Source organism: Streptomyces sp. NPDC006551 (assembly GCF_040611675.1).
GTDB lineage: Bacteria > Actinomycetota > Actinomycetes > Streptomycetales > Streptomycetaceae > Streptomyces.
Genome location: NZ_JBEXOT010000004.1, coordinates 169,808 through 225,017, shown reverse-complemented (window position 1 = coordinate 225,017; position 55,210 = coordinate 169,808). Strand labels below are relative to the sequence as shown.

53 protein-coding genes, 1 tRNA gene, 2 pseudogenes and 1 riboswitch (2 of these 57 cut by a window edge) are annotated in these 55,210 nt (G+C 71.1%); of the genes and pseudogenes, 20 read left to right on the top strand and 36 right to left on the bottom strand.

Annotated features, from left to right (window positions below; translation table 11 throughout):
• Positions 1-386: the 3' end of a hypothetical protein gene (locus ABZY12_RS07245; RefSeq protein WP_356888040.1), read on the top strand. It extends 991 nt beyond the left edge of the window; 386 of the gene's 1,377 nt are visible here — the last part of the coding sequence; its start codon lies off the left edge, out of view; the stop codon is at positions 384-386.
• A 273-nt stretch (positions 387-659) separates the two neighbouring features.
• Complete coding sequence (locus ABZY12_RS07240; protein ID WP_356888038.1) at positions 660-2,060, top strand: site-specific integrase; 1,401 nt, start codon at positions 660-662, stop codon at positions 2,058-2,060.
• A 29-nt stretch (positions 2,061-2,089) separates the two neighbouring features.
• Here ABZY12_RS07240 and ABZY12_RS07235 read toward each other — a convergent pair.
• Positions 2,090-2,166 (bottom strand) — tRNA-Pro (locus ABZY12_RS07235).
• Positions 2,167-2,293: 127 nt separating this feature from the next.
• Between ABZY12_RS07235 and ABZY12_RS07230 the strand changes: the two genes are divergently transcribed.
• From ABZY12_RS07230 to ABZY12_RS07220, 3 genes are all read left to right on the top strand, one after another.
• Entirely contained in the window at positions 2,294-3,013 is a 720-nt protein-coding gene (locus ABZY12_RS07230) for a transketolase (RefSeq protein ID WP_356888036.1), read from the top strand.
• A gap of 62 nt (positions 3,014-3,075) precedes the next feature.
• Positions 3,076-3,969: a transketolase C-terminal domain-containing protein gene (locus ABZY12_RS07225; protein ID WP_356888034.1), complete on the top strand. Its 894-nt coding sequence runs from the start codon at positions 3,076-3,078 to the stop codon at positions 3,967-3,969.
• A 569-nt stretch (positions 3,970-4,538) separates the two neighbouring features.
• A complete protein-coding gene (locus tag ABZY12_RS07220) occupies positions 4,539-5,738 on the top strand; it encodes an acyl-CoA dehydrogenase family protein (protein ID WP_356888032.1) in 1,200 nt (399 codons plus the stop codon).
• Between the two features lie 103 nt (positions 5,739-5,841).
• Here ABZY12_RS07220 and ABZY12_RS07215 read toward each other — a convergent pair whose 3' ends face one another.
• From ABZY12_RS07215 to ABZY12_RS07195, 5 genes are read right to left on the bottom strand one after another with little or no spacing between them, the layout of a single operon-like run.
• Positions 5,842-6,411, bottom strand: coding sequence for a GAF domain-containing protein (locus tag ABZY12_RS07215; protein WP_356888030.1), 570 nt, complete (start codon positions 6,409-6,411; stop codon positions 5,842-5,844).
• On the bottom strand, positions 6,408-7,031 hold the full coding sequence (locus ABZY12_RS07210) for an ATP/GTP-binding protein (RefSeq protein ID WP_356888028.1): 624 nt from the start codon (positions 7,029-7,031) through the stop codon (positions 6,408-6,410). The genes ABZY12_RS07215 and ABZY12_RS07210 overlap by 4 nt, the downstream gene beginning before the upstream one ends.
• Positions 7,009-7,380 carry a DUF742 domain-containing protein gene (locus ABZY12_RS07205; RefSeq protein ID WP_355115101.1) on the bottom strand — a complete coding sequence of 124 codons (372 nt, stop codon included), beginning with the start codon at positions 7,378-7,380 and terminating at the stop codon, positions 7,009-7,011. The genes ABZY12_RS07210 and ABZY12_RS07205 overlap by 23 nt, the downstream gene beginning before the upstream one ends.
• A gap of 2 nt (positions 7,381-7,382) precedes the next feature.
• Positions 7,383-7,817: a roadblock/LC7 domain-containing protein gene (locus tag ABZY12_RS07200; protein ID WP_356888025.1), complete on the bottom strand. Its 435-nt coding sequence runs from the start codon at positions 7,815-7,817 to the stop codon at positions 7,383-7,385.
• A 7-nt stretch (positions 7,818-7,824) separates the two neighbouring features.
• Positions 7,825-9,699, bottom strand: coding sequence for an ATP-binding protein (locus tag ABZY12_RS07195; RefSeq protein ID WP_356888023.1), 1,875 nt, complete (start codon positions 9,697-9,699; stop codon positions 7,825-7,827).
• A 586-nt stretch (positions 9,700-10,285) separates the two neighbouring features.
• Here ABZY12_RS07195 and ABZY12_RS07190 point away from each other — a divergent pair.
• Positions 10,286-11,563, top strand: a complete 1,278-nt coding sequence (locus tag ABZY12_RS07190) for an Nramp family divalent metal transporter (protein WP_356888021.1) — start codon at positions 10,286-10,288, stop codon at positions 11,561-11,563.
• A 131-nt stretch (positions 11,564-11,694) separates the two neighbouring features.
• Here ABZY12_RS07190 and ABZY12_RS07185 read toward each other — a convergent pair whose 3' ends face one another.
• A complete protein-coding gene (locus ABZY12_RS07185) occupies positions 11,695-12,042 on the bottom strand; it encodes a hypothetical protein (protein WP_356888019.1) in 348 nt (115 codons plus the stop codon).
• Positions 12,043-12,186: 144 nt separating this feature from the next.
• Here ABZY12_RS07185 and ABZY12_RS07180 point away from each other — a divergent pair, with 144 nt between their 5' ends.
• Entirely contained in the window at positions 12,187-12,468 is a 282-nt protein-coding gene (locus tag ABZY12_RS07180) for a hypothetical protein (protein ID WP_356888017.1), read from the top strand.
• A gap of 21 nt (positions 12,469-12,489) precedes the next feature.
• On the opposite strand, the gene ABZY12_RS07175 is transcribed toward ABZY12_RS07180, so the two are convergent.
• Positions 12,490-13,080 (bottom strand): hypothetical protein, encoded by a 591-nt coding sequence (locus ABZY12_RS07175; RefSeq protein ID WP_356888015.1) that lies wholly within the window; start codon positions 13,078-13,080, stop codon positions 12,490-12,492.
• 169 nt (positions 13,081-13,249) lie between these two features.
• Positions 13,250-15,235, bottom strand: coding sequence for an RICIN domain-containing protein (locus ABZY12_RS07170; protein WP_356888013.1), 1,986 nt, complete (start codon positions 15,233-15,235; stop codon positions 13,250-13,252).
• Positions 15,236-15,766: 531 nt separating this feature from the next.
• Here ABZY12_RS07170 and ABZY12_RS07165 point away from each other — a divergent pair.
• Positions 15,767-16,723, top strand: a complete 957-nt coding sequence (locus tag ABZY12_RS07165; RefSeq protein WP_356888011.1) for an NADPH:quinone oxidoreductase family protein — start codon at positions 15,767-15,769, stop codon at positions 16,721-16,723.
• An 87-nt stretch (positions 16,724-16,810) separates the two neighbouring features.
• Here ABZY12_RS07165 and ABZY12_RS07160 read toward each other — a convergent pair whose 3' ends face one another.
• The 3 genes from ABZY12_RS07160 to ABZY12_RS07150 all read right to left on the bottom strand — a co-directional run bounded on the left by ABZY12_RS07160 (position 16,811) and on the right by ABZY12_RS07150 (position 19,864).
• Positions 16,811-18,178 (bottom strand): pyridoxal-dependent decarboxylase, encoded by a 1,368-nt coding sequence (locus ABZY12_RS07160; protein ID WP_356888009.1) that lies wholly within the window; start codon positions 18,176-18,178, stop codon positions 16,811-16,813.
• 120 nt (positions 18,179-18,298) lie between these two features.
• The gene (locus ABZY12_RS07155; RefSeq protein WP_356888007.1) at positions 18,299-19,063 is read right to left on the bottom strand and encodes a GntR family transcriptional regulator; all 765 of its coding nucleotides are present in this window, start codon (positions 19,061-19,063) and stop codon (positions 18,299-18,301) included.
• A 33-nt stretch (positions 19,064-19,096) separates the two neighbouring features.
• On the bottom strand, positions 19,097-19,864 hold the full coding sequence (locus ABZY12_RS07150; protein ID WP_356888005.1) for a GntR family transcriptional regulator: 768 nt from the start codon (positions 19,862-19,864) through the stop codon (positions 19,097-19,099).
• A 168-nt stretch (positions 19,865-20,032) separates the two neighbouring features.
• Between ABZY12_RS07150 and ABZY12_RS07145 the strand changes: the two genes are divergently transcribed.
• The 5 genes from ABZY12_RS07145 (at position 20,033) to ABZY12_RS07125 (ending at position 26,070) form a co-directional block, all read left to right on the top strand.
• Complete coding sequence (locus tag ABZY12_RS07145) at positions 20,033-21,298, top strand: extracellular solute-binding protein (protein WP_356888003.1); 1,266 nt, start codon at positions 20,033-20,035, stop codon at positions 21,296-21,298.
• A gap of 17 nt (positions 21,299-21,315) precedes the next feature.
• The gene (locus tag ABZY12_RS07140; RefSeq protein WP_356888001.1) at positions 21,316-22,215 is read left to right on the top strand and encodes a sugar ABC transporter permease; all 900 of its coding nucleotides are present in this window, start codon (positions 21,316-21,318) and stop codon (positions 22,213-22,215) included.
• 95 nt (positions 22,216-22,310) lie between these two features.
• On the top strand, positions 22,311-23,060 hold the full coding sequence (locus tag ABZY12_RS07135; protein ID WP_356888143.1) for a carbohydrate ABC transporter permease: 750 nt from the start codon (positions 22,311-22,313) through the stop codon (positions 23,058-23,060).
• A 9-nt stretch (positions 23,061-23,069) separates the two neighbouring features.
• Complete coding sequence (locus tag ABZY12_RS07130; protein ID WP_356887999.1) at positions 23,070-24,578, top strand: beta-N-acetylhexosaminidase; 1,509 nt, start codon at positions 23,070-23,072, stop codon at positions 24,576-24,578.
• A 73-nt stretch (positions 24,579-24,651) separates the two neighbouring features.
• A complete protein-coding gene (locus ABZY12_RS07125) occupies positions 24,652-26,070 on the top strand; it encodes a cellulose binding domain-containing protein (RefSeq protein ID WP_356887997.1) in 1,419 nt (472 codons plus the stop codon).
• A gap of 180 nt (positions 26,071-26,250) precedes the next feature.
• Here ABZY12_RS07125 and ABZY12_RS07120 read toward each other — a convergent pair whose 3' ends face one another.
• A complete protein-coding gene (locus tag ABZY12_RS07120; RefSeq protein ID WP_356887995.1) occupies positions 26,251-27,138 on the bottom strand; it encodes an alpha/beta hydrolase in 888 nt (295 codons plus the stop codon).
• On the bottom strand, positions 27,135-27,692 hold the full coding sequence (locus ABZY12_RS07115; protein ID WP_356887993.1) for a quercetin 2,3-dioxygenase: 558 nt from the start codon (positions 27,690-27,692) through the stop codon (positions 27,135-27,137). The genes ABZY12_RS07120 and ABZY12_RS07115 overlap by 4 nt, the downstream gene beginning before the upstream one ends.
• Before the next feature lie 105 nt (positions 27,693-27,797).
• On the opposite strand from ABZY12_RS07115, the gene ABZY12_RS07110 reads away from it, so the two are divergent.
• The 3 genes from ABZY12_RS07110 to ABZY12_RS07100 all read left to right on the top strand — a co-directional run bounded on the left by ABZY12_RS07110 (position 27,798) and on the right by ABZY12_RS07100 (position 29,723).
• Positions 27,798-28,235, top strand: coding sequence for a MarR family winged helix-turn-helix transcriptional regulator (locus ABZY12_RS07110; RefSeq protein WP_356887991.1), 438 nt, complete (start codon positions 27,798-27,800; stop codon positions 28,233-28,235).
• A 113-nt stretch (positions 28,236-28,348) separates the two neighbouring features.
• On the top strand, positions 28,349-29,050 hold the full coding sequence (locus ABZY12_RS07105) for a 2-phosphosulfolactate phosphatase (RefSeq protein ID WP_356887989.1): 702 nt from the start codon (positions 28,349-28,351) through the stop codon (positions 29,048-29,050).
• A gap of 151 nt (positions 29,051-29,201) precedes the next feature.
• Positions 29,202-29,723, top strand: coding sequence for a hypothetical protein (locus tag ABZY12_RS07100; RefSeq protein WP_356887987.1), 522 nt, complete (start codon positions 29,202-29,204; stop codon positions 29,721-29,723).
• Between the two features lie 118 nt (positions 29,724-29,841).
• Here ABZY12_RS07100 and ABZY12_RS07095 read toward each other — a convergent pair.
• Both ABZY12_RS07095 and ABZY12_RS07090 read right to left on the bottom strand, forming a co-directional pair.
• Positions 29,842-30,055, bottom strand: a pseudogene (locus ABZY12_RS07095) (IS701 family transposase); the annotation flags it as partial.
• Positions 30,056-30,307: 252 nt separating this feature from the next.
• Positions 30,308-31,537: an MBL fold metallo-hydrolase gene (locus tag ABZY12_RS07090; RefSeq protein WP_356887985.1), complete on the bottom strand. Its 1,230-nt coding sequence runs from the start codon at positions 31,535-31,537 to the stop codon at positions 30,308-30,310.
• A 201-nt stretch (positions 31,538-31,738) separates the two neighbouring features.
• On the opposite strand from ABZY12_RS07090, the gene ABZY12_RS07085 reads away from it, so the two are divergent.
• Positions 31,739-32,917, top strand: coding sequence for a Glu/Leu/Phe/Val dehydrogenase dimerization domain-containing protein (locus tag ABZY12_RS07085; RefSeq protein ID WP_356887983.1), 1,179 nt, complete (start codon positions 31,739-31,741; stop codon positions 32,915-32,917).
• 57 nt (positions 32,918-32,974) lie between these two features.
• Positions 32,975-33,598, top strand: coding sequence for a TetR family transcriptional regulator C-terminal domain-containing protein (locus tag ABZY12_RS07080; RefSeq protein ID WP_356887981.1), 624 nt, complete (start codon positions 32,975-32,977; stop codon positions 33,596-33,598).
• Here ABZY12_RS07080 and ABZY12_RS07075 read toward each other — a convergent pair.
• Entirely contained in the window at positions 33,583-34,395 is an 813-nt protein-coding gene (locus ABZY12_RS07075; protein ID WP_356887979.1) for an SIMPL domain-containing protein, read from the bottom strand. The two genes, ABZY12_RS07080 and ABZY12_RS07075, sit on opposite strands and share 16 nt — an antisense overlap.
• Positions 34,396-34,573: 178 nt before the next feature.
• On the opposite strand from ABZY12_RS07075, the pseudogene ABZY12_RS07070 reads away from it, so the two are divergent.
• Positions 34,574-34,683 (top strand): annotated as a pseudogene (locus ABZY12_RS07070) (radical SAM protein); the annotation flags it as partial.
• Positions 34,684-34,699: 16 nt separating this feature from the next.
• On the opposite strand, the gene ABZY12_RS07065 reads toward ABZY12_RS07070, so the two are convergent.
• Together ABZY12_RS07065 and ABZY12_RS07060 are read right to left on the bottom strand one after the other, a co-directional pair.
• Positions 34,700-35,467 (bottom strand): SGNH/GDSL hydrolase family protein, encoded by a 768-nt coding sequence (locus ABZY12_RS07065; protein ID WP_356887977.1) that lies wholly within the window; start codon positions 35,465-35,467, stop codon positions 34,700-34,702.
• Between the two features lie 211 nt (positions 35,468-35,678).
• A complete protein-coding gene (locus ABZY12_RS07060; RefSeq protein ID WP_356887975.1) occupies positions 35,679-36,656 on the bottom strand; it encodes a LysM peptidoglycan-binding domain-containing M23 family metallopeptidase in 978 nt (325 codons plus the stop codon).
• A 4-nt stretch (positions 36,657-36,660) separates the two neighbouring features.
• Positions 36,661-36,850: riboswitch (cyclic di-AMP (ydaO/yuaA leader) on the bottom strand.
• Between the two features lie 357 nt (positions 36,851-37,207).
• Here ABZY12_RS07060 and ABZY12_RS07055 point away from each other — a divergent pair.
• Positions 37,208-38,020 (top strand): tyrosine-protein phosphatase, encoded by an 813-nt coding sequence (locus ABZY12_RS07055; RefSeq protein ID WP_356887973.1) that lies wholly within the window; start codon positions 37,208-37,210, stop codon positions 38,018-38,020.
• An 18-nt stretch (positions 38,021-38,038) separates the two neighbouring features.
• Here ABZY12_RS07055 and ABZY12_RS07050 read toward each other — a convergent pair whose 3' ends face one another.
• From ABZY12_RS07050 to ABZY12_RS06970, 17 genes are all read right to left on the bottom strand, one after another.
• Entirely contained in the window at positions 38,039-38,194 is a 156-nt protein-coding gene (locus ABZY12_RS07050; RefSeq protein ID WP_356887971.1) for a DUF6126 family protein, read from the bottom strand.
• A 20-nt stretch (positions 38,195-38,214) separates the two neighbouring features.
• Positions 38,215-38,928: a helix-turn-helix domain-containing protein gene (locus ABZY12_RS07045; RefSeq protein ID WP_356887969.1), complete on the bottom strand. Its 714-nt coding sequence runs from the start codon at positions 38,926-38,928 to the stop codon at positions 38,215-38,217.
• Positions 38,929-39,017: 89 nt separating this feature from the next.
• On the bottom strand, positions 39,018-40,403 hold the full coding sequence (locus tag ABZY12_RS07040; RefSeq protein ID WP_356887967.1) for an aspartate aminotransferase family protein: 1,386 nt from the start codon (positions 40,401-40,403) through the stop codon (positions 39,018-39,020).
• Entirely contained in the window at positions 40,400-42,280 is a 1,881-nt protein-coding gene (dxs, locus tag ABZY12_RS07035) for a 1-deoxy-D-xylulose-5-phosphate synthase (protein ID WP_356887965.1), read from the bottom strand. Before dxs ends, ABZY12_RS07040 begins: the two co-directional genes overlap by 4 nt.
• 123 nt (positions 42,281-42,403) lie before the next feature.
• Positions 42,404-43,426: an adenosyl-hopene transferase HpnH gene (gene hpnH / locus ABZY12_RS07030; RefSeq protein WP_356887963.1), complete on the bottom strand. Its 1,023-nt coding sequence runs from the start codon at positions 43,424-43,426 to the stop codon at positions 42,404-42,406.
• Positions 43,427-43,433: 7 nt separating this feature from the next.
• Positions 43,434-44,087, bottom strand: a complete 654-nt coding sequence (locus ABZY12_RS07025; protein WP_356887961.1) for a 1-hydroxy-2-methyl-2-butenyl 4-diphosphate reductase — start codon at positions 44,085-44,087, stop codon at positions 43,434-43,436.
• Positions 44,087-46,072, bottom strand: coding sequence for a squalene--hopene cyclase (shc, locus tag ABZY12_RS07020; RefSeq protein WP_356887959.1), 1,986 nt, complete (start codon positions 46,070-46,072; stop codon positions 44,087-44,089). The genes ABZY12_RS07025 and shc overlap by 1 nt, the downstream gene beginning before the upstream one ends.
• Before the next feature lie 108 nt (positions 46,073-46,180).
• Positions 46,181-47,281, bottom strand: coding sequence for a polyprenyl synthetase family protein (locus tag ABZY12_RS07015; protein WP_356887957.1), 1,101 nt, complete (start codon positions 47,279-47,281; stop codon positions 46,181-46,183).
• Positions 47,278-48,675, bottom strand: a complete 1,398-nt coding sequence (gene hpnE / locus ABZY12_RS07010) for a hydroxysqualene dehydroxylase HpnE (RefSeq protein WP_356887955.1) — start codon at positions 48,673-48,675, stop codon at positions 47,278-47,280. The genes ABZY12_RS07015 and hpnE overlap by 4 nt, the downstream gene beginning before the upstream one ends.
• An 82-nt stretch (positions 48,676-48,757) precedes the next feature.
• Entirely contained in the window at positions 48,758-49,708 is a 951-nt protein-coding gene (gene hpnD / locus ABZY12_RS07005) for a presqualene diphosphate synthase HpnD (RefSeq protein WP_356887953.1), read from the bottom strand.
• The gene (gene hpnC / locus ABZY12_RS07000; RefSeq protein ID WP_356887951.1) at positions 49,705-50,625 is read right to left on the bottom strand and encodes a squalene synthase HpnC; all 921 of its coding nucleotides are present in this window, start codon (positions 50,623-50,625) and stop codon (positions 49,705-49,707) included. The genes hpnD and hpnC overlap by 4 nt, the downstream gene beginning before the upstream one ends.
• A 314-nt stretch (positions 50,626-50,939) precedes the next feature.
• A complete protein-coding gene (locus ABZY12_RS06995; protein ID WP_356887949.1) occupies positions 50,940-51,593 on the bottom strand; it encodes a TetR/AcrR family transcriptional regulator in 654 nt (217 codons plus the stop codon).
• A gap of 116 nt (positions 51,594-51,709) precedes the next feature.
• Entirely contained in the window at positions 51,710-52,498 is a 789-nt protein-coding gene (locus tag ABZY12_RS06990) for an ABC transporter ATP-binding protein (protein WP_356887947.1), read from the bottom strand.
• The gene (locus ABZY12_RS06985) at positions 52,491-53,420 is read right to left on the bottom strand and encodes an ABC transporter permease (protein WP_356887945.1); all 930 of its coding nucleotides are present in this window, start codon (positions 53,418-53,420) and stop codon (positions 52,491-52,493) included. Before ABZY12_RS06985 ends, ABZY12_RS06990 begins: the two co-directional genes overlap by 8 nt.
• A gap of 50 nt (positions 53,421-53,470) precedes the next feature.
• Positions 53,471-54,343 carry a glycosyltransferase gene (locus ABZY12_RS06980; RefSeq protein ID WP_356888141.1) on the bottom strand — a complete coding sequence of 291 codons (873 nt, stop codon included), beginning with the start codon at positions 54,341-54,343 and terminating at the stop codon, positions 53,471-53,473.
• 20 nt (positions 54,344-54,363) lie between these two features.
• Positions 54,364-55,143: a CDP-alcohol phosphatidyltransferase family protein gene (locus tag ABZY12_RS06975; protein WP_356887943.1), complete on the bottom strand. Its 780-nt coding sequence runs from the start codon at positions 55,141-55,143 to the stop codon at positions 54,364-54,366.
• A protein-coding gene (locus ABZY12_RS06970; RefSeq protein WP_356887941.1) for an iron-containing alcohol dehydrogenase family protein crosses the window boundary here: on the bottom strand, positions 55,121-55,210 show its 3' end. 972 nt of this gene lie beyond the right edge of the window; only the last 90 of its 1,062 coding nucleotides appear in the window; its start codon lies off the right edge, out of view — the gene reads right to left on this strand; the stop codon is at positions 55,121-55,123. Before ABZY12_RS06970 ends, ABZY12_RS06975 begins: the two co-directional genes overlap by 23 nt.

The following is a 55,210-nucleotide window of genomic DNA, read 5'->3' as shown; positions in this document are numbered from 1 at the left end:
GGCAATGGGTACGTGACCGAGCGCTGGACCTCCTCCACAGCGACGACAGGTCAATCGTGCAGGCAGCCGCCGTGACTCTCAGCGCCATCCGAGGCGACGTCACGGAAAACATCGACATCAACCTGCTCGCCACACACCAGCACGTCGGCGTCCGCCAGACCAGCGCCGTCTTGGCAGCCCAGCACCTGGTTCGTCACGAAGAACTCGCGCTGCGACTGGCCCGGGACAGCAACCACCGTGTACGGCGGACACTGGCGGAGGCAGTCACCGACGCGCCGGGGCAGCCGCAAGGGGCGGTGAGTACTGTCCTGGACATCCTTAGGCAGGACGCACGGCATAGTGTCCGCGCAGCAGCGGCTCTGCGCCATCAAACCTCGAACACCTGAGGTGCCTCGTCCCGCGCAACGATACAGAAGGTGGTCACTCGGAGGCAGCCGCAACTGAGGCTGTGGCTCGCGACGCCTCTCGTCAGCCTGCTCATCCCAGTGGAAGCGGCCATCCACATCGGTCCGTGCAACCTGCAGAGCAGGGGGAGCGGATCCCTTGGCGCGCAGAGAAGGGAAAATCTCTGGTCACGACCTCTCTGACGGGCGTGGTGGTCGCGTGTGGTCGCACGCTGAGTGTGTCAGGCTCTTCTCCGCCTCGTGGAGGCGATCGCCATGCGTACCAGCGCCGGCCGCGGCCGTATCTACCGTCGCTGTGGCTGCCGGGACACCCACCGTCACCAGGTCGGTGCCCGCTGTCCACATCTGCTCGCCGACAGCACCCACGGGACCTGGGGCTTCGCCGTCGACGTCCCCGCCCCGGGCCACCGTCGGACGACGGTGCGCCGGGGCGGCTTCGCCGACCAGGACGTGGCAGAGGAGGCACTGCGGCGGTTCCTCGAGGGCGAGGCCGGCGGGTTCGACGCGGACCCGAACCAGACCGTCGCCGCGTACCTGGACGCGTGGCTGGCTGCGAAGGCGCTGGTGCTGAAGCCGACGACGATGGCCCGGTACCGCGACTACGTCCGCAACGATCTCGTCCCTGCGTTCGGCACCCTCAAGCTCGACCAGCTCGCGCACCGGCATATCTCGGCCTTCGTCACCGGCCAGCTCGCCGCCGGCCGCGGCCGTACCACCCTGTATCGGTGCCTGGCCAGCCTTTCCAGCGCGCTCGGTGACGCCGTCCGCCAGCACCGCCTCCCCCACAACCCAGCCTCTCCACCCGTCCTGCGCCGGCCGCCGTCGCCGGAACGGCAGATCTGGACCGCGGAGGAGGCCGCCCGCTTCCTCACCCACTGCCACCAGGCCGACCCGGAGATGGCCGACCTGTTCGAGGTCCTCATCGGCACCGGCATGCGCAAGGGCGAGGCCCTCGGACTGCACTGGGACGACGTCCACCTCAGCCAAGGCGTGCTCTACGTGCGCTGCACGCTCTCCGCCGTCGACAACAACCGCCTGGTCATCACCACGCCCAAGACCCGGTCGAGCAGAGGCTGGGTCGCCATCTCGCCCCGGGTCGCCACCGCGCTGCGGCATCGGGCTCGATCCGCTCCAACTCTTCGCGGCGACCCGCGCGATCCGTTCGCGGGGTTGGTCTTCTGCCGGCCCGACGGCCGTCCGCTCGGGCCGCATCTGGTGCTCGACAGGCTCTACCGGCTGTCCGAGGAAGCCGGCGTCCCCCGGGTCACGGTCCACGACCTGCGGCACCTCGCCGCCACCATCACCATCACCGCCGGCGTCCCGCTCACCGTGGTCTCCAAGACGCTGCGGCACTCCACCCTGTCGACGACCGCGAACCTCTACAGCCACCTCACTCAACAAGCAGCCCGCCAAGCCGTCGACACCATCGACCATGTTCTCAGCGGAGCCGAGCAGACGGCCGGCCGTTCGGACCGGCCCGCGTGGCTGCGACCACCGCGCGACCACCTCCACCGCCTCCGCGAAGCCCTCGGCAGGCTCCGCTCCCCCGCACCGCCCGCCACCAGCGCTGCAGCCAATCAACCCCGGCTCAGGCCTGCGACCACACTGCGACCACCATGCCCCCGAACGCACGAAAGGCCGCCCTCTCATGGATGAGAGAACGGCCTCCGACCTGCGTTTCCGCATGGTCGGGACGACAGGATTTGAACCTGCGACCCCTTGACCCCCAGTCAAGTGCGCTACCAAGCTGCGCCACGTCCCGATGCCCGTCTGACCTGGGGTTTCCCCCGGCCGAACGCGCATGAGAACAATACCGCACTTCGCCCGGTGGTCACGAACCCCTTTACGGGCTTGACCTCAAGCTTGCTTGAGGTTGAACGCTGTGAGGCATGACGAACACGGCAGAGACGCTCACCCCCCGCGATCACCGCGCCGACCTCGGCCGCCTCATGCGACTCATGGGGCTCATGACCGGCGACGAGAAGCACTCCCCCGCCGCCACCTCCACGCTCGACGCCCTCTGGGTGCTCTACGACCGGGTGCTACGGGTGTCGCCCGAGACCGTCGACCAGGTCGGGCGGGACCGGTTCCTGCTGTCCAAGGGGCACGGACCGATGGCGTACTACGCCGTCCTCGCCGCCAAGGGGTTCTTCCCCGAGGAGCTGCTCACCGGCTTCGGCTCCTACGACTCCCCGCTCGGGCACCACCCCGACCGGACGCTCGTGCCCGGAGCCGAGATCGGGAGCGGGTCGCTGGGGCACGGGCTGCCGCTGGCCGTGGGCAGTGTGCTCGGGCTGCGGGCGCAGGGGCTGGTCGAGCCGCGGGTCTGGGTGCTGATCGGGGACGCCGAGCTGGACGAGGGCAGCAATCACGAGGCCATCGCCTACGCCGGGCCCGCCGGCCTGGAGCAGTTGCACACGCTGGTGATCGACAACGCTTCCGCCACCCACGGCTGGCCCGGCGGGATCGCCTCGCGCTTCGAGGCGGCGGGGTGGTCCGCCGAGACCGTCGACGGACGCGATCACGAGGCGCTGTACGCCGCCTTCACCGCGCCGCACCCGGGGCGGCCGCGCGCGGTCGTCGCCCGCGTCGAGCCGAAGACCCCCTGACCAGGCCCGACCGGGCAGCCGGTCGGCCCCGCCAGATCCGCACCCCTCAGGAGAGCCGTTCCATGGACACCATGCGCGACCGTTTCATCTCGACCACCAGCCGCCTTCTCGACGAGGATCCCCGCCTCGCGCTCGTCCTCGCGGAGATCAGCAGGGACGGGTTCGGCGATGCCGAGCGACGCCATCCCGACCGGGTGATCAACGTCGGCATCCGGGAGCAGCTCCTGATCGGCGCGGGCGGCGGCCTCGCCTTGACCGGGATGCGGCCGGTGATGCACACGTTCGCGAGCTTCCTGGTGGAGCGCCCCTTCGAGCAGCTCAAGCTGGACTTCGGGCACCAGGGGGTCGGCGGGGTGTTCGTCAGCGCCGGCGCCTCGTACGACTGGCCGGCCGGCGGCTTCACCCATATGTCGCCCGGGGACGTGGCCCTCCTCGACACGTTGGACGGCTGGACGGTGCACGTCCCGGGCCACCCGGACGAGGCCGAGGCCCTGCTGCGCGGAGCCGTCGCCGGGGACGATCTCGTCTACATCCGGCTCTCGCTGCAGTCCAACGCCTCTCCCCGCCCGGTGTCCACGGGCTTCACCGAGCTGCGCGAGGGCCGTTCCGGAGTGGTCGTCGCCGTCGGCCCCATGCTGGACAACGTGCTGGCCGCCACCGAGGCCCTCGACGTGACCGTCCTCTACGCCTCCACGATCCGCCCCTTCGACGCCGCGACCCTGCGCCGGGCGACCGCGGCGGCCCGCGCGGACGTCGTCCTGGTGGAGCCCTACCTCGCCGGCACCTCGACGGCCGCCGCCAATGACGCGCTCGCCGAGGTCCCGCACCGCCTCCTGGGGCTGGGTGTCTCACGCCGCGAGCTGCGCAAGTACGGAAGCATCGACGAGCACCTGGCCGCGCACGCCCTCGATCCGGCGGGCCTGCGGGAGCGGATCACGAGGTTCCTCGCCCGTTGAGCGGAGGACTCGGCGCGGGCACCGGGGCCGGCACCGGGGCGGGCACGGAGGGGGAGGTACCGGGGGCGGAACCGGCGTGGAAACCGGCGTACGCGCCGGAGCACGCGACCGTCACGCTACGTGAAGCGCCCCGGCGCCGCCGGTCACCCCTGTACGCGGCGTCCGAAGCCGGCGCCCGGGGGTTCGAGCGCCGGGAAGGCCCGTGGATCCTCACCCGTCCGGAACCGGGGACGCTTCCGGAACAGCACCCCTTTGGTGAAGAAGGGGCCTATGAGGTGACCAGGGGGCCCTCAAGGCCATATGCCCCGGAAACGCTTGCCGTTGGCATGTGGCAGAAAGATGCCCCGTGGGAATGACGTGGTGGCCGGACCCAGCATGCCAAGACCACGCGAAACACAGTCAGATTCAAGAGTCAACCACTCCGTTTTCAGACAAACTCCGTGGCGATATTGCTCCACTCCCGAAAGATCAACACCATGAAGTGGTCGGCCTGTTCGGGACGGGACCACTGCCGATGCACCACCTGCTCGAACAACCGAACGAGCAGGCGTTCGCAGAGGAGGACTCGTATGGACAGCTACTTCAGCAGCCGGCTCCATCATCAGCTCAGGGAGACAGTCCGAGCCTTCGCGGAGAGTGAGGTTCGGCCACGGATACCCGCCATGGAGGCGTCCCGATCCGTACACCATGAACTGTCACGGCTGATCGCCGAACAGGGATGGCTGGGAGCGACAATCAGCCAGGAGTACGGCGGCATGGGGGCGGGACATCTCGCCAAGACCATCATCATCGAGGAGCTCTCCCGGGTCAGTGGCGCGATGGGCGCCATGGTCCAGGCCTCCCAGCTCGGCACCGCCAAGATCGTGCATTTCGGCAGCGACGAGCAGCGCAAGACCTGGCTCCCGGCCATCGCGGCCGGCGAGTGCCTGCCCACCATCGCGGTCACCGAGCCCGAGTCCGGTGGGCACGTCCTGGGCATGACCGCGAGCGCGGTCCGCGACGGGGACGACTACATCCTCAACGGCAGCAAGGTGTTCGTCGGCAACAGCCACGTGGGCGACCTGCACGGCGTGGTGGTCAGGACCGGTCCCGGCTCCAAGGGCCTCACGGCCTTCCTGGTCGAATCCGACCGCCCCGGTTTCCGGACCGGCCCCCAGAAGCCGGCCATGGGTCTGCACGGCTTCAGCTTCGGCGAGCTCATCTTCGAGAACTGCCGGGTCCCGGCCTCCAACCGCCTCGGCGACGAGGGCGACGGGCTGTCCGTGGCGTACTCCTCCAGCGTCCTCTACGGCCGCGCCAACCTCACCGCCGTCTCGCTCGGCATCCACCAGGCGATCCTGGAGGAGACCACCCGCTTCTCGGCCGAGCGCCACCGTTACGGCAAGCCGCTCCACGAACTCCCCTCGGTCAAGCTGAAACTGGGCCAGATGCAGTCCCGGCTGATGACGGCCCGGCTCACCGCGTACCACGCGGTGCATCTGCTCGACCGCGGTCTGTCCTGCGACGCCGAGCTGATGAACGCCAAGCTGTTCAACGTCGAGTCGGCGCTCGACTCCGCCCGCAACGCGATGGAGATCCACGCCGCCGCGGGGCTCTTCACGGACCGCCCGATCGAGCGCTACCTGCGCGACGCGCACCACATCTTCGCCCCCGCCGGCACCTCGGACATCCAGTTGCTCCGTCTCGCCGAGGTCGCCCTCGGCACCGCCAAGGGAAGCTGGTCCGAGAAGCTGTCCGAGCTGGTGCAGCTGGAGCCCGTTCACGTCTGACCAGAGGGCGGCACCGCCACGGAAGGACTTCTCGGCACGCGCAGGGCGCGGACACGGAAGCGCCCCGGCTCGGCCTCATGCCGTTCCGGGGCGCCGCCGTGCGTCAGATCAGGCCCTCCTCGCGGCGGTGGATCTGCTCCACCAGCTCTGCCGCCAGGGTCTTGATGGTCTCCAGACCGGCCCGGCCCCACGGCCGTACATCGGTGTCGACCACGCAGATCGTGCCCAGCGCCACGCCCGTACGGTCGATCAGCGGCGCTCCCATGTAGGAACGGATGCCGATCTCGTCCACCACCGGGTTCCCCGCGAAGCGCGGGTAGTCGCAGACGTCCTCCAGGACCAGGGCCTTGCGGCGCACCACCACGTGCGGGCAGTAGCCGTGGTCGCGGGCCATGAACCGGCCGACGTTGCCGCCGGCCGCCGCCGCGCCCAGATCGCTGCCCGTGTGGGTACCGGCCGGAGTGTGCAGCCCGGCGAAGAACTGGCGGTTCTCGTCGATGAAGTTGACCATCGAGTACGGGGCACCGGTCACCTCCGCCAGGCGGTGGGCGAACTCGTCGAAGGCAGGCTCCGGCCGCTCCCCCAGCCCCAGTTCGCGCAGCCGCCGCACACGGACGGGCGCCTCCCGGTCGATGGGGGTCAGCAGCAGATGACCGGTCGGGTCGTAGGTCATGTCGGTGCTCCGTAGCTCGGCACGGCGGCCGGGATGGTGGTGAGCAGATGCTGGACGAGGGTGAGCAGCGTGCGGATTCCGGCGCTGGAGATCCGGGCGTCGCACATCACGACCGGCACCTCGGGCTTGAGGTCGAGCGCGGCCCGCACCTCGTCCGGCTCGTAGCGGTGGGCGCCGTCGAACTCGTTGACGGCCACGACGAATCCGATGCCCCGCCGCTCGAAGAAGTCGACCGCGGAGAAGCAGTCCTGCAGTCGGCGGGTGTCGGCGAGGACGACCGCTCCGAGGGCGCCCTCGGAGAGCTCGTCCCACATGAACCAGAAGCGTTCCTGGCCCGGAGTCCCGAACAGGTACAGCACATGGCGGTCGTCGAGGGTGATGCGCCCGAAGTCCATCGCGACCGTGGTCGTGGTCTTGGACTCCACGCCCTCCAGGCTGTCGGTGGCCGCGCTGACCTGGGTCAGCAGCTCTTCGGTGCTCAGCGGTTCGATCTCGCTGACCGCGCCCACGAAAGTCGTCTTGCCCACGCCGAAGCCGCCCGCCACCAGGATCTTCAGAGCGGTGGGGAACGGGTCGGTCGCGAAACTCTCGTGGCGCTCAGAGCCGTTGTCGTAGGCCATCGAGCACTGCCTCCAGCAAGGAACGGTCGGTTGGATTGGCGTGGAAACGGGGGGCGCGGGCGGTGAGAGCCCCGCAGTCCACGAGATCGGAGAGCAGGACCTTGGTGACGACCGCCGGGAGCCGTAAGTGCGCCGCGATCTCCGCCACGGAGGTGGGTCCGTCGCACAGCCCGAGGGCCAGGCTGTGCTCGGGACCCATGTGCGGCTGCGGGGAGGAGCCCGTCGCCATCACCATGGAGAGAAGGTCCAGCGCCGTGGTGGGCTGGGTCCGCCCGCCGCTCACGGTGTACGGGCGGATCAGCCGGCCGGCCGCGTCGTCGAGCCAGGGTCCCTCCTGTGGAGACGTCACGCTCACTGCCCCGCGCTGCCCGCCGCACCCGCCGCTTGCCTGGCGGGCGTGACGAGGTACGGCCGTACGCTCTTGACCAGCATCGCCATCTCGTAGCCGAGCACGGCGGCGTCCGCCTCGCGCCCGGCGAGCACCGCCAGGCAGGTGCCGGAGCCGGCCGTGGAGACGAACAGCAGGGTGGAGTCGAGTTCGACGACCACCTGCCGCACCTCGCCGCCGTCGCCGAAGCGGGCGCCGGCGCTGCGGCCGAGCGAGTACAGCCCGGAGGCCAGGGCGGCCATGTGGTCGGCGGCGTCAGTGTCGAGGCCGTGAACCGATTTCACCAGGCCGTCGGAGGAGAGCAGTACAGCGTTGCGGGTGTACGGGACCCGCTGGACCAGACCGCTCAGCAGCCAGTCGAGATCCGAGGAATGGCCGTTCGGCGCATTGCTCGCCATGGTGCATCTACTCCTTGTGCGCGTCACCGGGACGCAGCGGTTCTTGGGGGGAGGGCTGGGATTCGGCGAGTCCGATGCCGCGCTGGAACGCGGCCATCAGACCCGGGTCGTGCAGAGTGTGCTCCTCGGGCTTGCGGGCCGCGGGCTCGTCGCGCAGCTGCGGGACGAGGTGCTCCTGGGCACGCCGCTTGGGGAGGAGGGGGCGGGCCGGCGTTTCCGCGCGCGCCGCCGTGGACGCCGGCGGGGCCGGCGGGCCGGAAGGTGCCTGAGGGGGGAGCGGAGCGCCTCCGGTGCGGGGACGGTCGGCGGCCGGGTAGGGGTCGCCGGTGCGCGTCGGCTGGAGCGGCACCGCGGACGCCGACGCGGTGTACGACCGCGCCCGCTGCGCGGGTTCGGGCTCCGGTGTGGCCTGCGGGTCCCGTACGGGTGCGGCCAGCGGTTCCCGTACGGGGGTGGTCGCGGGCGTCCGTACGGGTACGGGAGCGGGCGTGCCGGTCACCGCCGGAGCCGTGTGCGACGGGGCGGCGGTCGGCTGGGCCGGAGCCGGACCGACGGCCGGGGGCTGGCTCTGAGCGGCGGCCTGGGCCTGGGCCGCGGCGCCCGTCGCCTGGCCGTCGTTCTGCGCGAGTCCCTCGGGATCGGCGCCGAGGAGCCCCTGCGGCAGCACGAGTACGGCCTGGACACCGCCGTAGATGTTCGACTGGAGGCGTACGGCGATGCCGTGGCGCCGCGCGAGCGCCGAGACGACGAAGAGTCCGATGCGGCCGTCCTGGAGCAGATGAGCCACATTGACCTGGTCGGGGTCGGAGAGCAGGGCGTTCATCTTGTTCTGCTCGGTGACCGGCATGCCCAGGCCGCGGTCCTCGACCTCGATGGCGAGGCCCGCGGTGACGTACTGGGCCCGCAGCAGCACCGTGGTGTGCGGAGCGGAGAACAGCGTCGCGTTCTCGACCAGTTCGGCGAGAAGGTGGATGACGTCGGCCACGGCATGGCCCCGCAGCGTACCGGCGATCGGCGGGACGAGTTTCACGCGCGGGTACTGCTCGACCTCCGCGATGGAGGAGCGCAGCACCTCGGTCATGGTGACCGGGTTCGACCACTGCCGGCGAGAGATGGCGCCGCCGAGCACCGCGAGGTTCTCGGCGTGACGCCGGATGCGGGTGGCCAGGTGGTCGACGTGGAACAGGCCCTTGAGCAGCTCCGGGTCCTCGACCTCGTTCTCCAGCTCGTCCAGGAGCTGGATCTCGCGGTGCACGAGGGACTGGAGCCTGCGGGCGAGGTTGACGAAGACCTCGACCTTCTGTTCGTTGCCGACGCTGCTGGAGAGCCGGGACGCCTGGACCACGGCGGCCACGGCGGCCTCGTGGGAACGGTTCAGCTCCTGTGCCAGCAGGTCGAACTCGTCACCGGACGCGGCGGCGGGCGGAGCGGCGGGGCGGGCGGGCGGTCCGTCGCCCCGGCGCAACTGTTCGACGATCGTACGCAGTTCGCTCTGCCCGCGGGCGCTGGAGCGGCGCAGGGCGTTGCAGCGGTCCAGGACCGCCTTGGCGGCCCGGTCGGCCCCGAGCGCCGCCGCGGTGACGGAGGCGATCGTGAGGGCGGCGGCGCCCGTCAGCGCGGCCCAGAGTCCCGGGGTCGGGCTGGCGCCGGTGGAGCGGATGGTGAAGAGCACGGCGGCGGCGCCGCCGAGGGCCACCGCCACGGCCGGGAGTACGGAGGTGCGCAGGAGTTGGGGGCGTATGCGGGCTTCCATCGACAGCGGCGCGGAGCGCTGCGCCGGGTTGGGGGCGCCCGCGGGGGGAGCGGAGCGGGCGCCTGTCCGGCCGTGCCGCCCGCCCTCGCGGCGTTCGGACCGCGAGGCGGGTGCGCGAAGTTGAGACATGAGTGTCCTTGGTACGTGCCCAGGAATCGGCGTACTGCGATGTGTACTGACGGGTCTGTACTACGTGGGTGCGATGAGCCTACCGATGATCACCAAGCACACACTGTAGTCGTCAACCGTTCATGTGCGGTGCGCAGTTGGCAAACTTACCCGTAGAGCGTCCCACTCTGGTATCAGCCCCCGCACGCAAGGCCGAGAACGCTCGGCCGAAAGTCGTCGGTGCGCGGGAAGGCGGCGGAACGGAAGGGGGTGGAGGCGGGTGCGCGCCCCAGCCGTGCGCGGAAAACACCGCTGACCGGAATCCGCCGGCCGCCCCCGGGCCGGTGGCGGGGGCGGCCTCGGGTGTGCTCCGGCCGGTGTCCCCGCGCGCCGCTCACCGGTCGCACCGTGCCCCCCGGGTTCGCCTCCGGCCGGATTCCGGCCGCCCGCACGAGGTGACTGTCCGTATGGGCCGAAGCCCCGAGCCGGTGCCTTCTCGCACGTGCGGGGCCCGCTGCCATGCGCGGGCCTCTTGCGCGACCGCCGCCGACCCGTTTTGGTGGCCCCGTCATCATCATCTCCGGGGCGAACGAGAGGGCGGCCACGCATGGCGGACACCAAGCAGACCGATACCGCGGGCAGAGGGAACGAGGCGCAGCGCAAGGCGTCGTGGCGGTCCATCGGGCCGGGTATCGTCGTGGCGGCGACCGGCGTCGGTGCCGGCGACCTCGTCGCCACCCTCATCGCCGGCGGCAAGTTCGGCTACACCCTGCTCTGGGCGGCGGTGATCGGCTGTCTGGTCAAGATCTCGCTGGCCGAGGCGGCGGGCCGCTGGCACCTCGCCACCGGCCGTACCCTCTTCGACGGCTGGCGCAGCCTCGGCTCCTGGACCACCGTCTACTTCGCCGGGTACGTCGTCGTCTGGGGCTTCGTCTACGGCGCCGCGGCGATGTCGTCCAGCGCGCTTCCGCTGGCCGCGCTCTTCCCGGACGTGATGGACTTCAAGCTCTGGGCCGTGCTGTGCGGCCTGGTGGGTCTGGTCTTCGTCTGGTTCAACCGGTACGCCGTCTTCGAGAAGGTCATGACGGTCCTGGTCGGCGTGATGTTCCTCGTCACCGTCTACCTCGCGATCAGGGTCACGCCCCGTCTCGACAGCGCCTTCGCCGGCCTCGCGCCCGTCCTTCCGGACGGGTCGCTGTTCTACACGCTCGGCCTGATCGGCGGCGTGGGCGGCACGATCACGCTGGCCGCGTACGGCTACTGGGTCAACGCCAAGGGCTGGACGGACACGAGCTGGATGAAGGTGATGCGGCTCGACAACCGCGTCGCCTACCTCACGACCGGGATCTTCGTGGTGGCCATGCTCTTCGTCGGGGCGGAGCTGCTGCACTCGTCCGGCGTGGCGCTGGCGAAGGGCGACAGGGGTCTGCTCGACCTGAGCGCCGTCCTGGAGGACCGCTACGGGGCGGCGACGGCCAAGCTCTTCCTGATCGGCTTCTTCGCCACGTCCTTCACCTCGCTGATCGGCGTCTGGCACGGGGTGAGCCTGATGTTCGCCGACTTCGTGACGAAGTACCGGCCGTCCCTGACCGGCCCCGGCACGCGCCCGGACAAGTCCCTGCCCTTCCGGGCCTACCTGCTCTGGCTCACCTTCCCGCCCATCAGCCTGCTCTTCCTCGACCAGCCGTTCGGCCTCATCGTCGCGTACGGGGTGATCGGCGCCCTCTTCATGCCGTTCCTGGCCCTCACCCTGCTGTGGCTGCTCAACTCCTCCCGCACACCTGCCGACTGGCGCAACGGCCTGCTGAGCAACGGCATGCTGGGGGCGGCGGGCCTGCTGTTCCTGGTGCTCTGCGTCCAACAGGTCCGCGACCTGCCCTGGTAGTCGTGGGTGGCCCCCTCTCGCGTCGCCCGTCGGACGTTCACGGCGTGGGCGGGCGACACGGAGGGCGGCGGCTCCCGGTGCGGCAGAGCGGCACGTATGTGTATGCCCGAAGGTTTGCGGCGCGGTCGCGGTCAGCCCTCCGACAGGGCCCTGGCACGCTCCGTGAGCAGGGGCATCAGGTTCTCGCGCCAGGTGTCGAGGTGGACCATGCCGCTGGACATCCCGCCGTGGGCGTATTGCTCCCGGTAGACGGCCGAAGGCTCGGCCGCGGCGAGGTCGAGACCCACGAGTTCGCTGAACGCCGCCCGCAGCAGGGCGGTGACTTCATCGACCGACGGCGGGACGTCCGTACCGGACAGGTGGTCACGCAAGGCCCGCCACACGTGGGGGTCTCCGCGCATACCCCACCTGGCCGGCTCGGGATCGAAGAGGGCGGCCATGGTCGCGACCGCTGCGTCATCAGGTGCTTCGTATGCCACGGAAGTAGTTTCGCAAAGCCGCGTCGGGTTGTCGGACCGCGCATCCGTGAGCCGAGGAGTTGACTACCGTGCGGCAGTGGGATGTCTGCTCTCGAAGCCGGCGCCGAGTGTGTGATCCTTCCCGCCTCGGGTAGCCGGGTGCGCATGTTCAAGCATCGACGTGTACGGCTCGCGTGCGTACTGCTGATCGGGTGGGCCACGCTGGCCGCCGTGGAGCGGTGGGCGGAGCACGCGCCTTGGCCCACAGCGGTGGGGAGCGGACTGTTGTGGTCATGCGTGATAGCGGGCACGTGGTGGTTCGCCGAGATGACCCAGGGCTGGTGGTCAGGAGCAGACGCTCGACTCGAAGAGGAAAGGCCGCCCGTGAACAGCGCCCCCGACGACGGGGAGCACCCCCACAAGTCCAGCCGCGTCGACCACCGGTAGGCGTTGGGTCCGCGCACGGCGTCACGTTCTGCCCCGGCGCTTGTTCCGGACGACGAGGAAGGCAGCCGAGCCGCCGGCCAGGAGGACTCCGCCGGCCGCCGCCGCGGTGCCGGGCAGCCAGGAAGGCGCCTCGGCGGCCACTGTCGTGCCCGTGGGCCGGGGCGTCGTCGTGACCGTGGGCCGGGGCGTCGTCGTGACCGTGGGCCGGTGGGGCGCGGGCGCGGGTGGGGCGGGTGAGGTCTTCGTCCGTTCGGCGGCGGGCACGGTGATGTCCGCCTCGTCGCGGCCGAGGGCGGGATGGCCCACCTCGACCGAGACCTTCCAGCGGCCGGGAGGCAGCGCCTCCGCGGTGGTGAAGCGCTTTTCGTCGGAGGGGTCACGCACCAGGATCCACGGTCCCTCTGTGCGCCCGCCGTCCACACTGACGGCGTTGACGGTGGCGGCGACCCGTTCGTCGACGGAGTCCTTGTCGTTCTCCCAGGTGACCTGGGCCGTCACGCGTCCGTGGTCATGCCCGGCGATGTCGACCGCGAGGGTGCCTCCGTGGGCTCGGGCGGTGCCGGGGGTGGTCGCGAGGACCGTCAGGACGGCCGCTGCCAAGGCGGTGGCCACGGTCGCTGAACGCAGGGAGTGCACAGCGTCCTCCAAAGGACAGTTCGGTGTGAGGAGCCGAAGGGCGGAAGGGTTCGGGGACCGGAAGGGGGCAACGGCCGGCGGACGGTCAGGCACCGTCCGCCGGCCGTCATCGCGGCGGGCGCTCCGGCCGGAGCCGGTCAGTGGGTCAGGCGGACTTCTGCAACGTCCAGATCTGCGCCGGCGCCCCGACCGCGTGCTGAAGCTCGATCAGCCAGGATCCGTAGTACGGCCGGTTGCTGACGCCCAGCGCGTAGCGGCTCGCACCCGCGGTGATCATCAGGCCGTTGCCGGTGGGAGCGAGCTTCCACAGCTGCGCGGCGGCGTTGCCGCAGGGCTGCTGGGACACCCACATGCCCGGGCCGGCCGTACCGCCTGTCTGGAGACACTTGCCCGACGCGCCGGAGCGGATGCGGCCGTAACCGTTGCCCGCGTCGTCGACGTACCACTGCTGAGGGGCGTAGCCGGTGCGTGGTGACCCGACCAGCACGGTTCCGTCCGCGGTCCGGCCGCCCCACACTTCCGCGGCCGTGCCGGTGGCGCCGTTCGTGAGGACGTAGCGCGTGTTCGGCGTCGTGCCGCCGTCGGCGGCGGTGCGGAAGGATGTGGCCTTGCCCGGACCGCTGTCCTTCCCGGACAGGTCCCGCACGGAGACGGCGAGGGTGTGGTCGCTGCCGGGCTTCAGGTTGTAGACGCGGGCGCTGTTCCCCTTCACCCATCCGATGGCCTTGCCGTCAAGGAAGAGCTGGTACCAGGCGGCGTTGCTCACGGCCGGCCAGGTGGCCACGACCGAGTCCGGCGCGATCTGCCCGATGGTGACCGAAGGCGCCGTGGACGGACCGCCCGTCGGCCCGCCGGTCGGAGTCGGGGTGGGTGTCGGTGTGGGCGTCGGATCGGGTTGGGTGGTTCCCCTGGTACGCATGAGGAACTGGCTGTCGGCGATGTTCCAGTGCGTGGCCAGATAGCTGCCGGGCCGGGGGTTGGTGTGGAAGTAGTCGTCGTGGTTGCAGTCCAGCCGGTTCTCGTAGGCGCCGTTCTGACAGATCGAACGCATCCGCGGGTAGTACGGGCTGTCCGAGTAGCACATCACGTCCCACTCGTCGGTGCAGTGGGCGCCCCGGCTGGTGTTGGGTGCGCTGTTGTTCACCGCGCCGAGGTTGTGGCCCAGTTCGTGGGCGGCGGTGTGGCCGCCCCAGCAGCCTGTGTCCGTACGTCCGTAGGAGGGGCCGAAGTTGCTGAGGTTGTTCTGGGCGGGCCGCTCGTCACCGGCGAAGGTCCCTATGCCGCAGTACACCTGGGCATCGGCGAAGATCATGTACTTGCGGTCACGGCGGTCCAGACCCCGGGCGGCGAGCGCTCGGTTCATGGCGCTGAACTCGGCCAGCGCCGAGGCGGGGAGCTCGATGTTGAGCACCGTCGGCACGCAGTCCGAGCCGGTGACATAGCGGATGTGCCGTACGCCGCCGGTGTCCTGGGCACTCACGGAGAAGATCAGGTCGGCGTCCGCCGCCCACTTGCGGAAGGACGCCAGGTACGTGGCGTACCGGTCCGTTCCCGGGGCGTGGACGTAGACCACCTGGACGCGGTTGCCGGTCGTGCCGTCACCGTCGCACTGCACGGTCTGCCCGGCGGGGCCGGTCGCCGCTGCCTTGCGGGTGCCGGAGGCCGTCCCCTCCGGCGGGCCGCCCTGCTCCGGTGCGGCGGCGTCGAGCGCGGGGGTGGAGGTCCGGGGCAGTTCCGCGCCTGACGCCTTGTCGTCGGACCGGTCGGGCGCCTGCTTGGCCGGGTCCTCGGCGGGGGCAACCGCCTCGACGGCCGGAGGCGTGTCCTTCTTGATGTCGACGCCCTTCGGAGGGGCGTCCGGGCCGTGCGTACAGTGGCCGGCCGTCGTGCGGTAGACGCCGGCGCACGGATCCCCCTCGGGCGCAGGCGTCAAACCCTCGTAGACGAGTCCGCGTTCGGGCTCGTTCTTCGGCTTCTTGACCAGGGGTTCCGGCTTCTCGTCCCGCGCGGGTCCGGCGGCCGGCACGGGCGCCGTGGTCGGTGTACCGGCGGGCTGGGCGAGCGGCACAGGGCGGTCGGTCCCGGCCGCCGGCCCGGCGGCCTCGTAGGTCACGCCTGCGACGACCGCCATGGCGGCGACGGCCGCGGCGAGTATGAGACCGGGGGCCCTACGGCGACGCGGCTTCAGTCTTCGACGTCCTGACAAGTGGCACCTCTTCCGTGATCGGAGAACAGTGCGCGGAAGCCTGCCAGAACGCCGGGACAGAAAATTCAGACATAGAGGGGCCGAACGAATATGTGCGTTCCGTTACCTGGTGGTTCGAAATGACGATCCATCAAATTGCTTGTGTCACACGGAAGTTGAGACATAGAGGCAAGAATGGTTCAGTCTTTGACGGCCTTCTCGTTATCCGATCGAGATAAACGACGCCGCTATTTGACTCGCAGTCAACGGAATGCCTCACTCCAAAGAATTCCCGCCATCACGCATGGTGCGAATCAGAAACAGTTGCTTGGGGAATCCATAAGGCGTCCCGATGCCTCAGGAGTGGCGCAGCTCACATACTGAGCAGTTGGTAATGTCTCTCGCCCGATGGGAACGTGAGGACGGCGGGCTCCGCTGGAGAGCTCCGCCGGACATGGCAGGGTGTGAGGAGCGACTGTGCGTGCCATACACGTCACCGAATTCGGCGGGCCCGAGGTGCTGCGGCTGGTGGAAGTACCAGATCCCCGGCCCGAGCCCGGCCGTCTGCTGATCGACGTCTCGGCAGCCGGCGTCAATTACGCCGATACGCACGCGGTCGAGGATTCGTATCTGTCCCGTTCCGCTCTGCCGATGATCCCGGGCGGTGAGGTGGTCGGCCGCACGGAGGACGGACGTCGGGTCGTCGCCCTCGCCGACAACTACGGCGGTTATGCCGAAAAGGCGTCCGTACGGGAGGACTTGGCGATCGACGTCCCGGAGGCGGTGAGCGACGGTGAGGCCCTGGCCCTTGTCGTCCAGGGCCTCACCGCCTGGCACCTGCTGCGCACCGTGGGGCGCGTGGCTCCGGGCGAATCGCTCGTCGTGCACGCCGCCGCGGGCGGCACCGGATCCCTCGCCGTGCAGCTCGCCAAGATGTTCGGGGCCGGACGCGTCATCGCCACCGCCTCCACCTCGCAGAAGCGCGATCTCGCCCTCTCCCTCGGCGCGGACGTCGCCGTCGACGCCGCCGCGGAAGGCCTCAAGGACCGGCTGACAGAGGCCAACGAGGGCAGGAAGGTCGACGTCGTCCTCGAGATGACCGGTGGGCCGGTCTTCGACGAGTCCCTCGCCGCACTCGCGCCCTTCGGCCGACTTGTCACGTACGGCATGGCGAGCCGGCAGCCCCCGCGTCCCGTCCATGCGGCGCAACTGATGGGCCGCTCCCGCGCGGTCGTCGGCTTCTGGCTGATGCACGCGGTCGGGCGTCCCGGCATGTACCGCGAACCGATGTCCGAGCTGCTCGAGATGGTCGGTGACGGACGCCTGAAGCCACAGGTCGGCGGCGTCTACCCCCTGACCGAGGCGGCACGCGCGCACGAGGACCTCCGAGCCCGCAGGACCGTCGGCAAGCTCATCCTCGACACGTCCCGCTGATCCTGGGCTTCGCGAGCCCGTACGTCACGTACGGTCCCCGCTGAGCCTGGGCTTCGCGGGCCCGCACGTCACGTGCGAAGTCGTACGTCAGGCGCTGACGGCCGCGCGCCGGATGGCGTCGAGCGTGCGCCTCACGTCGTCGTCGGAGGTCGACCAGTTGCTCACCGAGATACGCATGACGCGCCGGCCGTGCCAGGTGGAGCCGCTGATCCACGCCGTGCCGTCTTCGAGCAGCCGGGCGAGTACGCGGTCCGTGCGTTCGTCACTTCCGAACTCGGCGCAGACCTGGGTGAACACGACCTCGTTGAGCACCGTCGCACCATCGATCTCCGCGATGCCGGTCGCGAACGTACGGGCGTGCCCGCACAGCCGCTCGACGAGGTCGGCCACACCTGAGCGGCCGAGAGACCTGAGGGCGGCCCACACGGTGAAGGCCCTGCCGCGCCGGGAGAGTTCGGGAACCTTGTCGATGGGGTCGCCGTGTTCGTGCTGGATGAGGTAGTCGCCGCGTTCGCCCATCGCCGCCCGGAGCGCAGAGGGATCACGCACGATCGCGAGGCCGCAGTCGTAGGGGACGTTCAGGGTCTTGTGGGCGTCCGTCGCCCAGGAGTCCGCGTCCGGGCAGCCCGCCGTCAGGTGGGCGTACCGCGGTGAGGCGGCCGCCCACAGTCCGAAGGCGCCGTCGACGTGCACCCACGCGTCCGCCTCGCGCGCGGCACGCACGCTCTCGACGAAGGGATCGAAGGCGCCGGAGTGGACGTCGCCGGCCTGGAGGATCACGATCGTGGGGCTCTGTCCTCCGGCCGTCAGCGCGTGCCGCAGGGCGTCCGGCTCGATGCGCCCTTGATCGTCCGCCTTCACCAGGTCCGGCCTGCCGAGCCCGAGGTAGCGCAGCGCCATGTCGATGGCCATGTGCCGGGACTCGCCGGCGACGACGTGTACGGCAGGGCCGCCGGTGAGGCCGTCGCGGTCGACGTTCCAGCCGGTGCGCCGCAGCACGGTGTCGCGCCCTGCGGCGAGGCAGGTGAAGTTCGCCATCGTCGCACCTGTGGTGAAGCCGACGGAGCCGGCGCTCGGCAGGCCGAGCAGATCGAGCAGCCACGCTCCGGCGACGTCCTCCGCCGCCGCGTACGCGGGCGAGACGGCGCGCATCACGCAGTTCTGGTCCCAGGCGCTGACCAGCCAGTCGGCGGCCAGCGCGGCCGGTTCGGTGCCGCCGACCACGAACCCGTAGAAGCGACCGCTGGGAAACGCCGTGAGCCCCGGCTCACAGGCCGTGGCCATCAGGTCGACGACGTCGGCGGGGGTGCTGGGGCCGTCGGGCAGTTCGGCACCGAGCGCCCGCACGATCTCGTCGACCGAGGCGCGGGCGGGAACCCGGCGGTCGGACAGACTCGCCAGCCACCGGACGGCATGGTCATGCGCCCGTCGGAGCGCCGCCTCGCGCGCGTCCATACTCCGGACTATGCGACCGTCGCGGCAGCCGCGCAAGCCGTGGCCTGTGTGCTGGTCCCCGCCATGCCACGCTCACCGCGCCGGTTCCGGCCACCGCCCTCCCGTCCACCGCGCCGGCCGTCACTCGACCGTCCCCCACCAGGCCCCGCCTCCCGCCACGTCCGCCGCCGGGGGGTCGGCCCGGCCCTCGCCGAGGGTGAGGCGGGAGACGATGCGGTAGCGGTCGCCCCGGTAGAGGGAGCGGACGTACTCGACCGGTCTGCCGCCCGTGTCCGAAGTGGTCCGGTCGAAGAGCAGCGCGGGTGACAGGACCGGAACGTCCAGGAGGGCGGCCTCCTCCTCGTTCAGCACGGTCGGCTCGATCGACTGGACCGCGTGGGCCGGTCGGATGCCGCGCCGTCGGCGCAGGTGGGCGTAGAAGCCGCCTTCCATGTCGGCGGCGGTGAGGCCGGGGACGAGGTCGGCCGGGACGTGGAGGTGTTCCAGGGCGATCGGGGCGCCGTCGACGTGCCGGAGGCGGGTCACGTGCACCAGCTCCGACGCCGGGGAGATCGCGAGTCGGCGGCCGATCCGGGCGCCCGCGTGCACCGTACGCAGGTCGAGCACCGTACTCGTCCAACTGCCCCGGCTCGGCGGGGCGTCGGCCGCGTGGTTCTCGGCGACCAGCTCCTGGGTGATCTTGTCGGGCGCGACGAACATGCCGCGGCCGTGCTCCCGTACCAGCAGGCCCGTGGCGACGAGTTCGTCGACCGCGGCGCGCAGGGTCGGGCGGGAGACCCCGAGGGTGGCGCAGAGCGTGCGCTCGGACGGGATGGCGTCACCGGGACGGCGGCTGTCGATCACGGTCAGCAGATGCTCGCGGACGCGCTCCCGCTTGAACTCCATCCTGTCCCCTCCCCGGTGCGCCGTCGGCTGGGGTCAGTATGCATCTCCCTCGGTGGAGGAGGTCACGAGGCCGTCGCGGGTGAAGTCGAGGCGGGAGACGATGCGGTAGCGGTCACCGCGGTAGACGGAGTGGACGTACTCGACGGGACGGCCGGCGGTGTCGAGGGTGAGGCGTTCGATCAGCAGGGCGGGCGAGAGGACGGGGACGTCCAGGAGCGCGGCCTCGTCCTCGCTGACGACGGTGGGTTCGATCGACTGGGTGGCCTCCTGGACGTGGACCCGGTGGTGCTCCCGCAGGTGGTCGTAGAGGTCGCCCGCCTCCAGCTCCTCCGGGGTGAGGGCGGTGCCGACCAGGTCGGCCGGGATGTGCAGGTGCTCGATGGCCATGGGAGCGCCGTCGACGAGGCGGAGGCGTGCGACGTAGAGCAGTTCGGCCGCGGGTGAGAGGCGGAGCCGGCGGCCGATGCGGGCGCCCGCCCGGGTCCTGGCGGACTCCAGGACGGTGCTGGACCAACTGCCCGATGCGCGGGGCACGGCGAAAGGCACGTCGTCGGGGGCGAGTTGCTGGGTGATCTTGGCAGGGGCGACGAACATGCCGCGGCCGTGCTCCCGTACCAGCGCGCCCGTGGCGACGAGTTCGTCGACGGCGGCGCGCAGGGTCGGGCGGGAGACCCCGAGGGTGGCGCAGAGCGTGCGCTCGGACGGGATCGGGTCACCCGGGCCGCCTCCTTCGATGAGGCCCAGCAGGTGTTCTCGTACCCGCTCCCGCTTCAGCACTCCACTGGAGGAGCCGTCCTTCATGCCGCTCTCCCTGACTGGTCAACTGGTAAGTCCGATACTACGGGCATCGGTCGCCCTGTCACTGAGTGAACAACCCATGTTTTCCAAGGGATTGACGGCCGACGCACTCCATGCCACCTTCTGGTCACACACCTGACCACTTGACCAATTGGTCAACCATGCATCGAGGTGCCCGTGAAGACTCGTCCCCTCGTCGCCCACGTCGCCCTCGCGGCGGCCGTCGCGATCGCCGCCACGGCCTGTAGCGGATCGGGCGATCCCGCGGCCTCCGGCGGACCGGAGAAGGTCACCGTATGGATCATGAAGGACAGCGTCACCGACGCCTTCCTCACGCGCTTCCGCACCGGCTTCGAGGCGGAGCACAAGGACATCGACCTCGACATCCAGATCCAGGAATGGGACGGCATCGGCGAGAAGGTCACGGCAGCCCTCGCCAGCAACGACGCCCCGGACGTCATCGAGGTCGGCAACACCCAGGTCGCGCAGTACGCGGCGAGCGGCGGCGTTCGGGACCTCACCGACAGAACGGACGAGCTGAACGGCGCCGACTGGCTTCCCGGACTCGCGGAGCCCGGGAAGGTCGACGGCAAGCAGTACGGCATCCCCTGGTACGCGGCCAACCGCGTCGTGATCTACCACAAGGACCTCTTCTCCCGCGCGGGCGTCACCGCGCCGCCGAAGACACAGGCCGAGTGGCTCGCCGTCACCGCGAAGCTGAACCGGGGCACGTCGCAGGGCATCTACCTCCCAGGCCAGAACTGGTACACCCTGTCCGGCTTCATCTGGGAGGAGGGCGGGGATCTCGCCGTCAAGGACGGCACGGCCTGGAAGGGAACGCTCGACAGCCCCCAGGCCCTCGCCGGCATGGACTTCTACCGACAGCTGCAGGCCCTCGGCAAGGGGCCCAAGGACTCCGACGAGGCCAAGCCCCCGCAGGCCGAGGTCTTCGCCAAGGGCGACGTCGCCCAGATCATCTCCGTACCCGGCGGTGCGAAGATCGTCGAGGAGGTCAACCCCGCGCTGAAGGGCAAGCTCGGCTTCTTCCCGATCCCGGGCAGGACGGCGGAGAAGCCCGGCGCGGTCTTCACCGGCGGCTCCGACCTCATCGTGCCGGAGGCCTCGACCCACCCCGAGGCCGCCTACGAGGTCGTCGAGGCGCTGGCGGGCGAGAAGTGGCAGACGGACCTGGCCAGAACCATGAGCTACGTCCCCAACCGCACCTCCCTCGCGGCCGTCATCCAGAACGACGAGGGCACCGCCGCCATGGCGGCGGGCGCGGCGCAGGGCCGGGCCACGCCGAACTCCCCGCGGTGGGCGGCCGTCGAAGCCACCAACCCGATCAAGCAGTACATGACGGCCGTGCTCACCGGCACCGATCCCGCGCGGGCGGCCGCGGACGCGTCCCGGAGCATCACCGAGACCCTCGGCTCGTGAGACGGGACGCACGACCCGTGACGCGGCCGAACGGGCCGGTCTTCTGGCCCTACCTCCTGGTCGCCCCCACCGTCCTCGGCGGGGCGGTCCTCCTCGCCTACCCCTTCGTGCGCAACCTGTTGATCTCGTTCCAGCAGTACGGAATGGGCGAACTCATCCGCGGCGACGCGGGCTTCGTGGGGTTACGCAACTACCAGACCGTCCTGGCCGACCCCACGTTCTGGGAGGTCGTCAGGCGCACCTTCTGGTGGACCCTGGTCAACGTCGTACTGATCATGGTGATCGGCACACTGGTCGCGCTGATGATGCAGCGACTCGGCCGATGGACGCGGATCGTGGTGACGAGCGGGCTCGTGCTCGCGTGGGCCAGCCCGGTGATCGCCACCACGACCGTCTTCCAGTGGCTCTTCGCCTCCCGGCTGGGAGTGGTCAACTGGGTGCTCGTGCGGCTCGGATTCGAGTCCTTCGAGGGCTACTCCTGGCTGGCCGACGGCCCGGCCGCGTTCACCGTCCTGGTCATGCTCGTGGTCTGGCAGTCGGTTCCCTTCGCCGCCATCACGCTCCACTCCGCGCTGCTGACCGTGCCCTCCGAACTGTACGAGTCGGCCCGGCTGGACGGGGCCGGCGGCTGGCGGATCTTCCGCTCGGTCACGCTGCCGCTCCTTCGGCCGCTCTTCGGACTCGTGCTCTGCCTCGAAGTCATCTGGGTCTTCCGCTGCTTCGCCCAGATCTGGGCGGTCACCAAGGGCGGGCCGGGCGAGGCGACGACCACGCTGCCCGTCTACGCCTACCGGGTCGCACAGTCCCTGCACCGGTACGACCTCGGAGCGGCCGTCTCCACCCTGACCGTCCTCATCCTCGTGGCCGCGCTGATCGCCTACTTCCGCCACATGCTCCGACAGGAGGCCGACCGGTGAAACCGCGCGGCCCGCGCCGACTTCCCCTGCGCCGACTTCCCCTGAACACCGCGGCGGCACTCGTCTTCGTCCTGGCCGTCTTCCCGGTGTACTGGATGGTCCTCACCGCCTTCCGGCCCACCCGCGACATCCAGTCCGAGACGCCCCACCTCCTGCCCGTCTCCGTCACCCTGGAGCACTTCCGCGACGCCGTCGCGGCCGACGGCTTCTGGATCTTCTGGCGCAACAGTCTCCTCGTGACCGCCGGGTGCGTCCTGCTCGCGCTGGTGGTGGCGCTCGCCGCCGCGTTCGCCGTCGCCCGCATGCGATGGCGCGGCCGGCGCGGCTTCATCCTCATGGTCTTCATCGCTCAAGTGGCGCCTTGGGAAGCGCTGTTGATCCCGATGTACGTCATAGCCCGGGACGCCGACCTGCTCGACCGGCTGACGACCCTCAGCCTCATCTACTTCATGGTCACCCTGCCCTTCACCATCGTCACCCTCCGCTCCTTCCTGGCCGCCGTCCCGGCCGAGCTCGAAGAGGCCGCGCAGGTGGACGGCTGCACGCGTGCCGCCGCCTTCCGCCGGGTGACTCTCCCCCTCCTCGCCCCCGGGCTGCTCGCCACCTCGCTCTTCGGGTTCATCACCGCCTGGAACGAGTTCGCCTTCGCCAACATGCTGATCATCAAGAACCAGGACGACCGCACCCTGCCCGTATGGCTCTCGTCCTTCTCCAACGTCTTCGGCACCGACTGGGGCGCCACGATGGCCGCCTCCACCCTCTTCGCCCTGCCCGTCCTCGTCCTCTTCCTGGTCCTGCAAGGCCGGGTCGCCGCCGGAATGACCGGCGGAGCCGTGAAGGGATAACGCACCGCGATGCCCCAGCCCCGACTCGTTCCCGAACCCACCCATCTCTCGCTCCTGCCCGGCAGGTTCACCTTCGACGGCACGACCGCGCTCAAGGTCTCGCCCGGCGCCGAGGCCGCGGCCGGACTGCTGCGCACCCTGCTCGGCCCGGCCACCGGCCTGCCTCTCCCCGCGCGTCCGGACGGCTCCGTCGTCCTGGCCCTCGACCGCGCCCTCACCGGCCTCGGCGAGGAGGGCTACGGTCTCACCATCGGCACCGAAGGGGTGCTGCTGCGGGCGGCCCGCCCTCAGGGCCTCCTCGCCGGAACGCAGACGCTCCGTCAGCTCCTGCCCGTCGAAGCGCTCCGCGCGGAACCCGCGGCCGGCATCGCGTGGTCGGTCCCCTGCGCGCAGATCACGGACACACCCCGCTTCCCCTGGCGCGGCTCCATGCTCGACGTCGCCCGCCACTTCCGCCCCGTGTCCTTCCTGCGGCGGTACGTCGACCTCCTCGCCTTCCACAAGCTCAACGTCCTCCACCTCCACCTCACCGACGACCAGGGCTGGCGCATGCCGGTCGCGGCACTCCCCCGGCTCACCGAGGTCGGCGGGCTGCCGCACGGCGGCGCCTACACACGCGCCGAACTCACCGGCCTGGTCACGTACGCGGCGGAGCGCGGTGTCACCGTCGTGCCCGAGATCGAGATGCCCGGACATGTCCGCGCCGCCCTCGCCGCCTATCCCGAGCTGGGCAATCAGCCGGGCCGCACGTACGACGTCTGGGATCGATGGGGCGTGTGCGACACCGTCCTCGGCGTCCATGACGAAGCTCTCGACTTCTGCCGTACCGTCCTGGACGAGGTGACGGAGGTCTTCCCGTCCTCGTACGTCCACGTCGGCGGAGAGGAGTGCCCCACCACCGAGTGGCACGCCTCCCCCAGCGCGCGCCGACGCGCCGCCGATGAGGGACTGTCCGGTCCTCAAGCCCTGCACGGCTGGTTCATGGAACGGATCGGTCGCCACCTTCTCGACGCCGGCCGCCGACCGCTCGGCTGGACCGAGAACGGCGCCGATCTCCCGCCGCACTTCACCGTCATGCCGTGGCGCGACGCCGACCACGGCCGCACGGCCGCCCGCCGCGGACACCAGGTCGTCATGACACCCCACCGCACCACCTACCTCGACTACCCCCAGTCCGCCGGCCCCGGGGAGCCGCCCGGCCAGGGAGGCGGGATCGTCGACCTGCGCGCCGTCCACGGCACCGACCCGGCGCCGGCGGAGTGGAGAGCGGAGGAGTCGGCGCAAGTCCTCGGCGCACAGGCGCAGTTGTGGACCGAGTACGTGCCCACCGACGCGCACGCCGAGTACCTCGCCTTCCCTCGGCTCTGCGCCCTCGCGGAGGTCGTCTGGACGGGCCGTCACGACTGGCCCGGCTTCCGGGACCGGCTCCGGCACCACAGGACCCGGCTGGACGCCCTCGGCGTGCCGCGCCGTCTGTCCGCGACGTCCGCGCCCCTTCTCGCCCCCGTGTCCCCGTGAATCCGCCCGTGACCGGTCCCGCGCCCCGGTGCGGACTCCCTGTCCCCACCCCCGTCAAGGAGAGGAATCCCCAATGAACGACCCGACCAGGAACAGCAGTCTGCGGATCCGTGCCGTGCTCGCCGTCGCCGCGGTGACCGGGCTCGGAGCCACCGCGCTCACCGCGCTTCCCGCGGCGGCGGCCGGCGAGGCCGTCACCGTCCATTACCGGCAGAGCGCCACCGGTAGCGACCAGGTCGAGCCCTGGCTCAAGGTGGTCAACACCGGCACGTCGAGCGTCCCGTTGAGCCAGGTCAAGGTGCGCTACTACTTCAAGGCCGATCCGGGAGCGTCGTACACCTACGCCTGCTCGTGGGCCGTGAAGGGCTGCGCGAACCTCACCGGCACCTTCGGCAGCCTGGCCGGCCCCACCCCGACCGCCGACCGCTATCTCGAGATCGGCTTCACCGCCGGCGCGGGGTCCCTCGCGCCCGGCGCGGACACCGGCGACATGCAGCTCCGCTTCCACCGCTCCGACTGGCAGCCGCTCAACCAGAACGACGACTACTCCTTCGGCCCGAGCCAGACGACGTACGCCAACTGGTCCAAGGTCACGGCGACCGTGGCCGGCGTTGCGGTCTGGGGCACCGCCCCCGCGGGCAACCAACCGACTCCGACCGGCCCGACCACTCCGCCGCCCACCGGGGCCGCGCTCTTCGACGACTTCGACTACACCGGCCACACGGACCCCGCGATCACCAACCACGGCTGGAGCGTGCGCTCCAACTCCGGCGGCCCCGGGGTGCCCGGGGCCACGTGGGCCCCCGAGAACGTCACCTTCGCGAAGGAGGGCACGAACTCGATCATGAACTTGCGGACCTCGACCGCCGGAACCGGCGAGTCCACTCGGCACACCGAGATCCTCACGCGCGCGACGAAGTTCAAGAACGGCACGTACGCGGCGCGCGTGCGGTTCTCCGACGCGCCGCTGTCCGGCCCGGACGGCGACCGCATCGTCCAGACGTTCTTCACCATCAACGACCTCAAGGCGCCGATGGCCGACGACTACGCCGAGTACGACTTCGAGTACCTCCCCAACGGGGGCTGGGGCGAGCCCGGCAACATCCTCTACACCACGTCGTGGGAGACCTACCGGCCCGACCCGTGGGAGGCCGTCAACCAGCACTCCGAGGTCCGGGCGAGCTACGCCGGCTGGCACGACCTGGTGCTGACCATCGACGACAACGCGATCGTCTACTACGTCGACGGCCAGGAGTTCGGCCGGCACGACGCGCGCTACCTCCCCGAGCGCCCCATGTCCATCAACTTCAACCAGTGGCTGATCGACCTCGCCGGCCAGACCTCGACGACGCCGCGCGGGTACGACCAGAAGGTCGACTACGTCCTGCACGTCAAGGACCAGGTGCTGACTCCGGCACAGGTGGCCGCCAAGGTCGGGGCGTACCGGTCGGCGGGCACGACCTTCGAGGACTCCGTACCGGCCGCGCAGTAGGCCGGCCGTTCCAGCCCCCCGACGGGACGGGGGCGCGAGCGTGGGACGCACGCGGGCCGGCGGCCCGCGCAGGAGGCTGAGCGGCCGCTGATGCACCACGATGGTGGAGATCCGGATCCCGGGCGACGTCCCTCGCCCGGGGTTCGCATCCTCGTGCTGCCGCGAGGAGCCGGAGGTACTTCACGCCACGAGACGCCGGGTGAATGACAGAGAGCGGGTGAAGACCTCCTCCACCTGGGCATCGGGCAGCCCGTGCCAGCCGTGGTCGGCACCCGTCACCGTGCACAGTTCGACCGGCGATCCTGCTCCTTCCAGTGCCGCGGCCAGGGATTGGCTGTGTGAGCGGTCCACCATGGTGTCCTCGTCGCCGTGGACGAGAAGGAACGGAGGGGCCCCGGAGTGGACGTGGGCGAGCGGGCTCGCCGCGCGGGCGCGCCCCGGGACGGCTGACGGGGCCGCGCCGAGCAGGAGCGCCTCGGGGGTGGCGGCGTCTTCGGGGGTGAAGCAGCCCCGTGCGGCGGTCAGGTCGCTCGGTGCGTACCAGATCACGGCGCCGGCCGGCGGCGGGTCGGCGTGGGACAGGGCGAGGAGCGAGGCGAGGTGTCCGCCGGCGGACTCCCCCCACACGACCGTGCGCGTGGTGTCGAGGCCGAGCTCCTCGGAGCGCAGGGTGAGCCAGCGCAGGGCGGCGCGCAGATCGTCCAGCGGGGCGGGGAACGTGGCCTCTCCGCTGAGTCGGTAGTCGACGCAGGCGACAGCGAGACCTGCGGCCGCGATGCGCGCGAAGGGTGTGGGATTCCAGTGGCGTGTGCGCATGCCCATGTCGTCCCGCCGCCCCCGTCGCCAGGCGCCGCCGTGCACGAACAGCACCAGCGGAAGAGGCTCGTCCCGGACGACCTCCGGCAGCCACAGGTCGAGTTCCAGCGGACGGCTGCCGTCGACGTCGGCGTACGGGACGCCACGCAGTTCGCGTACGTCGGGATCGCGGGGTGCGCCGGGCGGCAGAGGCGCGTGGTCGGGGTGGGGCGCGGTGATCAGTCGCCGCAGCGAGGGCCCGGTTCCTGTCATCGTGACCGCCACTGGTGGTCGGGCAGGAAGCGCACGTCGTACCGCTCGGGGACACGGGCGAACGTGTGGGGGTCCGGGACGACCGGCTGGTGCGGCAGGCCGAGCTGCTCGGTGGGCGCGCCGAGGTTCTCGAAGAACCGCTCGAAGGTGCCGCCGGGGCCGGCGGCGACGCCGACGACCTGACTGTGGTGGCGCTCCATGCGGTAGGCGTGCGGGCAGTTCTTCGGCACGAAGCCGAAGTCGCCGGGGACGAGCAGCTTCTCCTGCTGGTTGCCCTCGGTGTCCTCGACGAACAGTCGGACGGCACCGTGGGTGATGTAGAAGACCTCGTGGGTGTCGGTGTGCAGATGGGCCGGGATGAGGTCGCCCTTGGGGCCTTCGACGGTGAAGAAGTTGAAGGTGTTCTCGGTCTGCTCCCCGCCCGCGTAGATGGTGATCAGGTCGCCGAACAAGTGGGCTCGGTCCCCCTCGCCCTTCTGGATGAAGTAGGGCTTGCCCGGCTCCGTGGGTATCCGTGATGCCTGCCGGTAGCGGGTGGCGTACTCGATGGTCATGCGTTCTCCGGTGATCGGACTCCGCCAATAATGTCAGGTAGCCTGACATGAGAAGGTGTCGGCAATCAAGCGCCGGCTACGAGCCGGCTCCACCGTGAGGAACAGATGCAGTCCACTCGCCGCAACCTTCCCCAGTTGCTCGGAGAGGCCCGGCGCTGGTTCGAAGAGGGGCTGCTGACGGCCCTGGAAGCAGCCGGAGCCACGCCGGTGTCCCCGACACAGGCGCAGCTCTTCGCCGTACTGGACGACCAGGGGACCACGGTCTCCGAGCTGGCCCGACGCATGGGCGTCACCCGGCAGACCGCCCATCAGGCCGTACACGGCCTGGTCGCCACCGGCCTGCTCGAACAGATCCCGGACCCCACCTCGGCCCGCCGGCGGCTGATCCGGCGCACCGAGGACGGGGAGCGCGCACACCGCCAGGCCGGCGTGATCCTTGAACGGCTGGAGGCGCGACTCGCCGAGCGAATCGGCCGGGAGACGGTCGAAGCCTTGCGGGCGACGCTGGAAACTCCGTGGGGCCGGCCACCCTCTCCGAGCTGAGAAGGACGGCGCGACGCGACGCAGGCAGCCGGGGTGCCGCATTCCGAAACCTTCGATGTGATGCGCATCACTCTCTGGGTGCTTCGGGTCGGGCCTACGCGATCATGATCGGAATGGACGCTCGTTTCCTTGGTATCGCTGATCTGGCCGAAGCCCCGTCCGTGGCGGTCGTCGTCGACGTCATGCGCGCTTTCACCGTGGCCGCCTGGGCCTTCGCCCAGGGGGCGGAAAAGATCGTTCTTGCTGAGTCGCTGGACGAAGCCCTGGCGCTCAAGGCGCGCCACCCGGATTGGGTGGCGCTCAAAGACGGTCCGCTCGCGCCCGGCTTCGACGCCGTCAACTCCCCGGGCCTGCTGCGGTCTCTTGACCTCGGCGGACGGACCGTTGTGCAGAAAACCACGGCAGGAACGGTCGGCGCCCTCGCGGTCAAGGAGGCGCCGCTGGTGCTGTGCGCCGGCTTCGTGGTGGCGGAGGCAACGGCTCAGCTCTTGCGGATGCGCGAGAGCACCAGTGTCACGTTCGTCGTCACTGGCGAGGACGGGCAGGCCGATGAAGATCTGGCGTGCGCTCAATACATCGCTCGGAGAGCCGCCGAGGCTGGGACGGAAGCTGTTGAGTTCCTCCGCCGCGCTGCCGCGTCGCGCGCCGCCACCGAACTGGCGGAGGGTGTGCGTCAAGGAGTCCACCCCGATGACGTCGCACTCTGTCTTGAGCTCGACCGGTTCCCCTTCGCCATGGTGGCGACCCTGGAAGACTCGCTCATGGTCCTGCGTCCGTGCGCCATGCCCTCGCTGACCGACGACGCCCCGATCTGACCGCTGGTGAGGTCCCGCTCTCACCAGTTGGGTGCAGCGGTTGCCTTCAGTTCGCGCTCGCCGGTCGTACGTGTAGTTCCGCCTCGCGGGTGGGGAGGGATGGAACCGCAGGCCGATGTGTGCAAGTGCCCCATCGACGAGCCTGGCTCACATGCCGAAAGTGAATGTATTGCCCCATGTGCCGCGCTGGGCCCGGCTCGCTGCGGTAGGCGCCGCGTTGACCAACGTGCCCTCGGCGCTCTGGCGGGTGGCCATTGCCGTCGGTGTCCCCGTTGGGCTGGCGCAATCCGAATACGATCAGATGGGGGCTCCTGGCCTGGGATCGCTGGTCCTCGTCGGCCTCAGTCTGATCTCCGAGGTTTTCGCGTTCCTCACCCTTGGGCTGGTGCAGAGCTGGGGTGAGACATGGCCGCGTTGGATCCCCTGTCTACGCGGGCGCCGAGTCCCAGTCATGCTGGGCACCGGCGTGGCGGGACTCGGCGCGCTGGCCACGAGTGTCTTTGGCGCACTGTTCGTCTACACGTCGCTCAACGCAGACATGGAAGCCACCACCTGGGGCATCTGGCTGCTCAACATCGTCTACGCACCGTTGCTCTTCTGGGGTCCGCTGCTGGGCGCGGTCACGGTGCACTACTACCGGCGCCGGATGGCGGCCTCTCCCGCGCCGGCGTGAAGGCCCGGACGCTGTTGAGCACTTCATCCGGCGATCGACGCCAGATGAAGCGCTCAGTCAGAGTTTCGTTGCGGGTCGGCGGGTCGGCGGGTCCGGGGGGTCCGGGGGTGCGGGTCTGTTCGTCGGCCCGCACGACGGCGAGGAAGGCGTGGGCGAGCATCGCCAAGGTGACCCAGTTGGTGCAGGCGCGAATAGCAGCGGTAGCAGGCGAGTTCGCCGGTCATGCGGTTGCGTCGGATCAACAGCTGCCGGTGTCCGGGGCCGGGGTCGGCGGTGTCGATGACGGCCCAGTCGAAGGGGCGGCGTCCCGTCGCGCCGGCCGCGGCGGACAACGTGTCGCCGGTCTCGTCGACCACCAGCGCCGCCGCGTCGTCGTGCAGATGCTCGACCACGTAACCGCCGACATCGTCACGGACCGCGTCCGCGTCCCGCACCGGCCCCCACCAGCAAGATCATGATCTACAGCTGGAGTACGAGGCCTCGCGAGCGCGATCGGGGACGACCTCACCGCAGTCGAGCGTCTCCCACCCGAAGGGCGCGGCGCCGGGTGCTGCGATCCTCGGACGGGCGCCCCGCGGAGAGCGTCATCGCTCTCCCGCGAGGTCGAGATCGCCGCTGCGCACCTCGGGCGTGGTCTCGGCAGGCACGGGGCGGCGCCACGGGTGCGCGATCGGATGGGACACCGCCCGCCACCACGCCTCCTCCGGCAGCTTCCCCGCGGGCTCGAACGGCTCGCCGGGCCGAGGGAGCGCCACCGCCTGGCCGGCCTCCTCGGCGGCGTCCTTCGTCCACTCCCCCGGCTCCGCCCACGGGTGGAGCGCCAGGTTGAACGTGCCCCAGTGGATCGGCAGCATCACCCCGTGCGGTACGCCGCCCTGGAGGTCGAGGTGGGCGCGCATGCCCTCGGCCGGGGTCATGTGTATGTCCGGCCAGTACTCCGAGTACGCGCCGATCTGGATCATGGTGGCGTCGAAGGGGCCGTGGGCGGCGCCGATCTCCTGGAAGCCGGGGAAGTAGCCGGTGTCTCCGCTGTGGTAGATCCGGTGCGTGGGCCCGGCGACGACCCAGGAGGCCCACAGGGTGTGCTGCTGGTTGCGCAGTCCGCGGCCGCAGAAGTGGCGGGCGGGGGTCGCGGTGAGGCGCAGGGCGCCGATCTCCGTCGTCTCGTTCCAGTCCAGCTCGCGCAGACGGGAGGCGGGTACGCCCCAGCGCTCCAGGTGGGCGCCCACCCCCAGCGGCACGGCGAAGAGGGTGTCCGTCGAGGCCAGCGCCTTGATCGTGGGCAGGTCGAGGTGGTCGTAGTGGTCGTGGGAGATCACGACCACGTCGACCGGGCCCAGCGCGGCGAGCGGCACCGGGACGGGGTGCAGACGCTTGGGGCCGGCGAAGGCGAAGGGCGAGCAGCGGTCGCCCCAGACCGGGTCGAAGAGCACCCGGTGGCCGTCGATCTCGGCGAGGACGCTGGAGTGCCCCATCCAGGTGAGGCGCAGACCGGAGGCCGGCGGCTCGGCGAGGTGGTCCAGGGTGCCGGTGTGGAGGGGAATCGTGCCGGCGGGGGCCCGGCGCGCCCGTGCTTCCTTCTGGAAGTAGACCTTGGCGAACTCGAGCGTGGAGCCGGAGGGCCGGTGCCGGGCCGACACGGGGTTCTGGAAGACCCCGTCCGCGTAATTCGGCGAGCGGCGGATGCGCTCCATGCGCTCCCCCGCCGGGTCGGCGCCGAAGGCGGCAGGCCGCAGGCCGCGCAGCCGGGACCGCAGCGGATGGTCGGAGCCGGTGCCTGTCACAGGGCCTCCTGAGGTTGGGGGTCGTTCCATTATGGGCAGCCCCTGACCGTCGTGGGCGGGCTGGGCCGTCATGGGCGGCTCCTGACCCTCGTGGCGACCGCGCCGTCGTGGGTAGCGCCTGGCCTCGTGGGCGGCCCGCCGGCCCTCGCCGGAGGCCCTGACCGTCGAGCCGGGCCGCGTGAGCCATACTGAACCACTGTTCAGTAGCCCGCCGATCCCCGGAGTACGACCATGAGCACCGCGCCGCTGCTGTCCACCACCTGGACCGACCACGTCACGGGCAGCCGAGGCCATCTGGTGGTCGACCGGCTGGTCCGCGGGGTGGCCAGCGGCGGCCTGCGGATGCGAGCCGGGTGCACGGCCGAGGAGGTCGCCGGGCTCGCCCGGGGCATGACCATGAAGGAGGCCCTGCACTACGACCCGAGCGGCCGCTACGTCCCGCTCGGCGGCGCCAAGGGCGGGATCGACTGCGACCCCCGCTCCCCCGAGGCGTACGGCGTCCTGGTCCGCTATCTGCGAGCCATGCGTCCGTACATCGAGCGCTTCTGGACCACGGGGGAGGATCTGGGGCTCACCCAGGATTTGGTCGACCGGGCGGCCGCCGAGGCGGGGCTCGTCTCCTCGATCCAGGCGGTCTACCCCCTCCTGGACGACGAGACGGAGGCGCGGCGGCGGCTCGCCGACGCCTTCGCCGTGAAGGTGGACGGCATCGGGCTCGACGAGCTGGTGGGCGGGTGCGGAGTCGCCGAGGCGGCTCTGGCGGCGCTGGACCGGGTGGGCAGGCCGTACGCCGGGGCGCGGGTCTCGGTGCAGGGTTTCGGGACGATGGGCGGCGCCACGGCCCGGTTCCTGGACCGGGCCGGGCTCACGGTGGTGGCCGTGGCCGATGTGCGGGGGACGATCGTCAACCCGGCGGGCCTCGACGTGGAGGCGCTGCTCGCGTCCCGCGACGCGCACGGGACCGTGGACCGCGCGGTGCTGCGGCCCGGGGACCGGGAGGAGGGCCGTGACGCCTGGCTGACGGCGGACGTGGACGTCCTGGTCCCGGCGGCCGTCTCGTACGCGATCGACACCGCCGGTCAGGAGCGGATCCGGGCGCGCTGGATCGTCGAGGCGGCCAACATGCCGGTCCTCCCCGAGGCGGAGGAGCGGCTCGCCGCCCGGGGGGTCGTGGTGCTGCCGGACGTGGTGGTCAACTCCGGGACGAACGCCTGGTGGTGGTGGACGCTGTTCGGTGACATCGGTGCCGACGCGGAGGAGGCGTTCGGCCGTACCCGGAGTGCGATGCGGGCCCTGGTGGGCCGGATGCTGGACCGCGCGGAGGCGGACGGGACCACTCCGCGCGCCGCCGCGCACGCGCTGGCGGAGGAGCGGTTGGCGGAGATCGGCGAGCGCCACGGCTGGTACTGAGTGGCACCACCGTTGAAATGATCATGCCCGCGTCATGTGCTGTGTAGGCTGAGCGGCGTGGCGAGAGTGCGCTTGAACGTGGCGGAGCGGCGTGAGGAGTTGCTGCGGGCCGCCGTCGCGCAGATCGAGGCCCGGGGGGTGGCGGCCGTACGGATCGCCGATGTCGCCTCCGCGCTCGGGGTCAGCAACGCCCTGGTGCTCTACCACTTCTCGACCAAGGAGAAGCTCGTCGCGGCGGCCTTCGCCTACGCCGCCGAGAGCGATCTCGCCCATCTGCGGGCGCTGCTCGGGCGGCGCACGACGGCTCTGCGCAGGTTGCGGTCGGCGGTCCGCTGGTACGCCCCCACCGGGCAGGCCAAGGGCTGGCGGCTGTGGATCGAGGGCTGGTCGGCCAGTCTGCGCGAACCGGCCCTGCGCGAGGTCGCGGGCGCCCTCGATCAGCAGTGGAAGGCGGCGCTGGCCGACGTGATCGCCGAAGGCGCGGCGGCCGGTGAGTTCCCCTGCCAGGACCCGGCGGCCGCGGCCTGGCGGCTGACCGCCTTCCTGGACGGGCTGGCCGTGCAGATGACCTCGTACGCCGGATCCCTTTCGCGCGCCTCGATGCTGGAGTGGGCCGATGCGGCGCTGGTCCGGGAGTTGGGTCTGCCCGGCCCCGACCCGGACGGTCAGCGCAGCTCGTAGACCGCCGTGACCGTGACCTGTTCCTCGATCTCACCGGGGGCCAGGGGAACCTGCTGCGCGTCGGCGGGGACGCCGGGCACGGCGCCGGGACGGGTGGCGTCGTCCTCGGTCAGCGAGACGAGCCGGCCGAGCCGAAGCCCGCTGAGCCGTGCGTGCTGGGAAGCCTTCTCGTACGCGTCCCGGTGCGCGGCCTCGCGGGCCTGGGCGCGCAACGCGCTCCGGTCGGCGACGTCGAACGCGACGCCGTTGACCCGGCCCGCGTCCCCGGTCGCGTCGGTCACGGCCCCGATGACCCGGCCCGCGCGGTCGATGTCCCGGACCTTCACGGAGAAGGACTGGCCGGCCTGATAACCGGTCACCTCGGTCTCGCCGCCGTCGCTCTGGCCGTAGACCGTGGAGAGGGACAGACTGTCGGTCCTGATGTCACCGGCGGCGACGGCCTGCTCGCGCAGCGCGGCGAGCAACGCCTCGGCGGCGGATCGTTGGGCGCTCATCGCCTCCTTGGCGGTCTTACGGGTGACCTCGACGCCCACCGAGAGGACGACCAGGTCGGGCGCGGCGGCGGCCCGTCCGGCCCCGGTCACGGTGAGGGTGGTGGCCTTCGCGGTGCGGACGGTGGCCGGGGGTGCCGCCCCGTCGGCCCCCACGGCGAGCGCGGGTCCCGCGCCGGCGAGCAGGAGGCCGCCGAGCACCGTGCCCGTGGTGAAGGCGCGGCGCAGCCGGCGGCCGGCCGGGAGCCTGCCGGAGACGTGGGCGGGGAAGCGGTCGCTGACGGTGGAGCGATGACTGGTCGTCACGGGCGATCCCTTCGTGAACGGCTGCCGGAGACTCCGGCGCGCGCCCACATCCCAGCACCCCCCAGCGCCCGTCCCGGGGCGCCACTCCTGCCCCGTCACCCGCTCAGGCCCGCGCGAACGACCGGCGCCTCCGGTCCATGGCGGGTGGGGCGGGGGCTCTGCCGCGCCGCCCTGCGCCCCGCGCGCCTGCCCGCTCGCCGTGTGCGACTGCCACATCCGCTACCTCCATCTGGAGACGCTGTCGTGGTACGACGTGTTCGCGGGCGTGTCCTGGAGCGGATCCCGGCCGCCGTGGCACCTACGGCTACAGGGGCAGGAGGTCCGGGCGCTTGGCCGCCACGTGGTCGCCCGAGCTCTCGCCCCGCAGCCGGCGACCGATCCAGGGCACCAGATACTCCCTGGCCCACAGGATGTCGTCGCGGCGCACCTCCAGCGTCCCGCGCGGGGGCAGCGGCGGCCACGGCTGGTCCGGGTCGGCCGGCACCGGGATGCCGAGGACCTGGGCGGCGCGCAGCGCGACCCGGGTGTGCCCCTCGGGCGACAGATGCAGCCGGTCGCCGTCCCAAGCGCGCCTGTCCTGGACGGACTTGAGCGACCAGAGGTCCAGGACCGGGCAGCCGTACCGGTCGGCGATGGCCCGGACATGGGCCGTGTAGGTGGCGATCTTGCCGCGCAGATGGCGCAGCACGGGCACGTCCCGGGTGTCGAAGCCGGTCGTGACCATGACCGTGCCGACGGCGGAGGTGAGGTCGGCGACGGCGCGTTCGAAGCGCTCGGCGACGTCGTCCGGGTCGCTGCCGGGACGGATGATGTCGTTGCCGCCCGCGCAGAAGGTCACCAGGTCGGGGGCGAGTTCCTTAGCCCTGGGTACCTGCTCCTCCACGATCTGGTCGAGGAGGCGGCCGCGTACGGCCAGATTGGCGTAACGGAACGCGTCGTGCTCCGGCAGCCGGTCGGCGAGCAGAACCGCGAAACGGTCTGCCCATCCCACATACGTCCCGTCGGGTCCGGGATCTCCGACGCCCTCGGTGAAGCTGTCACCGATCGCCGCGTACGACCCGAATACGTTCATGTCTCTTGATCTCGAATCGTCTGCCACGGGAGCACATCTTTCCCTTACGGATGTGACTTACGCGACCGTAAGGAGGGGTTGACGGTGAGTGACATATGCCACCGGTCAAGATTGCACCAAGCCGGAATACGCCGAGGGCCCGGCACGAAGGTGCCGGGCCCGGGAGCGTACCGAGGACGCGTCGGACGAGGACGCGCCGGACGACGGTGCGTCAGACGCTGACGCCCTTCTGGCGCAGGTAGGCGAGCGGGTCGATGTCCGAGCCGTAGCTCGGGCCGGTGCGCATCTCGAAGTGCAGGTGCGGACCGCTGGAGTTGCCGGTCGAGCCGGACAGGCCGATCTGGTCGCCGCCGTTGACGGACTGGCCGGCGGAGACGGAGAGGGAGGAGAGGTGCGCGTACTGCGAGTAGGTGCCGTCGGCGTGCTGGATGACGACCTCGTTGCCGTACGAACCGCTCCAGCCGGCGGAGTACACGGTGCCCGCGCCGACGGCCTTGACGGAGGTGCCGGAGGAGGCGATGAAGTCGACACCGGTGTGGTAGCCGGAGGACCACATCGAGCCGGAGGCACGGTACGGCGTGGAGACACCGCCGCCCACCGGGGAGACCCAGCCGGAGGAGGACTGCGACGCCGGCGTGGACTCCACGGCGGCGCGCTCGCTGCTGCGGGAGCTGCGCGACTCCGCCGCGTCGGAGGTGGACTTCTCGACCTTCGGAGCGGCCTTGGGAGCCGCCTTGGGAGCCGCCTTCGGAGCCGCCTTCGGGGCGGCGGCCTTGGGCGCGGGCGCCTTGGCCGTGGACTTGGCGCCGAGGGTGAGCTTCATGCCGGGGAAGATCAGCGAGGGGTTCTCGCCGACGACCTGGCGGTTGTCCTGGTACAGCTTCTTCCAGCCGCCGGCCAGGTGGTGCTCGGCGGCGATCTTGGACAGATAGTCGCCGGCGACGACGGAGTACGTCTTCGGCTTGGCCTTGGCGGCGGCGGGCGCGGCGGCCGGGGCCTTCGCCGGGGCGGCGGCGACAGCGGCGACGGCCTGCTCGGGCGTCACGGCGGGAGCGGTCTTCTCGGCGGCGTGGGCTCCGGTCGCGCCGAGGAGCGGCAGGGCGACGACGGCGCCACCCGTACCGGCGGCGACGAATCCGCGCGTGATCGGGTTGACCTTGGGACGGCGGTGCTTACCCTTCGCGGGCATGGCGAATTCCTCTCCGTCGCCTACGAGGTGAGCTGTCGGGTTCGGACTGGAGATGTCCGGCCGCGTTTTCACGCGGCTTCACCCCGAGCCGGTCCGGCATGAGCCGGATCGGCGTACTACCTGGGTCCCCCGCTCCTGCCATACGTGGGTGGGTGCGGATTCCGGACGGTGGCAGGATTCGGCGGTCCGACCGGATTGACGGTGACCGTAGACGAGCGGGGTCGGCGCGAACAAGCCGTCGCATTCATCTCGCATTCCCCGCCGTGAAATTCAACCGGAATTCTGGTCACCCTCCGCGATGACGGAGCCTCGATTTCCTTTTCTCGCAGGGCTATTGCGGAAGACGATCAGGCACGGTCCGTCACGGTTATGACGCTGCTCACGCCCCGGAACCCATCTCCCCCGCTACCAGGGCGCGTTATCCCTAACGCCCCAATTCGGACAGAACGCTCATTACCGCCCCAGGGGTGTGCGAGCGGGCCGCCACCCGGAATGATTGCCCCAGGAACCGATCTCGTATCGTCGAAGTCCGCCAACACTCAGGAGCACTCGTGACGCAGCAGCTGCCGCAGGTCCCGTCGACCGAACCCGAGCTGAGCGGGGTCCGCAACTTCCGGGACGTGGGCGGACTGCCGACCGTGGACGGCGGGTCGGTGAGGTTCGGGCGGCTCTTCCGCAGCGGCCATCTCGCGCACGCCACGGAGGAGGACGCGGCCTTCCTGTCCACTCTCGGGCTGCACACCGTCTTCGACTTCCGCAACGCGGCGGACCGGAAGGTGGAGGGCGCGGACATCGAGCTGCCGGGTGTACGAAATGTGAACATACCGCTCAACGACCCGGCCGACGGCAAGGAGTTCTGGAAGCTGGTCAGCGCGGGCAACCTGGAGCAGCTGCGCGAGGCGCTCGGCGACGGCAAGGCGGCCGACCGCATGTCCGATTCGTACCGGAAGATGATCGTCGAGCGTACGGCGGAGCACAGCCGCGTCCTGCACGCGATGGCCGAGGACAGCGTCCCCGCCCTGATGCACTGCGCGGCGGGCAAGGACCGCGCGGGTCTGTCCATAGCGATCTCGCTGCTCGCGGTGGGCGTCGAGCGCGAGGCGATCGAGGCGGACTACATCAAGTCGAACGACCCCCACCGCCGCTACAAGATCCGCCGCAGCTCCACCTCCGCGGACGCCATGGCACCCGAGGTGATGGAGCTGCTCAGTCCCCTCTTCGACGCGCGCGTGGAGTACCTCCGGGCCGCGTTCGAGACGATGGAGCGGACCTGGGGCACGGCCGAGAACTACCTCTCGCAGGGTCTCGGGCTCGCCCCCGAGACCCGTGAGCGGCTGCGCGAGCGCCTCGTCACCGAGGCGTAGCCCGGCCGGCCGGCGCGGCTACTGGTTCTGCCCGCCGAGCATGAAGAGCAGGTAGAGGAAGCCCGCGAAGAGGTGCCCGGCGACCAGGTAGGCGAAGAGGCGGAGGACCAGCCCCTTGGGGAACTTGCCGCCCCCGCGCTCCTCACCGGTGATCTCGGCGGATTTGTCGGACATGTCGGCCCCTTCCGATGGGCTCAGCGCGGGTGCGGGGTCCCCTCGCCGAGACACAGCTCGGCGGCGGGGCTCTGCATCAGCGTGTGGACGAAGAGCAGGTCGGCGCCGCCTCGGGTGGCGGCGCCGATGCGGTGCGGGGTGAGCGAGTCGAAGTGCGCGCTGTCCCCCGGGTCCAGGACGTGCACGGCGTCGCCGAGCGCGAGCCGCACCCGGCCGTCGAGGACGTGGAGCCACTCCTCGCCGGGGTGGACCCGCACGATGTCGGCGCGGGTGGCGTACGGCACGTGGACGCGGAGTGCCTGCAAGGCGCGTCCGGGGCCGCCGGCCTGGTGGTAGACCCATCCGTCGGCCTCGACGGGCTCGGCCCGGCCGGCGCGGATGATCGGGTCGCGCTCGGGGGGCACCTCGCCGAGGAGTTCCGAGACGGTCGTACCGTAGACACGTGCGAGCGCGAGCAGCATCGGCAGCGACGGCTGGCGGCGGCCCGTCTCCAAGCGGGAGAGATGAGCCGGTGACAGCCCGGCCCGCCGGGCGGCGGCCTCCAGCGTGAGCCCGCGCCGCCGGCGCAGCCCGCGCAGCCGCGGCGCCACATCGGGAAGCGCGTCCGGTGCGGCGGGGCCGGGGGCGTCGGGATCGGTCGCGGCCGAGTCCGGGGCGTCGGGCGCGGAGTGATCCGGCGCGGAGTGATCCGGTGCGGCGGGGTCCGGGGACGGCTCCCCGGCGAGGTGCTCCATGCCTCCATTGCGCCAGGATCTTTCCTCCCGGGCAAATTACTTGCCTCAGAGGCAAACCGTGCCGGCCGCGTTCCTCACTGGCACATTCCTCAGCGCTGGGCGACGGCCTGCTTGACCAGCGTCTTCCCGAAGTCCCACATCAGCCCGCCCCCGCCGTGCGCATCGTCCATCACCGCCGTGAACGCGGTCACGAACCGGTCCACGTCCGCTTCGTCGATGATCAGCGGCGGAATCAGCTTGATCACCTCCAGACGGTCGCCCGACACCTGCGTCAGGATCCGGTGCCGCTGAAGCAGCGGCACCACGACCATCTGGGCGAAGAGACCCTTGCGGGCGGCCTGCAGCATCGTCCAGCGGCTGCGCAGCCCGAGCGACGAAGGGCGGCCGAACTCGATCCCGATCATCAGCCCCCGCCCGCGGATCTCGTGCAGCAGCTCGTAGCGCGGTACGAGTTCCCTCAGCCGCGAGGACAGCAGCTCCCCCATCCGGCGGGCGTTGGCCACCGTCCCCTCGGCCTCCATCACCGAGAGCACGGCGAGGCCGGCCGCCATGGCCTGCGCGTTCGAGCCGAAGCTGGCGGAGTGGACGAGCACCCGGTCCATCGAGGAGTAGACCTTCTTGAAGATCCAGTCCTTACCGAGCGTCGCGCCCACGGGCACATATCCGCCGGAGAGCGCCTTGGCGACACAGAGCAGGTCCGGCTCGACCCCCTCCTCGTGCTGGTACGCGTAGAAGTCGCCGGTCCTGCCGAGCCCCGTCTGCACCTCGTCGGCGATCAGCAGGGCCCCGTGCTCGTGCAGCAGCTCCTGGGCGGCGCGCAGAAAGCCGGGCGGGGCCTCGTGCACCCCCTTGCCCTGGATGGGCTCGACGACGAAGGCGGCCACATCGCCCCTGCGCAGTTCCCGCTCCAGCGCGTCGAGGTCGCCGAGCTCGATCGCGGTGTCGGGCAGGAGGGGGGCGAAGCCGTCCCGGAAGCAGTCCTCCCCGTTGACCGAGAGGGAGCCCGTGGTCAGGCCGTGGAAGGCGTGGGAGCAGTAGAGGACCCTCGGCCGGCCGGTGGCGTACCGGGCGAACTTCAGCGCGGTCTCCACCGCCTCCGTACCGCTGTTGCCGAAGAAGACCCGGTCCAGGTGCGGGCTGTGGGTGAGCAGCTTCTCGGCGAGCAGCCCGGGCAGGGGCTGGCAGTCGAAGCGGGTGAGGTCGGCGAGCGAGGCGTCCAGGACGTCGTGGAGGGCCTTGCGGACGACGGGGTGGTGCCGGCCCAGGCCCATGACGCCGAAGCCGGCGAGCATGTCGAGGTAGTCGCCGCCCTCGGAGTCCCAGAAGTGGGCGCCCTCGGCGCGCTCGTACACCTTGTCGAAGCCGATGGTGTGGAGCATGCGCGGGAGCTGGTGGTTGAGGTGCCGGGCGTGCAGCTCGTAACGCTCGGCGCCACGGGCGGCGAGCAGCGCCGCGAGGTCGAAGTCCGTGCTCATTGACCGTTCTCCTTGTGTGCCAGGGCGGCACTGATCCGTCCGGCGATCTCCACCGGGGTGAGCCCGAGGTCGGCGAGGATCTCGCTCCGCTTGGCGTGCGCGAGGAACCGCTCGGGGACTCCGAACGTCCGCAGCGGTACGTCGACCCCGGCGTCGCGCAGCGCCTGGCCGACGGCCGCGCCGACCCCGCCCGTGCGGCTGTTGTCCTCGACGACCGTGACGAGGCGGTGCCGGGCTGCGAGCGGGGCGAGCGCCTCGTCGACCGGCTTGACCCAGCGCGGGTCGACGACGGTGCAGCGGATTCCGCGACCGGCCAGCAGATCGGCGCCGCGGAGGCACACGTCGGCCATCACGCCCACGGCCACCAGCAGCACGTCCGCGTCCGGCTCGTCGAGCAGGACGTCCATGCCGCCGACGCGGCCCACGGCCGGGATCGGCTCCCCCGCCGTCTCCTTGGGGAAACGCAGCAGCGTCGGCGCGTCGTCGACGTCGACGGCCTCGCGCAGCTGGGCCCTCAGCTGGTCGGTGTCGCGCGGAGCGGCGATCCGCAGCCCGGGGACGACCTGGAGGAGGGAGAGGTCCCACACGCCGTTGTGGGAGGCTCCGTCGGTGCCGGTGACCCCGGCCCGGTCCAGGACGAAGGTGACCCCGCACTTGTGCAGCGCCACGTCCATCAGGAGCTGGTCGAAGGCACGGTTGAGGAAGGTCGCGTACACGGCGACGACCGGATGGAGCCCGCCGGCCGCGAGACCGGCCGCCGAGACGGTGGCGTGCTGCTCGGCGATGCCCACGTCCCAGATCCGGTCGGGGAACCGGTCGGCGAAGGCCGTGAGCCCGACCGGATGGAGCATGGCCGCCGTGATCGCGACGACGTCCGGCCGCTCGGCTCCGATCTCGGCGATCGCCTCCCCGAAGACGGAGGTCCAGCTCGGTCCCGCGGCCGGGGTGAGCGGTGCGCAGGTGAGCGGGTCCATCGCGCCGACGGCGTGGAAGCGGTCGGCCTCGTCCTCGACGGCCGGACCGTATCCGCGCCCCTTCTCGGTGAGGCAGTGCACGAGCACCGGGCCGTGGAAGCGCTTCGCCCGGCGCAGCGCGGCCTCGACGGCGCCGATGTCGTGGCCGTCGACGGGCCCGAGGTACTTCAGGCCCAGGTCCTCGAACATGCCCTGCGGCGCGAAGGCCTCCTTGAACCCCTTCTTGGCCCCGTGCAGCGACCCGTAGAGCGGTGGTCCGACGACGGGCGTGTGCGTCAGGAGGTCCTTGCCCCAGGCGAGGAAGCGTTCATAGCCGTCGGTGGTCCGCAGGGTCGCCAGGTGGTCGGCGAGGCCGCCGATCGTCGGCGCGCAGGAGCGCTCGTTGTCGTTGACGACGATGATCAGCGGGCGGTCGCGGGCGGCGGCGATGTTGTTGAGCGCCTCCCAGGCCATGCCTCCGGTGAGGGCGCCGTCGCCGATGACGGCGACGACGTGGTCGGGCCGGCCGAGCACCTCATGGGCCTTGGCCAGGCCGTCGGCCCAGCCGAGGACGGTGGAGGCGTGGGAGTTCTCGATGACGTCGTGCACGGACTCCTCGCGGGAGGGGTATCCGGAGAGCCCGCCCTTGCCGCGCAGCTTGGAGAAGTCCTGGCGCCCGGTGAGGAGTTTGTGGACATAGCTCTGGTGGCCGGTGTCCCACAGGATGCGGTCGGCGGGTGAGTCGAAGACGCGGTGCAGGGCGAGGGTGAGTTCCACGACGCCGAGGTTGGGGCCCAGATGGCCGCCGGTCCTGGCGACCGCGTCGATCAGGAACCGCCTGATCTCCCCGGCGAGTTCGTCGAGTTCCGCACCGCTCAGCGGCCGCAGGTCGTGCGGCCCCCGGATGTTCTCCAGCCTCGTCATGCTCGGCCCCCTTTCTCGGGTCGTCGGCTCATGACGCACCACGGGTACCCCCGTCGGTGGCGCCGACGCCGCCGGGCCGGGGAGCCCGCGCGACGGCGGCGTGGGCTCCCCGCACCCCTCAGATCACCCGTTGCTCCCCGAGACGGTCTCGCGGACCGCCCTGAGGGACTCCTTGAGCGAGCCCATGGTGGCGAGGACGGCGGTGGGCTCGTAGCCGCAGTGCGCCATGCAGTTGGCGCAGCGCGGGTCCTTGCCGCGGCCGTACTTGTCCCAGTCGGTCTCCTCGATCAGTTCGCGGTAGGTGGGGACGTAGCCGTCGCTCATCAGATAGCAGGGGCGCTGCCAGCCGAAGAGGGAGTAGTTCGGAATCGCCCAGGCGGTGCACGGGAAGTCCGCCCTGCCCTCCAGGAAGTCCAGGAAGAGCGGCGAGTGGTTGAGCCGCCAGCGGCGGCGATTGCCGCCGGCGAAGGCCTTCTTGAAGAGCTCCCGGGTCTGCTCGACGCCCAGGAAGTGCTCCTGGTCGGGTGCCTTCTCGTAGGCGTACGCGGGCGAGATCATCATCTCGTCGACCTGGAGGTCGTCGTTGAGGAAGTTGAGCACCTCGATGACGGTCTGCGGGGTGTCGGTGTTGAAGAAGGTGGAGTTGGTGGTGACCCGGAAGCCGCGTCGCTTGGCTTCCTTGATCGCCGCCACCGCCTCGTCGAAGACACCTTCCTTGGCGACCGACTCGTCGTGCCGGTCCCGCAGCCCGTCGATGTGCACCGCGAAGGCGAAGTACGGGGAGGGGGTGAAGTCCGCCAGCTTCTTGCGCAGCAGCATCGCGTTGGTGCAGAGGAAGACGTATTTCCTCCTCGCCACCAACTGGCGGGTGATCTCATGGATCTGAGGGTGCATCAGCGGCTCGCCGCCCGCGATGGAGACCATCGGCGCCCCGGATTCCAGGACCGCGCCGACCGCCTGGGCGACCGGCATGCGCTGCTTGAGGACACCCGCCGGGTGCTGGATCTTTCCGCAGCCCTCGCACTTGAGGTTGCAGGCGAACAGCGGCTCAAGTTCGACGATCAAGGGAAACTTGTCCCGCTTGCGGAGCTTCTGTTCGAAGAGGTAGGTCCCGACCCGGATGGACTGACGGAGCGGCATGGCCATAACTCGCTCACCTCCTGGGGAGCAGCAAAGAACGGTGCCATTCGAAGAATGCGGGAAGGACGGCACGAAGAACACGGAAAGCTGATATTCCACCGCGTACCGTGCCGATCCGGACCAGCTCATGCTCTGGAGCGTCCACGACCACCCGTACGGCCGCAACCGGGCGCGGCCCGGCGGCCAGGGCGGTACGGAGCGTGGCGGCGGACTCCATGTCGACCGCGATGGCGCCGGTGGCCCGCAGCTCCGCCCGCTCGTGGCCCCGTACGACGTGGTCGGAGCCGGTCAGCGGCCCGGTGTGCACGGTCCGCCCGGGCAGCGTCCGGGTCAGGGCGTCGACCAGCAGCTCGGTCCCGGTGCAGGGGGTGGTGCCGTCGGGGCCGCGGGTCTCGTGGGCGACGATCAGGTCCCCCGGGTGCATGCCGGGGGCGAGGCCCGCGCAGAATCCGGACGCGACGACGGCCGCGTCCCGCCGGTCCGTCTCGCCGAGCGCGCGGGCGACGGCGGTACGGGCGTGGGCGGGGCCCATGCCCGTACGCAGCACGGTGAACGGGCCGGGCGCGCCGCCCCGGCCGCCGCTGCGCAGGGCGAACTGCTCGATGCCCAGCGCACAGGCGATCAGCAGCGGCGGCACGGAGCCCGCGGTCCCCGGCTCCTCGCCCATCAGCCCTCCTTGGCGACGGCCGGTTCGCCGTTCACATAGCGGCCGAGCGCCGTCAGCGGGAACACCTGCCGGTAGAGGTGGTAGTTGATGGAGAAGTCCCACGGAAACCCGGTGCCGGTGAAGTACGGCTCGTCCCAGGAGCCGTCCGGGCGCTGGGTCCGGGCGAGCCACGCGACGCCCCGCTCCACGGTCTCGGTCCCGCGCTCCCCGGCGGCGAGGAGCGCCAGCAGCGCCCAGGCCGTCTGCGAGGCGGTGGAGGCGCCGTGACCGATCCAGGGCTCCTCCTTGTACGAGCGCAGGTCCTCGCCCCAGCCGCCGTCCTCGTTCTGTACGGACCCCAGCCAGGCGACGGCCCGGCGGATGGCCGGATGCGACCCGGACAGCCCGGCGGCGACGAGGGCGGGGACCACCGATCCGGTTCCGTATACGTAGTTGACGCCCCAGCGGCCGAACCAGGCTCCGCTCGGCTCCTGTTCGGCGAGCAGCCACTCGATTCCCCTGCGGGTACGGGGGTGCTGGGCCTTGCCTTCGTAGGCGAGCATCTCCACCACGTGGGCGGTGACATCGGCCGACGGCGGGTCGATGACCTCGCCGAAGTCGCAGAACGGCAGCCGGTTGGGGAAGGCGCTGGTGTTGTCGGCGTCGAAGGCCGCCCACGCGCCGTTGCGCGACTGCATGCCGAGGGTCCAGCGGGCGCCGCGGGCGATGGCGGACTCGACCCGGGCGGGGTCGGGGTGGCGCACCCGGCGCAGCGCGAGGATGACCTCGGCGGTGTCGTCGATATCGGGGTAGTTGTCGTTGTGGAACTCGAACGCCCAGCCGCCCGGGGAGAGTCCGGGCCTGCGCACGGCCCAGTCGCCGGGCCTGACGATCTCCTCGCCGAGCATCCAGTCGGCGGCCTTGACCAGGGCCGGGTGGTCGGCGGGAAGGCCGGCGTCGGCGAGGGCGATGGTGGCCAGGCAGGTGTCCCAGACCGGCGACTGACAGGCCTCGATCATGCGGGCTCCGTCCTCGCGCCGGACCGCGAACCGGTCGAGGGACTCCAGGCCGGCCCGCATGACGGGGTGCCGGAGGTCGTAGCCGAGGAGGTGCAGGGCGATCACGGAGTAGACGGCGGGCGGCTGGATGCCGCCCCAGCAGCCGTCGTTCTCCTGGCGCTCGACGATCCAGCGGGCGGCGGTGTTCATGGCGGCCCTGCGCAGCGGGCGGGGAGCGACCTTGTGGTAGAGGTGCATCGCCTTGTCGAGCCGCTGGAAGACGCCGTCCCAACTGGTGGCGGGCGCGAGGGGCTTGGGAGGGTTCGGCCGGGACGGGTCGGTGTGCAGCTCGTCCAGCGGGAAGGGCGCGGGACGTACCGGCCGCTTGGCGGAGACGACGGTGAGCGGCACGATGGTCTGCCGGGCCCAGCAGCCGAAGTCGTAGATGTTGAGCGGGAACCACTTCGGCAGGAAGATCAGCTCGGGCGGCAGTTCGGGCAGGTCCTCCCAGCGCCACCAGCCGAACAGGGCGAGCCAGATCCGGGTGAAGACCCTCGCCGAGGCGATTCCTCCCCGGTCGCGGATCCAGGCGGCGGCGCGGGCCATGTGCGGGGCTTCGGGCGGGTCCCCGGCGAGCCGGAGCGCCACGTACGCCTCGATGGTGGTGGAGAGTTCGCCGGGCCCGCCGTAGAACGTGGACCAGGTGCCGTCCTCGCGCTGTTCGCCCCGGATGTACAGGGCGGCGGCTCGCGCGGTGTCGGCCTCCAGGATGCCGAGGAACTGCCGCAGCAGAAGGTCCTCGGCGTCCATGGTGACGTTGGTCTCCAGGTCGCCCTTCCACCAGCCTTCGGCGTCCTGGCGGCCGAGCAGATGCTCGACGGAGCGTTCCATGGCCCGGGCGGCGACCTCGTCGAGGCCGGTCGTCGCGGGCGCGGTGTCGGGTGTCGCATGGGCCGCGGTCGCGCTGGGGCCCACGGCCCCGGCGCTTCCGTCGGTCGTCGCTGTCATGGCTTCCCCTTCGTGCAGTAGGTCTACTTCTGCTTCTTCGGGTCTGCCGTCGGCCGGTGCCCGGTGGCACCGGCCGGCGACCGCGAGCTCATATCAGGGTGATGGTGATCATCTCTTCCGTACGACGACGAAGTCGGCGAGCGCGGTGAGCTGCGCCCTGACCCGCTCGGGCATGTCGACCTCGTGCAGGGCCTCGATGGCGATGGCGTGCTGGCGGCGGGCCTCCTGGGAGGTCCAGTCGCGGCCCCCGGCCTCCTCGATGAGGGCCGCGCGGGTGGCGAACTCCTCCTCCGAGAAGGACTCGAACTCGTTGGACTTGGCGTCGGCGGCCAGCAGTTCGCCGAGCCGCTCGGAGGCCGGTCCGCCCGCGGCGAGGGCGGCGACGACCGGGAGGGACTTCTTGCGCTGGCGCAGATCGCTCCAGGTCTGCTTCCCGGTCGACTCCGGGTCGCCCCAGATGCCGAGCACGTCGTCGACGGCCTGGAAGGCGAGGCCGAGGTGGTAGCCGTACTCCTCCAGCTTGTCCGCCGTGCGGTCGTCGGCGCCGCCGAGGACGGCACCGATGGAGACGGCACAGGCGAGCAGCGCGCCCGTCTTGTTGCCCTCCATCTCCAGGCACTCCTCGACAGTGACCCGCTCCCTGTGCTCGTAGGAGATGTCCTGGGCCTGCCCGTCGATGAGCTTGCGGGTGGCGGTGGTCAGCCGGCGGGTGGCGCGGCCGGCCTCGACGGTGCCAAGTTCGAGCAGCAGCTCGTTGGCGAGCGCGAACAGGGCGTCGCCGACGAGGATCGCCTGAGCGGGTCCGTGCACCTTCCAGACGGTGTCGCGGTGGCGGCGCTGCTCGTCGCCGTCCATCAGGTCGTCGTGCAGCAGCGAGAAGTTGTGGACGAGTTCCACGGCGACGGCGCCGGGGATGCCGATCTCGGCCGGGGCTCCGGCCGCCTCGGCGGAGATCAGCGCGAGCGCGGGGCGCACGGCCTTCCCGCTGTCGCCGTCGGCGGGGTTGCCCTGGGCGTCGATCCAGCCGAAGTGGTAGGCGGCCACCGTGTCCATGGGCGGTGCGAGCCGGTCGACGGCCGCCCGCAGCACGGGGGTGGACAGGGTCCGCCCCCGCTCCAGCAGAGCGGTCACGTCCGCGGTGTCGACGGCCGGTTTCACCGGGGGCACTGTCGGCACGGTCTCTCCTCTTGTTCCAGTACTCACACTCATACCGCCTCCTGCGGCGGATGTTCATGGCGGCGGCCGAGGGCCGAAAGCGCGGCACCCGCGGCGCTGAAACCACTGCGGACGGCACCCTCCATGGTGGCGGGCCAGCCGGTGGCGGTCCACGCGCCGGCCAGGTACAGGCCGGGGGCGCGGGTGCGGGCGCCCGGGCGGAGCCGGCCGACGCCCGGGGTCGGGGCGAACGTCGCGGTCCGCTCCCTGGTCACGAAGAAGTCCCGGATCCCGGCGCCGCGCGCGGCGGGCAGCAGCCGCTCCAGCTCCGGGAGGTAGCGCTCGCGCAGGACGGCGACGGGCTCGTCGATGTCGTCCTGGGCGGCGGACTGGGAGACGGCGAGGTACTGCCCGCCGCCCGTGAGGCCGGAGGAGTCGGTGCGGTCGAAGACCCACTGGACGGGGGAGCCGAGGGCGGTGAAGAACGGCTGCCGGAGTACCTTGCGGTCGTAGACGACATGCAGGTTGAGGATGGGGGCGGTGCCGATGTCGAGGAGGCGGTCGGGGTCGTCGAGGGCGCCGTCGGGGAGGAGTTCCCGGGTCTCGCGCTGCGGTACGGCGAGCACGACGGTGTCCGCCTCGATCGTCTCTCCCGGCACCTCGACGGACCAGCGCCCGTCGTCGGTGCGGGTGACCCGCTCGGCCTTGGTCCGCAGTTCGGTGCGGACCCCGAGGGAGTCGAGGGCCTTGCGGGTCAGGGTGTCGTGCAGGTCGCCGAGCGGCACATGGGCCCAGCCGATGTCGGCGGCGCCCGGCTCGGAGAGGAGACCGGTCTTGAACACCATCGCGGCCAGGCCCATGGAGGCGTGGGGTGCGGTGGCGTTGAGCGTGGCGACTCCGACCAGGTCCCACAGGGCCTCGATGGCGCGCGGGGACTGGCCGTGCCGGCCGAGCCAGGTGCCGAAGTCGATGCCGTCGAGGGCCGGGTCGGCGGGATCGAGCCGCTTCAGCGCGAGCGCCGCGCGCCCGACGCTCGCCCGCTCCGCGAGGGAGAGGTGCGGATAGCCGGCCAGGCTCCGGGCGAGGTGGAGAGGTACGGGGAGGGCGGTGCGGCGCAGCCGTCCGAGGCGGGGGCCGCGGGGGTGGGCGACGTCGAGGACGGGCACGTCCAGGCGCTTCTGCAGGGGCGCCAGGTGCGCGCCCTCGATCCGGTCGAGGAACCAGCGGTAGGCGGTGCAGCAGCGCAGATAGACGTGCTGGCCGTTGTCGACGGTGAGGTCGCCGCGCCGGAAGGAGAACGCGAGACCGCCGAGCCGCGGCCGTCCTTCGAGCAGGGTGACGCGGACCCCGGCGCCCGCCAGCCGCAGCGCGCTCGTGATCCCGGCGAGGCCGCCGCCGACGACGACGGCGTGCGGCTGTGCGCCGGAGAACGTGGCGTCGGTGGTCATACGATCCCCCCTCGGGCCGTCGCTGGCAGGGACGCGCCGGGGGCCGTACGGGTTGCCCGCCGTCCCGGCTCGTACGGAGGCGTCATACGCGCCTCCTGACGGTGCGGCGGGCGATGTGACGGGTGTCGAGGCCGGAGAGGCCGCGCACGGCGACGTACGCCTTCTCCCGGCCGGGCAGGGAGACGCGGCCGCGCAGGACGGCCTCGGGGTCGCGTTCGATCCGGTCGAGCAGGCGCCGGTAGATCCCGGCCATGGCGGCGACACAGGCACCGCTGCGCCGGTCGAGCATGGGCAGCAGGCGGTAGCCCTCGGCGAACAGGGCCCGTGCGCGCCGGACCTCGAAGTGGACGAGTCCGGTGAAGTCGGCCCCGGCCGGCGGGACGTCGCTCTCGAAGCCGTCGCCGCAGCCGAACTTGGCCAGGTCGTCGGCGGGCAGGTAGGTGCGCCCGTTCCCGGCGTCCTCCCGTACGTCCCGGAGGATGTTGGTGAGCTGGAGGGCGAGCCCCAGGGTGTCGGCGTACTCGGCGGCGCGCTCCGCGCTGTGTGCGCCGGGCTGGGTGCCGAAGACGCCGAGCGAGAGCCGTCCGATGGCGCCGGCGACGCACCGGCAGTAGGTCTTGAGGTCGTCCCAGGTCTCGTACGACTCGCCGCGGACGTCCATCAGCACGCCGTCGATGAGTTCGTCGAGGCCGCCGAGCGGGATCGGGAAGCGCCGGGACGCGTCGGTGAGGGCGACCGCGACGGGGTCGGTGTCGTCCTCGTCGACGGCGCCCTGGCGGATCCGGTCCAGAAGCGCGCGGGTGGATTCGAGCCGCTCCCGCTTGGCGTCGGGCGCGAGGGCGCCGTCGCCGATGTCGTCGACGCGCCGGGAGAACGCGTACAGCGCCGACATGGCCTGTCGCTTCTCGGTGGGCAGCAGTCGGATGCCGTAGGCGAAGTTACGGGCCTGCTGTCCGGTGACGGCCTCGCAGTAGCTGTACGCCGCCTGCACCGGTGCGGACGCCTCCGTCTGTTCCTCCACGGTCCGGCTCACCCCTCTCTCCGCGCTCGGAGCAGGACCGTTCCCGCTTGGCGCATCACACTCGCCGTGGTGGCCCTGGGCGGCCTCGGCAGGACGTCGAAACCGGCGGCGGCGATCGCGTCGAGCGCCGCGTGTCCGCCGGCGGTGAATCCGGCGAGCAGCAGCCGCAGCCTGCCGTGGACGCTCCCGACCAGCGGGGTTCCGTCGTCCAGGAGTGCCCGGGCGCGTGCGGCCTCGAAGGCGATCAGGGCGCGCACCGACGCGCCGCCGGTGGGCCGGGCGAGGTCGTCCTCGGTGACGTGGAAGCGCTTCAGGTCTTCGGCCGGGAGATAGATCCGGTCCCGGCGGAGGTCCTCGGCGACGTCCTGGAGGTGCTCGACGATCTGCAGGGCGGTGCAGACGGTGTCGGAGCGACGGACGCGTTCGGGGGTCTCGGTGCCGGTGATCGCGAGGACGAGACGGCCGACGGGGTTGGCGGAGAGTGCGCAGTACGCGAGGAGTTCGTCGTAGGTCTCGTAGCGGCGTACGAGCTGGTCCTGGCGGTTGGCCTCGATCAGCCCGAGGAAGGGTTCGGGGGTGAGGCCGCACCGCTGGATGGTCGGCCGGAGCGCCCGCAGCAGCGGGTGCCGCGGGGCGCCGTGGGAGGAGTCGAAGACCCGCGCGAGATCGGCCTCGAAGGCGTCCAGCATCGCGAGCCGGTCGTCGGCCCGCTCGGGGTCGACGCCGAGGTGGCGGGCGTCGGCGCCGCCGGGCGCGAGGTCGCCGTCGCCGATGTCGTCGACGAGACGGGCGTAGCCGTACACGGCCATGAGATCGTCGCGCCAGGCGCGGGGCAGGAAGAAGGGGGCCACGGGGAAGTTCTCGTCCGTGGCCTTGTCGAGCGTGGCGCGCGATGTGGCGTCGGGGCGCGCCTGCCGGGTTCCCGTCACTGAGGGCTGCCCGACGCGGGGACGGCGACACCCTCGGGGAGCTGGAGATTTCGCGTCATGGCCGTCACATCTCCTGTTCTACACTGCCGATCCAATCCATCCTATTTCGGACACGCCACCGGTCTCCCCCGGGGGGATCACCGCCTGGCGGCCGGGATGCTAGGGGGTATCGCCCCACTTGCCACGAATCAGCACCGCTACAGCTTACGTTGTACAACGCCCAACGCCTCGCCGGGGTGCGGAGCACACCGGAAATACCGCGCCGTGCGTGTCAACTTTCCTTGAGACGGCGGAAGTTCACGCTCCGTTGACCTTCAGTCGGCGCGGGCGCCGGAGACGACCATGGCGAGGGTGGACTCGACGACGTCGTGGCGGCGCTGCGCGGGAAGCCGACGGAGGGGGCCGTCGAGCAGCAGGAGGGACAGTCCGTGCACGGCGGACCACGCCGCCACCTCGGTCGCCGGCCGGGCCCGGTCCGGGACGCGGCCGGTCCGGGCCAGTGCCGCCAGCGCGTCGGTGAGCAGCGTGAACGCCCGGATCTCGGGTTCGGCCTCCGAGGCGGGTACAGCGGGTGCGAAGCCGTCCGCGCAGGAGGATCGGGGGGTGCAGAAGGCGGCGCGGTAGAGCCCTGGCTGGTCGAGGGCGAAGCCGACGTAGCCGCGACCGAGGGCGGCGAGCCGCTGCTCGGCGGCGACGGCCGGTTCGTCGGCGCCGGGGGTGCGGGCGGCGGCGTGCTCCATGGCGTCGGCGAGCGCCCGCTGAGCGTGGATCTTGACGGCGCGCAGCAGCTCGCCCCGGCCGTCGAAGTGGCGGTAGGCGGCGGTGGGCGAGACGCCGACCCGGCGGGCGGCCTCGCGCAGCACGACCCGTTCGGGGCCGCCCTCGGTGGCGAGGTCGACGGCCGCGGAGATCAGCGCGTTGCGCAGATCGCCGTGGTGGTAGGACTTTCCCCCCGAGAAGGCTGCCATGGGCTCATCCTGCCCGATGTTGACCGCATGAACATCCCAGGTGGGGGCGCGACGCGTGGAAACGGCGAGGGTCCCGCCGGTTGTCGCCGGCAGGACCCCTTCGCGCCCGGTGCGGACTACTTCCCGGTCTCGCGCTCGTACGCCTTGAGGACCTCTTCCGTGGGCCCGTCCATCAGCAGCTCGCCCTTCTCCAGCCACAGCACTCGGTCGCAGGTGTCCCTGATCGACTTGTTGCTGTGGCTGACCAGGAAGACCGTGCCGGCCTCCTTGCGGAGCTCGCGGATGCGCTCCTCGGAGCGGATCTGGAACTTGCGGTCACCGGTCGCCAGCGCCTCGTCGATCATGAGGACGTCGTGGTTCTTGGCGGCCGCGATGGCGAAGCGGAGCCGGGCACCCATACCGGAGGAGTACGTACGCATCGGCAGGCTGATGAAGTCGCCCTTCTCGTTGATGCCGGAGAAGTCGACGATCCCCTGGTACCGGTCGCGGATCTCCTCCTTGCTCATGCCCATGGCGAGACCGCCGAGAATGACGTTGCGCTCGCCGGTGAGGTCGCTCATCAGCGCCGCGTTGACTCCGAGGAGCGAGGGCTGGCCGTCGGTGTACACCTTGCCGCTCTCCGTGGGGAGCAGCCCGGCGATGGCGCGCAGCAGGGTCGACTTGCCCGAGCCGTTGGAGCCGATCAGGCCGATGGCCTCTCCGCGGTAGGCGGTGAAGGTGACCCCGCGCACGGCGTGCACCTTGCGGACGCCGCGGGCGGTGTCGCTCTTCTTCCGGCGGATGATGCGGCTCAGCGCGGCGGTGGCGCTTCCCTTGCCGCCGCCGCCGGCGTTGACGCGGTAGACGATGTGGACGTTGTCCGCGATGACGGTGGGAACGCGTCCCTGAGTGCCGGTCTCAGCCACGGCCGTACCTCTCCTCGGCCTTCCAGAAGTAGACGAAGCCACCCAGGCCCACGAGCACGGACCAGGCGAGCGTGGCGATCCAGACGTGCGGCGGCAGGTTGGCGGCGCCGTAGCCGTCGATCAGGGCGAACCTGATCAGATCCATGTGCAGGGCGGCCGGGTTGTACTGCAGGAGGTCGGCGATCCAGGCCGGCTGGTCCGCGAGCATCACCGGGATCGAGAACATCACGCCGGACGCGTACATCCAGGTGCGCATGATGAAGGGCATCAGCTGGGCGAGATCGGGCGTCTTGGCGCCCATCCGCGCGACGATCATGGCCAGACCTGCGTTGAAGAGGAACTGCAGGACCAGCGCGGGGATCATCAGCAGCCAGCTGAGCGCCGGGTAGCTGCCGAAGGCGACCGCGATGGCGATGAGCACGATCATCGAGAACAGCAGCTGCTGGAGCTGCTGGAGCGCGAAGGAGATCGGGAGCGAGGCGCGGGGGAAGTGCAGCGCCCGCACCAGACCGAGGTTGCCGGAGATCGCCCGTACGCCGGCCATCACGGAGCTCTGGGTGAAGGTGAACACGAAGACGCCGGTCACGAGGAAGGGGACGTACACCTCGCGCGACATGCCCCGGTCGGCCTCCAGGATCAGACCGAAGATCAGGAAGTAGACCATCGCGTTGAGCAGGGGGGTGACCACCTGCCAGAGCTGGCCGAGCTTCGCCTGGCTGTACTGGGCGGTGAGCTTCGCCTGGGAGAAGGCCAGGATGAAGTGGCGCCGGCCCCATAGCTGCCGGACGTACTCGACGAGCCCCGGCCGGGCGCCGCTGACCGACAGACCGTGCTTGGCGGCGAGCGCGGCCGGGCTCAGGCCGTCGTCGACGGACGGCGGGGAGCTCGTCGCGACCGCACCGTCGTGGGTTGTGTCACTCACAAGTCGAAACTTTCGTATTCAAGATGCGCGGCAAGTCGGGTACCACGATGTCAGACGACGGGTGGGCGTCCCAGTCGGGTCAGCCGCCACACCGTACGCCACTTCATGGGGCGGCGCGGTCCGCAGGAAGTCGTCCACCCTTCCCGGAAACCGCCGAACCATGCCTTGAGGGCGGAGACGGACGGCCGCCGTGCCAGCGTGAGCAACAGCCAGACACCGAGATAGGCCGGAACCAGGGGTGCGGGGAGGTTGCGGCGAGCCAGCCACACTCGGTTGCGCGCCACGTTGAAGTGGTAGGTCGCGTGCCGGGACGGTGCGGTGGTGGGGTGGAGCAGCACCATGTCGGAACGGTAGTCGATCATCCAGTCGGCGTCGAGGGCGCGCCATGCGAGATCCGTCTCCTCATGGGCGTAGAAGAATGCGTCCGGCAGGCCGCCGACCTCGGCGAACACCTTCGTACGGACGGCGTTGGCACCGCCGAGGAAGGTGGTCACGCGCGAGGAGCGCATGGGGTCGGCCGCCCGCAGTCGCGGTACGTGCCTGCGCTGGGTCAGACCGGTCTCCGGGTCCGCGATCCGGAAGCTGATGATGCCCAGCCGCGGGTCGGCGGTGAACGCCTGCCGGATCAGCTCGGCGGTGTCCGTGCCGGCCAGCAGACCGTCGTCGTCCAGGAAGAGCAGGGCGTCCACGTCGGTGCCGCCGGGGCCGAAGGCCTCGATGCCGACGTTGCGGCCGCCGGGGATGCCCAGGTTCTCCGGCAGCTCGATGGTGCGGACGCCGTCCGGCACCCCGGTGACGGGGGCGCCGTTGCCGACCACGACGACCTCGATCGGGTCGCCGTCCTGTTTGGCGACCGAGTCGAGGAGCGCGCGCAGGTCGTCGGGCCGGTTGCCCATGGTGATGATGACGGCGCCCAGCTTCATCGGCGTACTCACACTCGTCCTCACTTCAGCCGGCTCGACGCCAGGATCGACACCAGGTGCAGCAGGGTCTGGACCAGCGCGATGCCCGCGAGGACCGCGACACCGAGCCGCGAGAAGAACAGATCGCCCCGGGCCGTGTCCACGATCGCGAGGACCAGGATCAGCAGCGAGGCCTCGATGCCGAGGATCAGCCGGTGGAACTTGAGCGCGGCGGCGGCCCTGCGGGCCAGCGCCATGCCGGAGGAGCGCGGCTCGGACGCCGCCTCCTTGACCGGCGGCAGCCCGCCCTGGTGCCGGGCGACGCCGACCAGGTCGGTCTCGGCCTTGATCAGGATGGCGCCGAGGGCGGCGAGGGTGCCGAGGAAGGCCCACAGCCAGTCGATGCGCCCGGGCCCCCACAGGTCGGCGGCGCGCAGGCCGAAGCCGACGAGGACCGCCGCGTCGCACAGGTAGGCGCCGACCCGGTCCAGGTAGACACCGCCCAGCGAGAACTGCTTCTTCCAGCGGGCCACCTCACCGTCGACGCAGTCGAGCAGCAGGTAGAGCTGGACCGCGACGACACCCAGCACGGCGCCCCAGATCCCCGGGATCAGCAGGGCCGGGGCGGCGAGGACGCCGCACACGGTCATCACATAGGTCAGCTGGTTGGGCGTGACCCGCGTGCCGACCAGGTGCCGGGTGATCCGCAGCGAGATCTCCCGCATGTACAGACGGCCGCCCCAGTGCTCACCGCTGCGCCGGTCCTTCACTCCCGCCGGGTGGACGACCGGGCGGAGCTCAGCTACGGATGGTCTTGGCATAGTCGGCGTACGCGTCCCTGATCTCGTCTGTGGACAGGTCGAGGTGCTCGAGGATGGTGAAGCGGCC

Excerpts from the sequence above, each read along its gene's own strand:
- ABZY12_RS07240 (WP_356888038.1), top strand. The coding sequence starts at position 660 with ATGCGTACCAGCGCCGGCCGCGGCCGTATCTACCGTCGCTGTGGCTGC.
- ABZY12_RS07230 (WP_356888036.1), top strand. The coding sequence starts at position 2,294 with ATGACGAACACGGCAGAGACGCTCACCCCCCGCGATCACCGCGCCGAC.
- ABZY12_RS07225 (WP_356888034.1), top strand. The coding sequence starts at position 3,076 with ATGGACACCATGCGCGACCGTTTCATCTCGACCACCAGCCGCCTTCTC.
- ABZY12_RS07220 (WP_356888032.1), top strand. The coding sequence starts at position 4,539 with ATGGACAGCTACTTCAGCAGCCGGCTCCATCATCAGCTCAGGGAGACA.
- ABZY12_RS07215 (WP_356888030.1), bottom strand. The coding sequence starts at position 6,411 with ATGACCTACGACCCGACCGGTCATCTGCTGCTGACCCCCATCGACCGG.
- ABZY12_RS07210 (WP_356888028.1), bottom strand. The coding sequence starts at position 7,031 with ATGGCCTACGACAACGGCTCTGAGCGCCACGAGAGTTTCGCGACCGAC.
- ABZY12_RS07200 (WP_356888025.1), bottom strand. The coding sequence starts at position 7,817 with ATGGCGAGCAATGCGCCGAACGGCCATTCCTCGGATCTCGACTGGCTG.
- ABZY12_RS07195 (WP_356888023.1), bottom strand. The coding sequence starts at position 9,699 with ATGTCTCAACTTCGCGCACCCGCCTCGCGGTCCGAACGCCGCGAGGGC.
- ABZY12_RS07190 (WP_356888021.1), top strand. The coding sequence starts at position 10,286 with ATGGCGGACACCAAGCAGACCGATACCGCGGGCAGAGGGAACGAGGCG.
- ABZY12_RS07180 (WP_356888017.1), top strand. The coding sequence starts at position 12,187 with ATGTTCAAGCATCGACGTGTACGGCTCGCGTGCGTACTGCTGATCGGG.
- ABZY12_RS07170 (WP_356888013.1), bottom strand. The coding sequence starts at position 15,235 with ATGGCGGTCGTCGCAGGCGTGACCTACGAGGCCGCCGGGCCGGCGGCC.
- ABZY12_RS07160 (WP_356888009.1), bottom strand. The coding sequence starts at position 18,178 with ATGGACGCGCGCGAGGCGGCGCTCCGACGGGCGCATGACCATGCCGTC.
- ABZY12_RS07155 (WP_356888007.1), bottom strand. The coding sequence starts at position 19,063 with ATGGAGTTCAAGCGGGAGCGCGTCCGCGAGCATCTGCTGACCGTGATC.
- ABZY12_RS07150 (WP_356888005.1), bottom strand. The coding sequence starts at position 19,864 with ATGAAGGACGGCTCCTCCAGTGGAGTGCTGAAGCGGGAGCGGGTACGA.
- ABZY12_RS07135 (WP_356888143.1), top strand. The coding sequence starts at position 22,311 with ATGGTCCTCACCGCCTTCCGGCCCACCCGCGACATCCAGTCCGAGACG.
- ABZY12_RS07130 (WP_356887999.1), top strand. The coding sequence starts at position 23,070 with ATGCCCCAGCCCCGACTCGTTCCCGAACCCACCCATCTCTCGCTCCTG.
- ABZY12_RS07125 (WP_356887997.1), top strand. The coding sequence starts at position 24,652 with ATGAACGACCCGACCAGGAACAGCAGTCTGCGGATCCGTGCCGTGCTC.
- ABZY12_RS07120 (WP_356887995.1), bottom strand. The coding sequence starts at position 27,138 with ATGACAGGAACCGGGCCCTCGCTGCGGCGACTGATCACCGCGCCCCAC.
- ABZY12_RS07115 (WP_356887993.1), bottom strand. The coding sequence starts at position 27,692 with ATGACCATCGAGTACGCCACCCGCTACCGGCAGGCATCACGGATACCC.
- ABZY12_RS07110 (WP_356887991.1), top strand. The coding sequence starts at position 27,798 with ATGCAGTCCACTCGCCGCAACCTTCCCCAGTTGCTCGGAGAGGCCCGG.
- ABZY12_RS07105 (WP_356887989.1), top strand. The coding sequence starts at position 28,349 with ATGGACGCTCGTTTCCTTGGTATCGCTGATCTGGCCGAAGCCCCGTCC.
- ABZY12_RS07100 (WP_356887987.1), top strand. The coding sequence starts at position 29,202 with ATGCCGAAAGTGAATGTATTGCCCCATGTGCCGCGCTGGGCCCGGCTC.
- ABZY12_RS07090 (WP_356887985.1), bottom strand. The coding sequence starts at position 31,537 with ATGGAACGACCCCCAACCTCAGGAGGCCCTGTGACAGGCACCGGCTCC.
- ABZY12_RS07085 (WP_356887983.1), top strand. The coding sequence starts at position 31,739 with ATGAGCACCGCGCCGCTGCTGTCCACCACCTGGACCGACCACGTCACG.
- ABZY12_RS07065 (WP_356887977.1), bottom strand. The coding sequence starts at position 35,467 with ATGAACGTATTCGGGTCGTACGCGGCGATCGGTGACAGCTTCACCGAG.
- ABZY12_RS07060 (WP_356887975.1), bottom strand. The coding sequence starts at position 36,656 with ATGCCCGCGAAGGGTAAGCACCGCCGTCCCAAGGTCAACCCGATCACG.
- ABZY12_RS07050 (WP_356887971.1), bottom strand. The coding sequence starts at position 38,194 with ATGTCCGACAAATCCGCCGAGATCACCGGTGAGGAGCGCGGGGGCGGC.
- ABZY12_RS07045 (WP_356887969.1), bottom strand. The coding sequence starts at position 38,928 with ATGGAGCACCTCGCCGGGGAGCCGTCCCCGGACCCCGCCGCACCGGAT.
- ABZY12_RS07040 (WP_356887967.1), bottom strand. The coding sequence starts at position 40,403 with ATGAGCACGGACTTCGACCTCGCGGCGCTGCTCGCCGCCCGTGGCGCC.
- dxs (WP_356887965.1), bottom strand. The coding sequence starts at position 42,280 with ATGACGAGGCTGGAGAACATCCGGGGGCCGCACGACCTGCGGCCGCTG.
- hpnH (WP_356887963.1), bottom strand. The coding sequence starts at position 43,426 with ATGGCCATGCCGCTCCGTCAGTCCATCCGGGTCGGGACCTACCTCTTC.
- ABZY12_RS07025 (WP_356887961.1), bottom strand. The coding sequence starts at position 44,087 with ATGGGCGAGGAGCCGGGGACCGCGGGCTCCGTGCCGCCGCTGCTGATC.
- shc (WP_356887959.1), bottom strand. The coding sequence starts at position 46,072 with ATGACAGCGACGACCGACGGAAGCGCCGGGGCCGTGGGCCCCAGCGCG.
- ABZY12_RS07015 (WP_356887957.1), bottom strand. The coding sequence starts at position 47,281 with ATGAGTGTGAGTACTGGAACAAGAGGAGAGACCGTGCCGACAGTGCCC.
- hpnE (WP_356887955.1), bottom strand. The coding sequence starts at position 48,675 with ATGACCACCGACGCCACGTTCTCCGGCGCACAGCCGCACGCCGTCGTC.
- ABZY12_RS06995 (WP_356887949.1), bottom strand. The coding sequence starts at position 51,593 with ATGGCAGCCTTCTCGGGGGGAAAGTCCTACCACCACGGCGATCTGCGC.
- ABZY12_RS06980 (WP_356888141.1), bottom strand. The coding sequence starts at position 54,343 with ATGAAGCTGGGCGCCGTCATCATCACCATGGGCAACCGGCCCGACGAC.
- ABZY12_RS06975 (WP_356887943.1), bottom strand. The coding sequence starts at position 55,143 with ATGCCAAGACCATCCGTAGCTGAGCTCCGCCCGGTCGTCCACCCGGCG.